The sequence below is a fragment of the Stenotrophomonas sp. GZD-301 genome, assembly GCF_049310345.1.
Lineage (GTDB): Bacteria > Pseudomonadota > Gammaproteobacteria > Xanthomonadales > Xanthomonadaceae > Stenotrophomonas.
On the sequence record NZ_JBMOWY010000044.1, the window covers coordinates 54815 to 109933 of the forward strand.

The window sequence follows — 55119 nt, forward strand, 5'->3', positions numbered from 1 at the left end:
GGCCGCGCCCCGGGGACCGACCAGCCGACCGCCCGCGCACTGCGCCGCTACTTCGACAGCGCCGACCAGTTCCCGCAGGACGTGCGCGAGCTGCTCCACTACTTCCAGCCGGCCCAGCCCGGCCAAGCGGTGCGTGCGGTCCCCGGCGCAGGCATCCCCGTGCCGGTGTGGCTGCTCGGGTCCAGTCTGTTCAGTGCACGCCTGGCGGCGGCGATGGGGCTGCCGTTCGCCTTCGCCTCGCATTTCGCCCCGGATGCGATGGACGAAGCGCTGGCGGTGTACCGCCGCGAGTTCCGCCGTTCCGAGCACCTCGATGCGCCCTACGCAGTGCTGGGCCTGAACGTGGTGGCCGCCGATTCGGAGGCCGAGGCAAAGCGTCTGTTCACCACCCAGCAGCAGAGCTTCGTCAACCTGCGTCGTGGCAAGCCGGGCCTGATTCCGCCGCCGATCGACGACATCGAGGCCTTCTGGCAGCCGCACGAAAAGCTCGGCGTGGAAAACGCGCTGGCCTGCGCGGTGGTGGGTGACCTGGGCCAGGTGCGCGAGGGCATGGCGGCCTTCGTGGCGCGGCACAAGCCGGACGAACTGCTGCTCACCGCCAACATCTACGACCATGCCGCGCGCAAGCGTTCGTTCGGGTTGGCGATGCAGGCGCACCGCGACGGCACCGCTACGTCGTAAGGCATGCATCCGCGAAGGCGGCGTGACCAGTCGGTTCACGCCGCCGTAGCCGGCGATCCGGTGTGATGGACTTCCTTTTGCAGGAGTCCTCCCATGCCAGAACACGACCGCCAACAGCACATCCGGCAGCTGGCCGAGATGATCCGCGGCATCGACATCGCCATGTTCACCACCGTCGGTGTCGACGGCCGCCTGTACAGCCGTCCGCTGGGTACCCAGGAAGTCGAGTTCGACGGCGACCTGTGGTTCGCCACTGCGGCCGACAGCCCGAAGGTCGCCGAGATCGCGCTGAATCCGCGGGTCAACGTGGCGTACGCCTCGACCTCGGGCAACACCTATGTGTCGGTGGCCGGCACCGCGCGGGTGATCGATGACCGCGCCAAGGCAGAGGAACTGTGGTCGCCGGCGATGAAGCTGTTCTTCCCCGGCGGTCCGGACGACCCGAACCTGCGCCTGATCCACGTCAGCGCCGAATCGGCAGAATACTGGGATGGCCCCGGCGGCCTGTTGGGCAGCGCCCTGAGTTTCGTGTTGTCGGCAATGAACGACGAGCCGGGCGCGTTGTCCGACAATGGCGTGGTCGATCTGCGCTGAGTGTGGGGCCCGGCCGCTGGCCGGGACACCCTAGAACCACTTGTGGAACAGCTCCACCGTATAGCTCACCAGATGGCCCGAGCTGAAGCCGAAGAACAGCACGGCGGCTACCGCGCCGATCCAGTTGGCCAGCATCAGCGCGCCATCGCGCTCGAGCAGGGCCAGGGCGAACAGCAGCAGCTGGAAGCCGAACAGGTAGTTGGTGAACGGGATCGGCAGCGACAGCAGCACCCCCACCAGGATCAGCAGCAGGCCGGTGAAGGCATGGGCCGGCAGCGGCGACAGCAGACCCGGCAGGCGCGGCTTGAGCAGCCGGTCCAGGCGGCGCAGCGCGCCATCGATACGCGCCAGGAAGCGGTGCATGGTGCCGCGCTTGGGGCCGCGGTTGGCAATGAAGCCCGGCAGCCACGGCCGCCGCAGCCCGCACAGCATCTGCACCCCGATCAGCAGGATCAGCGGCCCGCTGACCGCCCCGCCGATGCCCGGGATCGGAATGAAGGCCGGCAGGATCGCCACGAACAGGAACACGCCGAACGCGCTCTGCTGCAGGTTCTGCAGGATCTGGCCCAGCCGCAGGCGCTCGTCCGGATCCCCGTGGTCGAACATCGCCAGCAGGGTGCGGATGCCCTCGTTGCGATACTCGGGCCGGTCCTGGTCCGGCGGGGTGGGATCAGCCGGTGAGTTCATCGGTCTCTTCTTCGGACAGCGTACGCAGCAGCAGCTTGTCCACGCGTGCGCCGTCGAGGTCGACGATCTCGATGCGCCAGCCGGCCCAGTCGAAGTACTCGCCCGCGTGCGGGATGCGCCCGAAGAAATGGATGCACATGCCGGCCAGGGTGTAGTAATCGCCGTCTTCGGCGTCGGGCAGTTCGGCATTGCCCATCAGCTCGCGCAGGTCCTCGATCGACAGTGATCCGTCCACCAGGTACGAGCCGTCCTCGCGGGTCACCACCAGGGCGTCCTCGTCCACGTTCTCCACCGACTGCAGCCGGCCGACCACCGCGCCCATCAGGTCGCTGATGGTGACCAGGCCCTGGATCTCGCCGTACTCGTCCACCACCAGCGCCATCGATTGCTGCTCCTCGCGGAAGATTTCCAGCAGCTTCATCGCATGGGTGGATTCGGAGACGTACAGCGGCTCGCGCAGGTTCTGGAACAGCGAGTGGTCGTCGCGCACCAGGCGCGTCACCAGACTCTTCACCTCGAGCACGCCGACGATGTCCTGGTCGTTGTCGCGGTAAACCGGGTAACGCGAGAACTCGTTCTCGCGCATGGTCGCGATGTTCTTCTCCGGCTCGGCCACGGTGTCCAGCCAGGCGATCCGGTTGCGCGGCGTCATCAGGCTGTCGGCAGTGCGGTCGCCCAGGCGCATCACCCGGTTCATCATGTCGCGCTCATGCGCGTCGATCACGCCGGCCTCGTGGCTCTCGGCCACCAGCATGCGGATCTCTTCTTCGGTCACGCTCGCGGCTTCGTCCTTGCCCAACCCCAGCAGGCGCAGCACCAGGCGGGTGGTGTGCGAAAGCAGCCAGACGAAGGGGAAGGCGATGCGGGCCAGGCCGCTCATGGGCAGCGCGACCAGTCCGGCGATGTCCTCCGAACGGGTGATGGCGAGGCGTTTGGGCACCAGTTCGCCGAAGATCAGCGTCAAAAATGTGATAAGGGCCACGGCGAGGGTCTTGCCGATCACCGCCGACCAGGGCTGCGGTTCGTTGAACAGGGGGAAGTTGGCCGACAGCGCCGGGAACAGGTCCTGCAGGTGCAGGGCAATGGCGCTGCCAATGGCGTCGCCGCCGTAAACACCCGTCAGGATGCCGATCAGGGTGATGCCGATCTGCACGGTGGAGAGGAAGCTTTCGGGCTTCTCGGACAGTTCCAGCGCGCGCTGGGCACGCTTGCTGGTGGTGGCCATCTGCTTGAGCCGGCTCTTGCGCGAGGTCATGACCGACATTTCGGACATGGCGAAGAAGCCATTGAGCAGGATCAGGGCCAGGACAATCAAAAGTTCAAACACGGGCGTCGTCCCCGGTTGGTGGCAGGGAGGGCGTGTTCAAGCGATGTCGGCTACCGGGGCGCGGGGGGGCGCAGCGGCGCGGAGGGGGATAAGGGTCGTCGTCCATAGAGTGCACCCGAAGGTGCCCGCGCATCTTAACAAAAGGCCGGGGCAGTGAGGCAAACAGAGTCGTTCAGGCAGGGCCACCCGGGCGTGAAGATCGGGGGGGAGTACCCGCAATGGACATCAAACCGTCATAATTCCGCCCGGTGCCGTCCTTCCTCGACGGCGAATAGGTTTCTCAATGTTCTCTCTGCAGACCATTTTCGGCTCCGGCAAACAGTTCTACACCCTGCTGGACGAGGCTGCGCAGGCCGCCCAGGACAGCGCCAAGGCGCTGCACGCGATGCTGCGCGCGGCCGATCGCCAGCCGGCGCTGGACGCCTTCAAGCTGGCCCGCCTGCGCGAGCGCGCCGCCTCGGACAAGATCAGCCAGGCGCTGGTGGACAGCTTCATGACCCCGATCGAGCGCGAGGACATCGAAGCGCTGGGTTCGGCGCTGTACAAGATCCCCAAGCAGATCGAGAAGTTCGCCGATCGCTACTCGCTGGCCACCACCCACCTGGAGCACATCGACTTCGCGCCGCGCGCGGCGATGCTTGAACAGGCCGCCAGCGTGGTCGTGGAAATGGTCAACGACCTGCGCCACATGAACCTGGACCGGATGACCGCGCTCAACGAGAAGCTGCGCTCGCTGGAGAACGAGGCCGACCGCCTGATGCTCGAGCTGTACCGCGACATCTATTCCGGCCGCCTGGACAACCTGCAGATGTTCCTGCTCAAGGAGTTCTTCGAGATCCTGGAAAAAGCCATCGACCGTTGCCGCGAGGCCGGTGTGGTGGCGTACCAGATCGTGCTGAAGAACAGCTGACGGACGCCACAGCATGCTGACCCTTGTCCTGGTGGTGATCCTGGCCGCGCTCGTCTTCGAGTTCATCAACGGCTTCCACGACACCGCCAACTCCATCGCCACCGTGGTGGCGACCAAAGTGCTCTCGCCCGGCTGGGCGGTGATGCTCGCGGCGTTCATGAACCTCATCGGCGCCCTGACCGGCACCGCCGTGGCGCTGACCATCGCCTCGGGCCTGCTCAACACCAACGTGGTCGATGTGACCCCGCAGGTGATCCTGTGCGCCCTGCTGGGCGGCATCATCTGGAACCTGATCACCTGGTGGAAGGGCCTGCCGTCGTCGTCCTCGCACGCGTTGATCGGCGGCCTGTGCGGTGCCGGCCTGGCCGCCGCCCACAACAACTGGGACGCTCTGATCTGGTCTGAACGGATCGGCACCTGGGCCCAGAACAAGGGCCTGCTGTGGAAGGTGTTCCTGCCGATGATCACCTCGCCGATCGCCGGCTTCCTGCTCGGCATCGTGGTGATGCTGCTGCTGTGGGCGATCATCGCGGGCATGGCCAAGGCCGGTGGCTGGCTCGGTCGCATGGCGCGTCCGCGCATCGTCAATGCCTTCTTCGGCAAGGCGCAGATCGTGTCGGCGGCCTACATGGGCTTCGCCCACGGCCACAACGATGCGCAGAAGACGATGGGCATCATCGCCATGACGCTGATCGGCGCCGAGGCGACCGGTGCGCTGAACGACCTGCCGTCCTGGCTGGCCTTCATGCACCCGGACGCGCACGCCGGCGACGGCATCGCGATGTGGATCGTGCTGACCTGTGCGGTGGTGATGGCCGCCGGTACCGCGTCGGGTGGCTGGAAGATCATCAAGACCCTGGGTCACAAGATGGTCAAGCTGCATCCGATCCACGGCTTCGCCGCGGAAACCAGCTCGGCCACCATCCTGACCCTGGCCGCGCATTTCGGCATGCCGGTGTCGACCACGCACAGCATTTCCACCGCGATCATGGGCGTGGGTTACGCCAAGAACCCGCGTTCGCTGCGTTTCGGCGTGATCGAGCGCATCGTCTGGGCCTGGATCCTGACCATCCCGGCGGCAGGCGGTTGTGCCTACCTGATCCTGAAACTGTTCGAACTGGCCGGCTGGGCGTAAGCGCTGGGCCCTGCCTGACTGGAAGAAAAAGCCCGCCAACCGGCGGGCTTTTTCGTGCGGGTCAGCCCGTGCGGTCGCGGGCCAGCAGACCGTACAGCGCCGAATCGGACAGTTCGCCTGCGATGCACCAGCGTTCGCGCAGCAGGCCCTCGCGCTGGAACCCGAGCCGCTCCAGCACCGTCGCCGATGAGGCGTTGCGCGGGTCGATTTCCGCTTCCAGCCGGCGCAGGCCGCGTTCGTCGAACAGATAGGACGCCAACCGCGCCAGCGCCTCGCGCATGTACCCCTTGCCCTGTGCGTGCGGCGCGAGGTTGTAGCCGATCTCGGCACGGCCGGAGTCCGCGTCGATGGCGAACACCACGCAGATGCCCAGCAGCGGCCCCTGCGCGCTGTCGCGGATGGCCAGTTTGAGCTGGACGCCGGTCACCATCGCCGCCAGGTCGTCGGCGATCTGCGCCTGTGCCTGGGCGATATCCGTCCACGGCGCATGGTTCCAGTAACGCATCACGTCGGGATCGGACTGGATCGCGAACAGGGCGGGGGCGTCGTCCGCGCGGATCGGGCTCAGTACCAGGCGGGCGCTGTCCAGGCGCAGGGTCGAATCGAAATGCATGCGGGCTCCACCCCACGAGGGACCGCCACGCTACCCGATTCCTTGGCGCGCAGGATGAAGGGGCGATGTCCGTGCCTGGCCCACAACGAAACAGCCCGCCGGAGGGCGGGCTGTTTCAGCGGGCGTGGTGTCGGATCAGGCGTCCAGCGAGGCCAGGTCGCCCTTGTTCTCCAGCCACTGCTTGCGGTCGCCGGCGCGCTTCTTGGCCAGCAGCATGTCCATCAGCGAGTGGGTCTGCTCGCCATCGTCGATGGTCAACTGCACCAGCCGGCGCGTGTCGGGGTGGATGGTGGACTCGCGCAGCTGCTGCGGGTTCATCTCGCCCAGGCCCTTGAAGCGGGTCACGCTGACCTGGCCCTTGATCTTCTCGCGCTCGATCTTGTCCAGCAGGGTGCGCTTTTCTTCCTCGTCCAGCGCGTAGAACACCTGCTTGCCCACGTCCACGCGGAACAGCGGCGGCATCGCCACGAACACATGGCCGGCATCGACCAGGGCCGGGAAATGCTTGAGGAACAGCGCGGTCAGCAGGGTGGCGATATGCAGGCCGTCGGAGTCGGCATCGGCCAGCACCACCACCTTGCCGTAGCGCAGGCCGCTGATGTCGTCCTTGCCCGGGTCGCAGCCGATGGCAATGGCCAGGTTGTGCACTTCCTCGGAGGCCAGCACGCTGCCGGAGGAGACTTCCCAGGTGTTCAGGATCTTGCCGCGCAGCGGCATGATCGCCTGGAAATCCTTGTCGCGTGCCTGCTTGGCGCTGCCGCCTGCCGAGTCGCCTTCGACCAGGAACAGCTCGGTGCGCGACAGGTCCTGGCTGATGCAGTCGGCCAGCTTGCCGGGCAGGGCAGGGCCCTGGGTGACCTTCTTGCGGGTCACCAGCTTTTCGGTCTTCAGGCGCGCGCTGGCGCGCTCGATGGCCAACTGGGCGATCTGCTCGCCCAGTGCGACGTTCTGGTTCAACAGCAGGCTGAAGGCGTCATGCGCGGCGCCTTCGACGAAGCCGGCGGCCTGGCGCGAGGACAGGCGTTCCTTGGTCTGGCCGCTGAACTGCGGGTCGGTCATCTTCAGCGACAGCACGAACGATACGCGGTCCCAGACGTCTTCCGGGGCCAGCTTGACGCCACGCGGCAGCAGGTTGCGGAAGTCGCAGAACTCGCGCAGCGCCTCAGTCAGGCCGGTGCGCAGGCCATTGGCATGGGTGCCGTGCTGGGCGGTGGGGATCAGGTTGACGTAGCTTTCCTGGACCAGCTCGCCTTCCGGCAGCCAGGCCACGGCCCAGTCCACCACCTCGGTGTCTTTCTTCAGCTGGCCCACGAACAGCTCGGCCGGCAGCATCTCGCGCTCGCCCAGCTCGGCCCTGAGGTAGTCGCTCAGGCCATCCTCGTAATACCAGGTGTCCTGCTCGTCGGTGGCCTCGTCGCGCAGCTTGACGGTCAGGCCGGGGCACAGCACCGCCTTGGCGCGCAGCAGGTGGCGCAGGGCACGCAGGTTGTACTTGGGCGTATCGAAGTACTTCGGGTCTGCCCAGAAGCGCACCCGCGTACCGGTGTTCTTCCTGCCGACGCTGCCGACCACTTCCAGCGGGGTGGCGCGGTCGCCGTTGCGGAAGGTGATGCGGTGTTCGCTGCCATCGCGCTTGATGTGCACTTCCACCAGGGTGGACAGCGCGTTGACCACGCTGACGCCAACGCCGTGCAGGCCGCCGGAGAAGGTGTAGTTCTTGTTGTTGAACTTGCCGCCCGCATGCAGCCGGGTCAGGATCAGTTCGACGCCGGGGATCTTCTCCTCCGGGTGGATGTCCACGGGCATGCCGCGGCCGTCATCGCTGACCTCGCAGCTGCCGTCCTTGAACAGGGTGACCTCGACCGTGCGGGCATGGCCAGCCAGCGCCTCGTCCACGGCGTTGTCGATGACTTCCTGCGCCAGATGGTTCGGGCGCGCGGTGTCGGTATACATGCCTGGGCGGCGCTTGACCGGGTCCAGGCCGGACAGGACTTCAATATCGGCGGCGTTATAGCGGGCGTTCATCTGTCTTCATAAAGCGCAAAGCGACGGCGAAGTTTGCGGTCTGGGCGGCTTTTTTGCACGCCGCACGTTCAGGGGGCGGCCGACCGGGGCGCGATAGACTGTGCAGGCTGGAACCGGACCCCCGGCGCCCGCACCCAAGCCGATACCGCGAGGAGCACCCATGAAGAAGTTGCTGACCATCGTTGCCATTGCCGCCGCCGTTGTGGCCGTGCCGCTGGCGCTGGCCCAGAACGCCGGACAGGGCCAGCCCGCGCCGCAGCAGGGCGAGCAGGCCGACAAGGCGCAGTCCGAGGCCGAGGCCAAGGCCAAGCGCCGGGCCGCTGCCACCGCCGAGATGAAGGCCAAGGGCGAACAGGCCCCGCAGAAGGAAGAGGAAGAGGAAGCGAGAAAGAAGCGCTGACCCATTCCAGGCCGACAACAGGCGCCCCGGCACTGCCGGGGCGTCTTTTTTTTGTGAAGGCTGCCACCCGGCCCTTGGGCTTGGGGCCTTCAATCTGTAAACTATGGCTTTCCGGGAGCAGTGCGTGTCATCCATCAGCGAATGGACTGGCCTGATCGTGCGCGATCGCCAGCAGGGTAGGCAGGAGGTGACGGTCCGCACAGCGACCGGCACGGCCCCCCCGACCTCGCCGACCGGCCCCCGCACTGTTCTCCCGATCCTGACCCCGGCGCGTGACGCTTCCGCAGCCCAGGGCCGGATCCTCCCCGATTTTCCCTTCACGTCGTCCGTCGCCCCGCGCGCCGGCGTCGTCTTCCCCTTCCTGACAGGACACCCCCAGCCATGACTCCCTTGATCTTCGTAACCGGCGGCGTAGTGTCCTCGCTCGGCAAAGGCATTGCCGCCGCGTCGCTCGCCTCCATCCTTGAAGCCCGTGGCCTGCGGGTCACCATGATGAAGCTCGATCCCTACATCAACGTCGATCCGGGCACGATGAGCCCGTTCCAGCACGGCGAGGTGTATGTCACCGATGACGGCGCCGAGACCGATCTGGACCTGGGCCACTACGAGCGCTTCGTCCGCACCCGCCTGAGCCGCAAGAATTCGGTCACCACCGGCCGCATCTACGAGAACGTGATCCGCAAGGAGCGCCGTGGCGACTACCTGGGCGCCACCGTCCAGGTGATCCCGCACATCACCGATGAAATCCGCCGCTGCATGGACGAAGCCACCGAAGGCTTCGACGTGGCCCTGGTGGAGATCGGTGGCACCGTCGGCGACATCGAATCGCTGCCGTTCCTTGAGGCGATCCGCCAGGTGCGCACCGAGCGCGGCCCGGAAAAGGCGCTGTTCATGCACCTCACCCTGGTGCCGTACATCGCCGCCGCCGGCGAGCTGAAGACCAAGCCCACCCAGCATTCGGTGAAGGAACTGCGTTCGATCGGCATCCAGCCGGACGTGCTGCTGTGCCGCTCCGAGCAGGTGGTGCCGGAGTCCGAGCGCCGCAAGATCGCCCAGTTCACCAACGTCTCCGAGCGCGCGGTGATCAGCGTGCCGGACGTGGACGTGCTGTACCGCATCCCGATGGGCCTGCACGAGCAGGGGCTGGATGAGATCGTCATCAACCAGTTCAAGCTCGGCGACAAGGCCGGTCCGGTCGACCTGTCCGAGTGGGAGGCCGCCGTGGATGCCACGCTGCATCCGCTCGATGAAGTCACCATCGCCGTGGTCGGCAAGTACGTGGACCACCAGGACGCCTACAAGTCCGTGGGCGAGGCGCTCAAGCACGGCGGCCTGCGCCAGCGCACCAAGGTCAACCTGAAGTGGCTGGAAGCGCAGGACCTGGAAGGCACCGACATGGGCGCCCTGAAGGACGTCGACGGCATCCTGGTCCCGGGCGGTTTCGGCGACCGCGGCTTCGAAGGCAAGGTGCTCACCTCGCAGTTCGCCCGCGAGCAGAACGTGCCGTACTTCGGCATCTGCTACGGCATGCAGGCCGCGGTGGTCGATTTCGCCCGCCACGTGGCCGGGCTGGAAGGGGCCAACAGCACCGAGAACGACCGCCAGTCGCCGAACCCGGTGATCGGCCTGATCACCGAATGGCGCACCGCCACCGGCGATGTCGAGAAGCGTGACGAGCGCTCCGACCTCGGCGGCACCATGCGCCTGGGCCTGCAGGAGCAGCGCCTGAAGCCGGGCACGCTGGCCCGCGAGCTGTATGGCAAGGACGTGGTGTCCGAGCGTCACCGCCACCGGTACGAGTTCAACAACCGCTACCGCACCCAGCTGGAGGATGCCGGCCTGGTGATCGCCGGCAAGTCGATGGACGACACCCTGGTTGAAGTGGTCGAGCTGCCGCGCGACCAGCATCCGTGGTTCCTGGCCTGCCAGGCCCACCCGGAGTTCCTGTCGACCCCGCGCGATGGCCACCCGCTGTTCATCGGTTTCATCCGCGCCGCGCGTGAGCGCAAGGCCGGCGGCGCGCCGCTGCAGGCATGACGATGGACCCGTGGGCGGCGCTGGAAGCGCGCCGCCAGCGGCGGCACTGGCGTGCCTGGCCGTGGGGCTGGGCCGCGCTGGTGCTTGGCGTCGCTGCGTGGGGCTGTGCCTTCATGCTGACCATCCTGGTGATGGCCAGCGTCGGCATGCCCGGCGACGGCAGCCACGCCATGCAGGCCACGCAGCCGTACCTGCTGTTCACCCTGGCGCTGTCGGCGGCGGTGGTGCTGGCCGCGCTGGTCGCCATCGTGCTGTCGTTCCGGCTGCGCCGGCAACGGGCCGGCGGTGGCGTGGGGCTGGCGCTGCTCGCGCTGCTGGCGGCGGTTCTGCTGGTGCCCGCGCTGCTGGAGCGCACCGCGTCCACGCAGGTGCTGATCGGCGATGTCACGCCGATTTGGCAAGCGGGGGGCGGGCAGGGATAATCACGCGGCACGTTTTCGGCGCCGCACTTTGGCGTTTTCCCTTTCTGACTGGTAACCGGCCCGCTATGACCACGATCCGCAGCATCCACGCCCGTGAAATCCTCGACAGCCGTGGCAACCCCACGCTGGAAGCCGACGTTGTCCTGGAGGACGGTTCGTTCGGCCGCGCCGCGGTTCCGTCGGGCGCATCGACCGGCACCAAGGAAGCGGTGGAACTGCGTGATGGCGACAAGACCCGTTACCTGGGCAAGGGCGTGCGCAACGCCGTGTCCAACGTCAACACCACCATCGCCACCGCGCTGAAGGGCTTCGATGCCGCCGACCAGGAAGGCCTGGACCGTCGCCTGATCGACCTGGACGGCACCGAAAACAAGGGCCGTCTCGGCGCCAACGCGCTGCTCGCCGTGTCGATGGCCAATGCCCATGCCGCCGCAGCGTCGAACAAGCAGGCGCTGTGGCAGTACCTGGCGCAGGGCCGTGACGTGACCCTGCCGGTGCCCATGATGAACATCATCAACGGCGGCGCGCATGCGGACAACAACGTGGACTTCCAGGAGTTCATGGTGCTGCCGGTCGGTTTCCCGTCGTTCTCCGAAGCGCTGCGCGCCGGCACGGAAATCTTCCATTCGCTCAAGTCGGTGCTCAAGGGCCACGGCCTGAGCACGGCGGTCGGCGACGAAGGCGGTTTCGCCCCGGACTTCCGCAGCAACGTCGAAGCGCTGGACACCATCCTCGAGGCGATCGGCAAGGCCGGCTACACCGCCGGTGAAGACGTGCTGCTGGGCCTGGACGTGGCCTCCAGCGAGTTCTACGAGAACGGCAAGTACAACCTGGTCGGCGAGAACAAGCGCCTGACCTCCGATCAGTTCGTCGACTTCCTGGCCGACTGGGCCGCGCAGTACCCGATCATCACCATCGAAGACGGCCTGGCCGAGAACGACTGGGCCGGCTGGAAGCTGCTGACCGACCGCATCGGCAACAAGGTGCAGCTGGTGGGCGACGATCTGTTCGTGACCAACCCGAAGATCTTCAAGGAAGGCATCGAGTCCGGCACCGCCAACGCGATCCTGATCAAGGTCAACCAGATCGGCACCCTGACCGAAACCCTGGAAGCCATCGCGATGGCGCACAGCGCCAACTACGCGGCGGTCGTGTCGCACCGTTCGGGCGAAACCGAAGACACCACCATCGCCGACATCGCCGTCGCCACCACCGCCACCCAGATCAAGACCGGCTCGCTGTGCCGCAGCGATCGCGTGGCCAAGTACAACCAGCTGCTGCGCATCGAGGAAGCTCTCGGTGCCGGCGCGCGTTACGCCGGTCGTGACGCGTTCGTGTCGCTGAAGCGCTGATCCCATGCGCGACTGGCGCTGGCTCCTGCTGGTGCTCGCGGTACTGCTGGCATGGCTGCAGTACCGCTTCTGGTTCGGCCCGGGCAATTCGGGGGAAGTGATGACGCTCGAAGCCCAGGTGGAGTCCCAGAGGCGCGACAATGCCGGCCTGCAGCAGCGCAACGACGCGCTGGCTGCCGAGGTCAAGGACCTCAAGGAAGGCGAGGCGGCCATCGAAGAGCGTGCGCGCAGCGAACTGGGCATGATCAAGCCCGGTGAAAAGTTCTACCGTGTGGTCGAAGACGCGCCGGTGGCGCCACCGCGCGCGCCCACCGCCGTGGCCGATCCGGACGCCCCGCATCAGGAAATACCCTGATGGGCAGCGTATGGGCGGTAGTTCCTGCCGCCGGGCGCGGCACGCGCTTCGGCGGTGCCACCCCGAAGCAGTATCTGCTGGCGGGTGATCGCGTGCTGCTGGCACATACCCTGGAGGCGCTGTTGTCGCATCCGGTGGTGGCCGGGGTGATGGTGGTGATCGCCGACCAGGACCAGGACTGGCCCGGCTGGACCTCACTTGCCGACAAACCGATCCTGACCTGCGTAGGCGGTGCCACCCGGGCCGGCTCGGTGCTGGCCGGCCTGCAGGCGCTGCCCGACAGCGTGCGCGCCGACGATTTCGTGCTGGTCCATGACGCCGCACGTCCCAACCTGGCCGCCGCCGATCTGGGCCGGCTGCTCGAGGTGGGCCGCAACGACCCGGTCGGCGCGATCCTGGCCGCACCGGTACGCGACACCCTCAAGCGGGCCGGCGATGACGGTGGCATCGATGCCACCGAGCCGCGGGCGCGCCTTTGGCGCGCACTGACCCCGCAGCTGTTCCGCCGCCATCAGTTGGCGCGCGCGCTGCAGGAGGCCGCCGATGCCGGCATCGAGGTCACCGACGAGGCGATGGCGATGGAGCGGCAGGGCCTGCGTCCGTTGCTGGTGGAAGGCAACGAAGACAACTTCAAGGTCACCACCCCGTCGGATCTGTCCCGTTTCGAATTCGTGTTGTCGCGTCGCGGAAGCTGATTCCGCACGTCGCTTTCATCTTGCCAAGCCGGGCAGAGCCCGGCGCTACAATCAGGTTCACGCCATGAACACCCCGTTTCCTCCCGTCCGCATCGGACAGGGCTATGACGTCCACGCCTTCGGCGCGGGCGACCACATCATGCTGGGCGGCGTCCGTGTGCCGCACACCAGCGGCGTGCTCGCGCACAGCGACGGCGATGTGATCCTGCATGCGCTGTGCGACGCGATGCTGGGCGCGCTGGCACTGGGCGACATCGGTCAGCACTTTCCGCCGTCGGACATGCGCTGGAAGGATGCCGACAGCAGTCGCTTCCTGGAGCACTGCAACAGCCTTCTGCGTGAGCGCGGCTGGCAGGTCGGCAACACCGACATCACCGTGATCTGCGAACGGCCCAAGGTCGGCCCGCACGCGCTGGCCATGCGCGAACGCATCGCCGGCCTGCTCGGGGTCGCGTTGGATGCGGTCAGCGTCAAGGCCACCACCTCCGAGCAGCTCGGCTTCACCGGGCGCGGCGAAGGCATCGCCGCCCAGGCCACCGTGCTGCTGGTGGCGCTGTGATCCCGCTGCCGCTGGCGTTCGGCGCGCCGTTGTTGACCGCCAACATCCGGACCACGCCCGAAGACTTCCAGGTCGACGAGCTGCCCGCGTTCGAGCCGAGCGGGGAGGGCGAGCACCTGCTGCTCACCCTGCGCAAGCGCGGTGCCAACACCGTGCACGTGGCCAAGGTGCTGGCCCGTTGGGCCGGGCTGCCGGACATGGCGGTCAGCTACGCCGGCATGAAGGATCGCCATGCGGTCACCACCCAGCGCTTCAGCGTGCACCTGCCCAAGCGGGTCGCGCCGGATCCGGCGCTGCTGGCCTCCGATGAGATCGAGGTCGTCGATTCGACCTGGCACAACCGCAAACTGCAGCGCGGTGCACTCGCCGGCAACCGCTTCAAGCTGGTGCTGCGTGACGTGCAGGGTGATGCGGCCGCGATCGACGAGCGGTTGTCGCTGATCGCCGCGCGTGGGCTGCCGAACTGGTTCGGTGAACAGCGTTTCGGCCGCGACGGTGGCAACGTGCCGGCGGCGCTGGCGATGTTCGGTGGGCGTCGCATGCGCCCGGACCAGCGCTCGCTGCTCCTGTCTGCCGCGCGCTCGGCACTGTTCAACCAGGTATTGGCCGAACGCGTCGCGCAGGGCAACTGGGATGCGCCGCTGGACGGCGAGGTGTGGATGCTGGACGGCAGCCGCAGCGTGTTCGGCCCCGAGCCGTTCACCGACCTGCTGGCCGACCGCCTGGCCCGTTTCGACATCCACCCCAGTGGACCGTTGTGGGGCGAGGGCGAACTGCGCAGCAGCGGCGCCGCCGCCACGCTGGAGCTGGGTGCGGTCGCCGACGAACAGTCGCTGGCGCTGCGCGCCGGCCTGGAAGGCGCGCGCCTGAAGCAGGAGCGTCGCGCGCTGCGCCTGCGCCCGGCCATGCTGCAGCATCGCTGGCTGCAACCGGACGTACTGGAACTTAGCTTCGCCCTGCCGCCGGGCTGCTATGCCACCGCCGTCCTGCACGAACTCGGCCCGGTCAACGACGCCAGCCAGACCGACGCCCCGTAACGCGGCCCAGCTACGGCACCTCGTAGAGCCGGGCTCTGCCCGGCTGGCCGCACAACGCGCGGCGCCTCGGTCCCCGTAGAGCCGGGCTCTGCCAGGCTATCGCACAACGCGCGGCGCCTCGGTCCCCGTAGAGCCGGGCTCTGCCCGGCTATCGCCCCCCGTAGAGCCGGGCTCTGCCCGGCTAGCGCCCCCTCGTAGAGCCGGGCTCTGCCCGGCTATCGCCCCCTCGTAGAGCCGGGCTCTGCCCGGCTAGCGGTTGCTCAGCAGCACCAGCACCGCGCCGGTGCCCCCCTGTCCGGCGGGCGCGGAATGAAACGCCAGCACGTCATTGCGCAGGCGCAGCAGGCGATCCACCAGGTTCTTGAGCACCGGCGCCCCGCCATCGGACTGCAGGCCCTTGCCGTGGATGATGCGCACGCACCCATAGTCGTGCGCATGCGCCTCCTGCAGGAACTGGCGCAGCATCGCGTCGGCCTGGGCGACGGTGGCGCCGTGCAGGTCCAGCTCGTCCTGGACTGAATACTGGCCGCGTTTGAGCCGCTGGAACATGCGCGCGGGCAGGGTGTCGCGCCGGTAACTGGCGGTATCGCCGGCCTCCAGCGGGTTGCTGTCGCGCAGCAGCCGGGCAAACTCGCCGCGCGCTGCCTGGTCATCCTGCTCGGCCATGCGCGCGCGCGGCTTCGGCCGCGGCGTGGCGGGCGGCGGCGCGGCCGGTTTCTTCAGCGGCGTGACCGCCCCGATCGCCGAGCGGAACAGCGCAGCCGGATCTTCGTCTTCAGGATGTGACATGCGTACAGCGTAATGCGAGGCGATGGCCGCTGCCTACCGTCTGCGGGGTAGGACGATCTGCCCGCATGCGGCACAATAGCTGACGCACTTGCGCGGTCGATGCTCCCCGCATGGATGAGCATCGACCCCGCCAACGCTGGAAAGTGATGGAATCGAAGTCTTGAAAAATCAAGCGGTTAAATCGCAGATGCGGATCCTGGTCAGCAATGACGACGGTGTCGATGCCCCGGGCATCCGGATGCTTGCCACGGTGCTGCGCGAGGCCGGCCATGAAGTGATGGTGGTCGCCCCCGACCGCGATCGCTCCGGGGCCAGCAACTCGCTCACCCTGGACCTGCCGATCCGGCTCAAGCGCATCGACCACTACACCTGTTCGGTCGCCGGGACGCCCACCGACTGCGTTCACCTGGCACTGACCGGGCTTCTCGAGTACGAGCCGGATATCGTGGTGTCGGGCATCAACAACGCCGCCAACCTGGGCGATGACGTCATCTATTCCGGCACGGTCTCGGCGGCGATGGAAGGACGTTTCCTCGGTCTGCCGGCGGTGGCGGTATCGCTGGTGACGCACAACCACGAGGCGCGCAATTTCGAGACCGCCGCGCGCGCCGCGGTGGAAATCGTGGCGCGGCTCAAGGCCGATCCGCTGCCTGCCGACACCATCCTCAACGTCAACGTCCCGGACCTGCCGTGGGACCAGGTGCGCGGCTTCGAAGTCAGTCGCCTGGGCAACCGTCACCGCGCCGAAGGCTGCATTCCGCAGCGTGATCCGCGCGGCAACGAGGTGTACTGGATCGGCCCGGCCGGTCGCGAACAGGACTCCGGTCCCGGCACCGACTTCCATGCCGTGCGCAACGGCTTCATCTCGATCACCCCGATCCAGGTGGACCTGACCCGGTATCAGGCGCTGGAAAAAGTGGCGAGCTGGGTAGGCGGGCTCACCGCCGCCCTGGACCGCCCGGCATGACCCAGCGCCTGCGTCTGCAGCCCGAAGCGGTCGGCATCGGCATGACTTCGCAGCGCGTGCGCGACCGCCTGGTCGACCGCCTGCGCGACGCCGGCATCGCCGACGAGGTCACGCTCAATGCGATCCGCGTCGTGCCCCGCCATCTGTTCATCGATGAAGCCTTGGCGTCGCGCGCCTACGAAGACACCGCATTGCCGATCGGCCACGGCCAGACCATCTCCCAGCCCTGGGTGGTGGCCCGCATGACCGAAGCGGTGCTGCAGTCCGCACCGAAAAAGGTGCTGGAAGTCGGCACCGGCTCGGGCTATCAGGCTGCCGTGCTGGGTGCGGTGGGTCTGGAGGTCTACACCGTCGAGCGCATCGGCGACCTGCTGCGGCAGGCGCGCAAGCGCTTCCGTGCGCTGGGCATGAACATCCGCAGCAAGCACGACGATGGTCGCGCCGGCTGGGTCGAGCACGGCCCGTATGACGCCATCGTGGTCACCGCGGCCGCCCCGGCGCTGGTGGATGCGCTGGTTGAACAGCTGGCCGTGGGCGGACGCCTGGTGGCACCGGTGGGCGGGCCTGGCGCGCAGTCGCTGGTGCAGCTCACCCGTCGCGACGACGGCAGTGTTGAACAACAGGTATTGGCGCCGGTCACGTTCGTGCCGCTGCTGTCTGGCATGCTGGATTGATTCCAAGGAGCGTTGCGTCATGAAGATCTTTGGCCCGCTGTACGAGCGGGCAATGAAGTGGGCGGCGCATGAGCGCGCCCCCACCTATCTCACCGTACTGAGCTTCATTGAGGCGATCATCTTCCCGGTGATGCCCGAGGTGATGCTTGCGCCGATGTGCGTGGCCCAGCCCAAGCGCGGCTGGTGGTTCGCCACGCTCAGCCTGGCCGGCTCGATGGCCGGTGCGCTGGTCGGCTACGCGCTGGGGCATTACGCCTTCGAGGCGCTCAAGCCGGTATTTGCCGCGCTGGGCATGCTGTCGAGCATTGAAGGCGGCATCGCGGTGGTGCAGGCCAAGATGGCCGAATCGCCGTGGGCGGTGTTCACCTTCCTCGTGCTGGGCGGCTTCATGCCGATCCCGATGAAGGTCTTCACGTGGGCATCGGGTATTGTCGGCGTGCCGTTGCCGCAGTACTTCCTGAGCATGCTGATCGGGCGGGGCAAGCGGGTGTATGTCCTGGCTGCCGTCATCCGCATCGGCGGGCCGCGCGCGGAAGCCGCGCTGCGGCGTTGGATCGAACCGCTGGGCTGGGTCGCGACCGTGCTGGTGGTGGGCTTGGTTGCCTGGCTTGTATGGAGGTCGAAGTTCGCATGAGTGCTGATCGTATGAGCAAGGGAGTGCGCACCGGCGCGCTGCTGCTGGTGGTGTCCGCGTTGAGCGCCTGTGGCACCGCCACCGTGGTGCGTCCCTCGGGCAGCGGCGGCAGTACCGCGCATCCCACGCCGCAGAGCTCGGTGGCCAAGCCGGGGCAGACGGCGGTGATCCGCCGTGGCGACACGCTGTACGCGTTGGCCCGCATCCACAACATCACCCCGCGCGACCTGGCGGCGTGGAACGGCCTGTCCGAGCCGTACACGATCTACCCCGGCCAGACGCTGCGGCTGTACCCCGGTGGCAGCGGCGGCCGCGCACCGACCACGGTGGTGACCGCGCCGCGCCCGGGCACCGCCCCGACGCCGGCCCCGGCACCCACCCCGTCGCCGACCACGGCGATCAAGAGCAACATCAGCTGGCGCTGGCCGGCCGATGGCGCGATCGTGGGCAAGTTCGTCGCCGGCGAGGCGACCAAGCAGGGCGTGGACATCGCCGGCAGCAGCGGCCAGCCCGTGCGCGCGACCGCCGGCGGCGTGGTGGTCTACTCCGGTGCCGGCCTGGTCGGTTTCGGTGAGCTGATCATCATCAAGCACAGCGACCAGTGGCTGTCGGCCTACGGCCACAACCGCAAGCGCCTGGTCAACGAAGGCCAGAGCGTCAAGGCCGGGGAGCAGATCGCCGAAATGGGCCGCACCGGTGCGCCGCGCGACATGCTGCACTTCGAGATCCGTTACAACGGCAAGCCGGTCGACCCGCTGCTGTACCTGCCCCCGAAATAACGGCCCCGGTAGAGCCGACCGTTGGTCGGCTGGCAATCCCCGGTAGAGCCGACCGTTGGTCGGCTGGCAATCCCGAGGTAGAGCCGACCGTTGGTCGGCTGGCCGCGCACGGCGCGGCAATGATCGACGACCGCCAATTCGGCCGCCCACATCCCCGCCCACAAAAAAGGCCGCCATACGGCGGCCTTTCCTGAACGGATTCCAGCCGGTTCAGCCCGTCAGGATGAACGCCGCCGCCACCTTGCGCCCCTCGCTGGCGAGGATGTTGAAGGTGCGCGCAGCCGCCGGGTTGTTCATCACTTCCAGGCCGATCCCGCGGGTCAGGCAGGCCGCCATCACCGCAGCGGGCGGGAACACCTGGGTGTCCCCCGTACCCAGCACTACCAGCGCCGGATTCAGTGCCAGCACCGGCTGCAGGTGGTCGGGGGTCAGGTCGGCGATGGTGGCCACCGGCCACGCCTCGATCAGCGTGTCCGGCGCCAGGATGAAGCTGGAGACCAGCGTCCGCTCGTTCACCTTCGCGGTGCGGCCGTCGGCGGCGCGCAGGGCGTAGGCGTAGTCGGGGATTTCGTGGCTCAGCTGCATGGGTGGGTCTTCCGGAATCAGCCGCGCGGCAGGACGATCTGGCGCTGTTCCTTGCTCGGACGGTACAGCACGGCCACGTGGCCGATGCGCTGCACCAGGGCACTGCCGGAGGCCGAGGTCAGTTCGGCAATCATGGCGTCGCGGGCCTCGCGGTCCTCGGCGGATACTTTGACTTTGACCAGTTCGTGGCGTTCCAGGACTTCGTCCAGTTCGGCCAGGAAGGCCGGTGTGACCCCCTTGCCGCCGATCTGCAGCAGGGCTTTCAGATCATGGGCGTGGCCGCGGAGGAAGCGGGTCTGGGACGAGGTCAGGGTGATGGACATTCAGGAAACAAGCGGTTAACTGGGGCGATCAGGGTATCATGACCACCCCATCCGGCCCGCATCCAATGGCAACGCGCAGCAAAAGCAGTCAACGCTGGTTGAAAGAACACTTTTCCGACCCCTTCGTGAAGAAGGCCCAGGCCGAGGGCATGCGTTCGCGTGCGGCCTACAAACTGGAGGAGCTGCTCGAGCGTGACCGGCTGCTGAAGCCACACATGGTCGTGGTCGACCTGGGCGCGGCCCCGGGCGGCTGGTCGCAGCAGATCCGGCGCCAGATCGGCGACACCGGCCGGGTCCTGGCCCTGGACATCCTGGAGATGCCGCCGCTGGCCGGCGTGGAGTTCCTTCACGGCGACTTCAGGGAGCAGGCCGTCCTATCGCAGTTCGAAGCCATGCTGGGGGATCAGCCGGTAGACCTTGTGCTCTCGGATATGGCCCCCAATAAAAGTGGCATGGACGCGGTGGATCAACCGCGGATGATGCACCTGGCCGAGTTGGCGATGGATTTCGCCGACCAGCACCTCAAGCCGGGTGGTGCGTTCCTGATCAAGCTGTTCCAGGGCGTGGGCTTTGACGACTACGTGCGCGAGATGCGCCGCAGGTACGACAAAGTGGTGATCCGCAAGCCTGAAGCGTCCCGAAAGCGCTCGCCCGAGGTTTACGCCCTGGGTCAGGGAAAACGCGCCCAGATCAAGTAAGCTCAACCATACGAATCGCGTCAGGAATTAAAGGAACACCGGAGCCAATGAGGATGAACGACTTGACCAAGAACCTCCTGCTATGGGTGGTCGTCGCCGTCGTGCTGATGGTGGTTTTCCAGAGCTTCTCGCCTAAGAGCAGCGGCGCTGGCGCACAGGGCACGACCTATTCGCAGTTCCTCGACCAGGTGGACAGCGGCAACGTCCAGAAGGTCACGCTGGGCGGCGACGCCCGCGGCGCGACCACCGAGATCTCCTACACCACCCGCGGCGGCCAGGCGGCCACCATCAGCGCGCCGTACGATCGCGACCTGATCAACGTGCTGCGCGGCAAGGGTGTGGAAATTGCCCAGGAAGCGCCGTCGAGCGGCATTTCGTTTGTCTCCATCCTGATGAACTTCCTCCCGGTGATCCTGATCATCGGCTTCTGGATCTTCATCATGCGCCAGATGCAGGGCGGCGGCGGCGGTGCCAAGGGCGCGATGTCCTTCGGCAAGTCCCGCGCCAAGCTGCAGGGCGAAGACCAGATCAAGGTCACCTTCGCCGACGTCGCCGGCTGCGACGAGGCCAAGGAAGAAGTCGGCGAGCTGGTCGACTTCCTGCGTGATCCGACCAAGTTCACCAAGCTGGGCGGCAAGATTCCGCGAGGCGTGCTGATGGTGGGTCCGCCCGGTACCGGCAAGACCCTGCTGGCCCGTGCCATTGCCGGCGAAGCCAAGGTCCCGTTCTTCTCGATCTCCGGTTCGGACTTCGTGGAGATGTTCGTGGGTGTCGGCGCCAGCCGCGTCCGCGACATGTTCGAGCAGGCCAAGAAGCATGCGCCGTGCATCATCTTCATCGACGAAATCGACGCCGTCGGCCGCCACCGTGGTGCCGGCCTGGGCGGCGGTCACGATGAGCGCGAGCAGACCCTGAACCAGCTGCTGGTCGAAATGGACGGCTTCGAGGGAGGCGAGGGCGTGATCGTCATCGCCGCCACCAACCGTCCCGACGTGCTGGACCCGGCGCTGCTGCGTCCGGGCCGCTTCGACCGCCAGGTGGTGGTGGGCCTGCCGGACGTGAAGGGCCGCGAGCAGATCCTCAAGGTGCACATGCGCAAGCTGCCGCTGGCCGACGACGTCGTGCCGATGGTGATCGCGCGCGGTACCCCGGGCTTCTCCGGTGCGGACCTGGCCAACCTCTGCAACGAGGCAGCGCTGTTCGCCGCCCGCGGCAACGAGAAGGAAGTCCGCATGGACCACTTCGACCGTGCCCGCGACAAGATCCTGATGGGTGCCGAGCGCCGTTCGATGGCCATGAGCGAGGAAGAAAAGACGCTCACCGCCTACCACGAAGCCGGCCATGCCATCGTCGGCCGCCTGGTGCCCGAGCACGACCCGGTCTACAAGGTCACCATCATCCCGCGCGGCCGCGCGCTGGGTGTGACCATGTACCTGCCTGAGGGCGACCGCTACTCGATGAATCGGGTGGCGATCGAATCCCAGCTGTGCTCGCTGTACGGCGGCCGCGTTGCCGAAGAACTGATCTTCGGTACCGACAAGGTCACCACCGGCGCCTCCAACGACATCGAGCGCGCCACCAAGATGGCCCGCAACATGGTCACCAAGTGGGGCCTGTCCGACGAGCTTGGCCCGATCGCCTATGGCGAGGAGGACGACGAGGTGTTCCTGGGCCGTTCGGTGACCCAGCACAAGAGCGTGTCCGACGATACCGCGCGCCGCATCGACGAAGTCGTGCGCAGCATCCTGGACAAGGCCTATGCGCGCACCACCGAGCTGCTGACCGCCAACCTGGACAAGCTGCACACCATGTCCCAGCTGCTGCTGCAGTACGAGACCATCGATGTGCCGCAGATCGATGCGGTGATGGAAGGCCGCGATCCGCCGCCGCCGATGGGCTGGGAAAAGTCCAACAAGGACGGTGGCAGCAACAACGACAAGGGCGGCGACGCCCGTCCGCTGCCGCCGATTGCCGGTCCTGCCGAACAGCACTGAACCGACAACGCATGAATGACGAAGGCCGGGGAAACCCGGCCTTCGCCGTTTCCGCGCGCAGGTCATAATGGCGTCCCGTTTTCGTTCCCGTCCTGGAGTTGCCATGTCCGTCCCCCCGCCGCAGCCGATCTCGCACACCGCCGAAATGGTGATCGCCACGATCGTGGGCGTGGGCATCGGCCTGGCCCGCGACAACCTGCTGCTCGGTGCGGGCATCGGCATCGCCGTCGGCGTACTGTTGAGCATCGCCAAGACCCTGTACGTGGAGCGTAAGCGCCGCCAGCGCTGACCCCCGGCAGCCGGCCCCGCAGGCCGGCGTAAACTACGCGCTGGCGTACTTCGTGGATCTGCCCATGTTCGACATTTCTCCCCAGCTGGACTGCGCCGGCCGCGTACTGCGGCTGGACCGTCCGCGCGTCATGGGCATCGTCAACGTCACCCCGGATTCCTTCTCCGACGGTGGCGCGCACAACACGGTGGACGCGGCCGTCGCGCATGGCCTGCAACTGGTGGCCGAGGGCGCGGACCTGCTGGATATCGGCGGCGAATCGACCCGGCCCGGCAGTGCGCCGGTGCCGGTGGAAGAGGAACTGCGCCGGGTGGTGCCGGTCATCGAGCAGCTGGCGCGCCAGACCACCGTGCCGATCAGCATCGACACCTTCAAGCCTGCGGTAATGCGTGCGGCGGTGGCGGCTGGGGCGGGCATGATCAATGACATCCATGCCCTTCGCCAGGAAGGTGCGCTTGCGGCCGCCGCCGAGCTCGGCGTGCCGGTCGTGCTGATGCACATGCAGGGTGAGCCGGGGAGCATGCAGGACACACCGCGCTACGACGATGTCGTCGCCGAGGTGCACCGCTTCCTGGCCGAACGCCTGTTCGCGGCCGAGATGGCAGGCATCGCCAAGAAGCATCTGGTCATCGACCTGGGCTTCGGCTTCGGCAAGACCACCGACCACAACATGACGCTGCTGGCGCGCTCGGAGCGGTTCCTGGAGCTGGGCGTGCCGATGCTGGCCGGCCTGTCGCGCAAGCGCAGCATCGGCGAACTGACCGGGCGCGAATCGCCGCGCGAGCGCGTGGCCGGTTCGGTCGCCGCGCACCTGATCGCCGCCCAGCGCGGCGCGATGCTGCTGCGCGTCCACGATGTCGCCGCCACCGTCGATGCGCTCAAGGTATGGGCGGCCGTGGCTGCGGTGCCGGCCATACGGGTGGATGCGAAGCCGGCGATGCCGCGCTGGCCGGACGAGGACTGATGGCGGCCGATTCCCGCCCGCTGGCGATCGCCCTGATGGGGCCGACGGCCTCGGGCAAGACGGCCACGGCCATCGCGCTGGCCCGCCAGCTGGACGGCGAGATCGTCAGCGTCGATTCGGCGCTGGTCTATCGCGGGCTGGATATCGGCTCGGCCAAGCCCGATGCCGCCGAGCGCGCGCAGGCGCCGCACCATCTGCTGGACCTGCGCGATCCGTGGCAGACGTACTCGGCTGCCGAGTTCGCCGCCGATGCCGGCCGGGCGGTGGCCGACATCGTTGCGCGCGGCAAGCTGCCGATTCTTGCCGGCGGCACCGGGCTGTACTTCCGCGCCCTGCTGCAGGGCCTGTCGCCGATGCCACAGGCCGATCCGGTCGTCCGCGCCGGCATCGCCGCCGAGGCGGCCGAGCACGGCTGGGCGGCGATGCACGCGCAGCTCGGCCAGGTCGATCCTGCCGCCGCGGCGCGCATTCATGCCACCGACCCTCAGCGCATCCAGCGGGCGCTGGAAGTCTTTCGACTAACCGGCCGCCCGATCAGCGACTGGCAGAAACTGCCGGGCGTGGACCGCCTGCCGGTGCGTGCGTTGAAGCTGGTGCTGGCGCCGCGCGAGCGCAGCGTGCTGCACCAGCGCATTGCCACCCGTTTCGACGCCATGCTCGACCACGGGTTTCTCGACGAAGTGCGTGCCCTGCGCGCTCTGCCGGCGATGGGCCAGGTGGCGGCGCCGCTGGACCTGCCGGCGATCCGCGCGGTCGGCTATCGGCAGGCATGGGAATACCTGGACGGGCAGGGCAGCGCCGCCGAGTTCCGCGACCGGGGCATTTACGCCACCCGGCAGCTGGCCAAACGGCAGCTGACCTGGTTGCGGGGCGAGCTTGATGCCCGCTGGTTCGACCCGCATATCGACGGTGCCTCCCTGGCGGACGCGGTTTCGACCTTCGTCGGTCGCTGACTCCGCGCCTTCACGCGCCCACCCCGTGTACCATCAAGGATTCCGGTGGGCGGCGGGGGCCGCAGCAACTGCTGGAAAACCATAAAAACAATAATCAGGAGTGTGCAATGTCCAAGGGGCAATCGCTGCAGGATCCGTTTCTGAATGCACTTCGGCGCGAGCGCGTGCCGGTGTCGGTGTATCTGGTCAATGGCATCAAATTGCAGGGCACGATTGAATCGTTCGACCAGTTTGTGGTCCTGCTGCGCAATACGGTCAGCCAGATGGTGTACAAGCACGCCATCTCGACCGTGGTGCCGGCGCGCAACGTGCGGGTCGGGCCGGGCGGTGGTTATGTGCAGTCCAACGAAGGTGGCGCCGAAGGCGTCCAAGGTGATGAAGACGTTGAGTGACAGGTTGAGCAATACGGGAGAACTGCGTGTTTGATCGTTCCAAGCGAGGCGAACACGCGCTCCTGATCCAGCCGCATGCCGGCCGGCTCGAAGAAGACGTGCTGGAAGAGTTCACCGATCTGGCCCGCTCTGCCGGGGCCAGCATCGCGGCCACTTTGACCGCGCGCATCGATCGCCCCAATCCGTCGATCCTGATCGGCTCCGGCAAGCTGGACGAGATCAAGGCGGCGGCCGAGGCCACCGGGGCCGATCTGGTGCTGGTCAACCATGCGCTGTCGCCGTCGCAGGAGCGCAATCTGGAGCGGTTCCTGGAGCGTCGCGTGATCGACCGCACTGGGTTGATCCTGGACATCTTCGCCCAGCGTGCGCACAGCCACGAAGGCAAGCTGCAGGTCGAGCTGGCGCAGCTGCGCCACATGGCCACGCGGCTGGTGCGCGGCTGGACCCACCTGGAGCGTCAGCGCGGTGGTGCCATCGGCCTGCGCGGCCCGGGTGAAACCCAGCTGGAAACCGATCGCCGCCTGCTGCAGAAGCGGGTGGAGCAGCTGCAGAAGCGGCTCGAGAAAGTGGAAGTGCAGCGCACCCAGATGCGCCGTGCCCGCGTGCGCAGCGAACTGCCACGGGTGGCGCTGGTGGGCTATACCAATGCCGGCAAGTCGACCTTGTTCAATGCGCTGACCGGTGCCGAGGCCTATGCCGCGGACAAGCTGTTCGCGACCCTGGACCCGACCGTGCGCCGCATTGCGGTGCCGGGCGGCAACGTGGTGCTGGCCGATACCGTGGGCTTTGTCCGCGACCTGCCGCACGAGCTGGTGGCCGCCTTCCGCGCGACCCTGAGTGAAGCGCGCGAGGCCGACTTCCTGCTGCATGTCGTGGACGCGGCCGATCCGCATCGCGAAGAACGCATTGCCCAGGTCGACGACGTACTGAACGAGGTGGGCGCGGGCGAGTTGCCGCAGCTGCTGGTGTTCAACAAGATCGACCGCATCGAGGGCAGCGAGGTGCGTCACGACGCCCAGGACGGCATCCCGGATACCGCGCGCCGCGAACGGGTCTGGATTTCCGCCCGCGACGGGCTCGGGCTGGACCTGCTGCAGTCGGTGCTGGGCAAGCGCCTGGGCCTGCAGCATGTGACCGGCGACCTGCGCCTGCCGCCCAGTGCCGGCCGCCTGCGGTCGCGCCTGCACCAGCTGGAGGTGGTCCGCAGTGAGCAGGCCGACGAGGACGGCTGGCTGCTCAGCGTCGAGATTCCGATCGCCGAGGCCGAAAAACTGGCTGCGGGCGAGGGTGGCGAGCCGATCCGCGCGCTGCTGCCGGAGAAAGTGCCCGAATGGTGACGCCGCGACATACTGTCGCAGCGTCCTGGCACGACAGCCCCGTTGTTTTCGGCTAAAACGGGGGCTGTGCCCCCCGTTGATCCTGGATCCCCATGACCGTTCCCTCCGACGCCGACCTCGGCGTTCTCGCCCGTGACGTCGGCCAGCGCCTGCAGCAGGCTGCGCTGCAGCTGGTCACCGCCGAAAGCTGCAGTGGCGGCTGGATCGCCAAGGCCATGACCGATGTGGCCGGCTCGTCGGCCTTCTTCGACTGCGGCATGGTCGTCTACAGCTACGAAGCCAAGCAGCGCCTGCTCGGCGTGCGCGCGCAGACGCTGGAGCAGTTCGGCGCGGTCAGCCGCGAAACCGTGCTGGAAATGGTTTCCGGCGCGCTGGTCAACTCCGGCGCGGGGATGGCGGTGGCCGTCACCGGCATCGCCGGTCCCGGCGGCGGCAGCCCGGACAAGCCGGTGGGCAGTGTCTGGATCGGCTGGAAGCAGCGTGGCGGCTATGCGCGTGCGCAGCTGTTCCAGTTCGACGGCGACCGCGAAGCCATACGGCGGCAGACCGTGCACCAGGCGCTGACGGGAATCTTCCCGCCGGTGTGACATCCTGAGCGCGTGTGCCGACAGGAGTGTGCGCAATGTGGGAAACGCTGGGAACCGTGCGCGACCTGGGGCGATTGCAGGAAATCGCCTCGGTCCTGATCCGCTATGGCTTCGGCGACCTGGTGCGCCGGATCGGCCTGGCCGACGTGCTCGAACGGGCCGGGCGCCTGCTGCACTGGAACGACACCCAGCAGATGCTGCGCATGACCGCGCCGGTGCGGGTGCGCCGCGCGATGGAGGATCTCGGCCCCACCTTCGTCAAGCTGGGCCAGGTGCTGGCCACCCGCGTGGACCTGTTCCCGCCGGACTGGATCGCCGAGTTCTCCGAACTGCAGAACGCCGTGCCGGCGCTGCCGTATGCCCAGGTGCGCGACCAGCTCGAACGCGACCTGGGCGCACCGGCCACCGAGGTGTTCGCCTGGCTCGATGAAACCCCGATGGCCGCCGCATCGCTGGCGCAGGCGCATCGCGCGACCCTGCATGATGGCTCGGCCGTGGTGCTCAAGATCCGTCGCCCCGGCATCCGCGAGGTGATCGAGGCCGACCTGCGCCTGCTGGCGCGCCTGGCCGAGATCGTCGAAGCCCGCCTGCCGGACCTGCGCCGCTACCGCCCGTCGGAAGTGGTGCAGCAGTTCCAGACCTCGTTGCGGCGCGAACTGGACTTCGCCGCCGAATGCCGCAATGCCGAGCGCATCGCCCGCAACTTCCAGGGGCGGCAGGACATCTTCATTCCGGCCGTGCACTGGCAGTGGACCTGCGAGAGCCTGAACGTCCAGGACTTCGTGGATGGCATCCCCGGGCGGGATCTGGCGGGCGTCGATGCCGCCGGCCTGGACCGGGTGCAGCTCGCGCGCACCGGCGCCGGGATCATCCTCAAAATGGTGCTGCAGGACGGCGCGTTTCATGCCGACCCGCATCCGGGCAACATCATTTATCTGCACGACGGCCGGATCGGGGTCATCGACTTCGGCATGGTCGGTGCGCTGTCCGAGCAGCGTCGCTTCCAGGTCGCGCAGCTGCTGCACGGGCTGGTGACCCAGGAGCCCGAGCCGGTCATGGACGTGCTGCTGGACTGGGCCGGTGGCGTGGACGTGGACGAAGCCCGCCTGCAGCAGGACATCAGCACCTTCGTCGACCAGTACCGGGGCGTGCCGCTGAAGGACCTGCACATGGGCCTGATGCTGGGCGATGTGACCCAGCTGCTGCGCCAGTACGCCTTGACCCTGCCGGCCGACCTCGCACTGATGATCAAGACCTTCCTGACGCTGGAAGGCATGGGCCGCCAGCTCGATCCACAGTTCGACATGGCCACCGCGGCGCGCCCGTATCTCGAACGGGTGATGTGGCAGCGCTATGCGCCGGCGGCGATGCTCAAGCGCGGCAAACGCAGCCTGCTCGGGGCGATGGACCTGATGGGCGACCTGCCACGCGACGTCCGCCGGCTGCTGCAGATGGCGCGCAACGGGCGGCTTCAGCTCAAGGTCGAAACCCGCGCGCTGGAGGGCTTTGGCGACCAGGTCAACCGGGCCGCCAACCGGCTGGTGATGGGCATCGTGACGGCTGCCCTGATCATCGGCTCGTCGATCGTGATGCACAGCGTGGGCGGGGTCTCCAGCCGCTGGCTGCTGGCCCTCGGCGTGGCCGGCTTCGTCGGCGCCGGCTTCTGTGGCGTGTGGATCCTGTTCTCGATCTGGCGCTCCGGCCGGAATCCCTGACGCCGCGGAACGGATGGTGCCGCAGGCAGCGCCGACCGTTGGTCGGCTGCCTGTCGCGCTTCCTGCGCAGGCACTTGCGCGCCCCAGGTCTTAGTAGTAATACTACTAATCATGGACCTGACCGACACCCAGCAGGCGATCCTGCAGTTGATCGCCGAGCGTATCCAGACCGATGGCGCACCGCCCTCCCAGGCGGAAATCGCGCGTGCCTTCGGCTTCAAGGGCGTACGCGCCGCGCAGTACCACCTGGAGGCGCTGGAGCAGGCCGGGGCGATCCGTCGCATCCCGGGCCAGGCGCGCGGCATCCGGCTGGTGCAGGCGCCGCCGCTGCAGGACGGCCTGCCCGGGTCGCTGGCCGTGGCCGCGCTGCCTGACCACGTGCTGCGCCTGCCGGTCCTGGGCCGGGTCGCGGCCGGTCTGCCGATCGGGGCGGACATCGGCTCGGACGATTTCGTGGTGCTGGACCGGGTGTTCTTCTCGCCCGCGCCGGATTACCTGCTGAAGGTGCAGGGCGACTCGATGATCGACGAAGGCATCTTCGACGGCGATCTGATCGGCGTGCACCGCACCCGCGACGCCCGGTCGGGGCAGATCGTGGTGGCCCGCATCGATGACGAGATCACGGTCAAGCTGCTGAAGATGGGCAAGGACCGGATCCGGCTGCTGCCGCGCAACCCCGACTACAAGCCGATCGAGGTGCTGCCCGACCAGGACTTCGCCATCGAAGGCCTCTATTGCGGACTGCTGCGGCCCAACCGCTAGGTCCTGATGCTGTTGAAACACGCGCGGTCTTTGTGGCGATTCTCTGGTTCCGCTGAGGTTGGTACGGATGTCCGATAATTTTTTTCCGAATGCCGGGCAGAATCTCAGCCTGTGCGATACGCCAACCTTAAAGTGACCCCGTGGCCAAGAAGACTCCCAAAGAAAGCACCTCCAACGACATGACCTCTGCAAGGACCAATACGATGGACGAGAACAAAAAGCGTGCGCTTACCGCCGCCCTGAGCCAGATCGAGAAGCAGTTCGGCAAGGGCTCGGTCATGCGCATGGGTGACCGCGTCATCGAAGCGGTCGAGGTCATCCCCACCGGTTCGCTGATGCTGGACATCGCGCTCGGCATCGGTGGCCTGCCCAAGGGGCGTGTCGTGGAGATCTACGGTCCGGAATCCTCGGGCAAGACCACCCTGACCCTGCAGGCCATCGCCGAGTGCCAGAAGAAGGGCGGTACCGCCGCCTTCATCGACGCCGAGCACGCACTGGACCCGATCTACGCCGCCAAGCTGGGCGTGAACGTCGACGACCTGCTGCTGTCCCAGCCGGATACCGGTGAACAGGCGCTGGAAATCGCCGACATGCTGGTGCGCTCGGGCTCGGTGGACATCGTGGTGGTCGACTCGGTTGCCGCGCTGACCCCCAAGGCCGAAATCGAAGGCGAAATGGGCGACCAGCTGCCGGGCCTGCAGGCCCGTCTGATGAGCCAGGCGCTGCGCAAGCTGACCGGCAACATCAAGCGTTCCAACACGCTGGTGGTGTTCATCAATCAGTTGCGTCACAAGATCGGCGTGATGATGCCGGGCCAGAGCCCGGAAGTGACCACCGGCGGCAATGCCCTGAAGTTCTACGCCTCGGTCCGCCTGGATATCCGCCGCATCGGTGCGATCAAGAAGGGCGACGAGATCATCGGCAACCAGACCAAGATCAAGGTCGTCAAGAACAAGCTGGCGCCCCCGTTCAAGCAGGTCATCACCGAGATCCTGTACGGCGAGGGCATCAGCCGCGAAGGCGAACTGATCGACATGGGCGTGGAAGCCAAGCTGGTCGAGAAGGCCGGTGCCTGGTACAGCTACGGTGAAGAGCGTATCGGCCAGGGCAAGGACAACGCCCGCGGTTACCTGCGCGACAACCCGCAGGTCGCCCAGCGCCTGGAGGCCGAGCTGCGCGAGAAGTTCCAGCCGGCCGAGGCCGCCCGCGAGGGTGGTGAGGACGACGGCGAAGACGACGCCGAGTAAGTTTCCTGCGGGGCAGGGCAGCGCCGTCAGTGACGCTTGCCCTGTCCCGCGGTTTCCGTATTCCCCCGACGGGGGGAGCGCCACGGATGGCGCATCTGATTGAAGGCTGCCATGCAGGATTCCGACGCCCCGGCACCCCGCCGCAAACGCCGTGTCAGTGAACAGACCCCCGTCCAGCGGGCGCTGGGTCTGCTGGTGCGCCGTGAACATTCGCGCAAGGAGCTCACCCGCAAGCTCCAGGCCCGGGGCATCGAGACCGAGGCGGCGGAAGCGGCGGTGGACAAGCTCAGCGAGGCGGGTTGGCAGGACGACACCCGCTTCGCCGAGAACCTGGTGCGGGTCCGCGCCAATACCGGCTACGGCCCGTTTCATATCCGTGCCGAGCTGGGCACCCACGGGCTGGACAGCGAGCAGGTGGCGGCGGCAATGGCGACCTTCGAAGGCGACTGGACCGAGAATGCCCGTGATCTGGTCCGGCGCCGGTTCGGCGAGGCCGGCCCGCAGGAGCTGGCGCAGCGGCGCAAGGCCGCCGATCTGCTGGCCCGTCGCGGGTTCGATGGCGACAGCATCCGCCGGGCGACCCGTTACGACCCAGAGGACTGAGCGGCCCGGGCCTGATACCCTTTGTGGTTTCGGCGGTCCCGCGAGGGACTGGCCGGCCCGCACAAAGCCAGCCCCCCATGAACGCATCCGTCAAATTCACTACTTCCCAGATCCGCAGCGACTTCCTTGAGTTCTTCAAGGGCAAGGGCCACACCATCGTGCCGTCGGCGCCGCTGGTGCCGGGCAATGATCCGACCCTGCTGTTCACCAACTCCGGCATGGTGCAGTTCAAGGACGTGTTCCTGGGCGCGGAGAAGCGCAGCTACGTGCGCGCCGCGGACGTCCAGCGCTGCCTGCGTGCCGGCGGCAAGCACAACGACCTGGACCAGGTCGGCTACACCGCGCGCCACCACACCTTCTTTGAGATGCTGGGCAACTGGTCCTTCGGTGACTACTTCAAGAAGGATGCCATTGCATGGGCGTGGGAACTGCTGACCCAGGTCTGGAAGCTGCCGGCCGAGCGTCTGCTGGTCACCGTGTACCAGACCGACGACGAGGCCTACGCGCTGTGGCGCGACATGGTCGGCATTCCGGAGTCGCGCATCGTGCGCATCGGCGACAACAAGGGCGCCCCGTACGCGTCGGACAACTTCTGGCAGATGGCCGACACCGGCCCGTGCGGTCCGTGCACCGAGATCTTCTACGACCACGGCGACCATATCGCCGGTGGCCCCCCGGGCTCGCCGGATGAAGACGGTGACCGCTACATCGAGATCTGGAACCTGGTGTTCATGCAGTTCGACCGCCAGCCCGACGGCACCCTGGTGCCGCTGCCGGCCCCGTGCGTGGATACCGGCATGGGCCTGGAGCGCCTGGCGGCGATCCTGCAGCACGTCCACACCAACTATGAAATCGATCTGTTCCAGGCGCTGATCCGCAAGGCCAGTGAACTGACCGGCATGGCCGACCTGGAGAACAAGTCGCTGCGCGTGATCGCCGATCACATCCGCGCCTGTTCGTTCCTGATTGTCGATGGCGTGCTGCCGTCCAATGAGGGCCGCGGGTATGTGCTGCGCCGGATCATCCGCCGCGCGCTGCGCCACGGCTGGATGCTGGGCGTGCGCCAGCCGTTCTTCAGCAAGCTGGTGCCGACCCTGGTCGAGCAGATGGGCGAGGCCTACCCGGATCTGCCGGCGCAGGCCGACACCGTCGTGCGTGCGCTGCAGGCCGAAGAAGAGCGGTTTGCCCAGACGCTGGATTCGGGCATGAAGATCTTCGACGACGTCGCCGCCCAGGTGACCGATGGCGTGATCCCCGGCACCGACGCGTTCCGCCTCTATGACACCTATGGCTTCCCGCTGGATCTGACCCAGGACATCGCGCGCGAGCGCGACCTGACCGTGGACACCGACGGCTTCGATGCAGCGATGAAGAAGCAGCGCGACGACGGCCGCAAGGCAGGCAAGGGCGGTGCAGGCGTGGTCCTGTCCGCCGAGCTGGTCGCCACCCTCAAGCCCACCGTGTTCCTGGGCTACGACCGCCTGCAGGCCGACGGCCTGACGGTGGTGGCCCTGCTCAAGGACGGCCGCCCGGTGGATGCGGTGCAGGCCGGCGACGAGGTCATCGTGCTCACTGACAAGACCCCGTTCTACGCCGAATCCGGCGGTCAGGTCGGCGACACCGGCACGCTGTCGGGCGCTGGCGTGCAGCTGCAGGTTGGCGACACCCAGAAGTTCGCGGGCCAGTACCACGGCCACGTGGCCCAGGTGACCAGCGGCAGCCTGAAGGTGAGCGACGTGATCAGCGGCGAGGTCGATGGCCAGCGCCGTGGCGCCACCATTCTCAACCACTCGGCCACCCACCTGCTGCACGCCGCCCTGCGCGAAGTGCTGGGTACCCACGTGCAGCAGAAGGGCTCGCTGGTGGCACCGGACCGCCTGCGGTTCGACTTCTCGCACTTCCAGCCGATCAGCGCCGAGGACCTCGCGGTGATCGAACGCAAGGTCAACGAACAGGTGCGCGCCAACAACGCCGCCGAAGTGCACAACATGGGCATGCAGGAAGCGCTCGATTTCGGCGCGATGGCGCTGTTCGGCGAGAAGTACGGCGAACACGTGCGCGTGCTGAAGATGGGCGATTACTCGACCGAGCTGTGCGGCGGCACCCATGTGGGCCGCACCGGCGACATCGGCCTGTTCAAGATCACCTCCGAGGGCGGTGTGTCCTCGGGCGTGCGCCGCATCGAGGCAGTGACCGGGCAGGGCGCGCTGGACTACGTGGCCAACGAGGAAGCGCAGCTCGCCGAAGCGGCCGCGCTGCTGGGCGGCACGGCCAGCGACGTGGTCGAGAAGATCCGCCAGCTCGGCGAGCGGCAGAAGAAGCTCGAACGCGAACTGGAGGGCCTGAAGGCCAAGCAGGCCGCTGGCGCCACCGCCGACCTCGGCGCGTCGGCGGTAGAGGTCAATGGCGTCAAGGTGCTGGCCGCGCGTCTGGAGGGTTTTGATGCCAAGGCCCTGCGTGATGCCGTGGATCGTCTCAAGCAGCAGCTGGGCGATACCGTGATCGTGCTGGCCGGCGTGCAGGACGGCAAAGCCGCCCTGGTTGCCGGTGTGAACGGCAGTGCAACGGGCAAGGTAAAGGCCGGGGAACTGTTGTCGCACATCGCCAGTCAGATCGGGGGCAAGGGCGGCGGTCGCCCGGATCTCGCCCAGGGTGGTAGTGAGGACGGGCCCGCCCTTGCCTCGGCGCTCGCCGCCGTAGTGGATTGGGTCACCCCTCGTATCTGAACGTCGTAAGCCTTGGCTGTCCTACTCCTTGATGGCGTGGGACGGCTGACGGTACTATGGCGAATCCTTTCCCTTTGTCGTGGGGCGTTCCTTGGCTGGGCGCCAAGCCGGTGGGGAAACACCACCGGTTCCATGGAGACTTGCAAAAATGTTGATCCTGACTCGCCGCGTAGGCGAAACCCTGATGATCGGTGATTCGGTCAGCGTGACCGTGCTCGGCGTCAAGGGCAACCAGGTCCGTATCGGTATCACCGCTCCGAAGGACGTTGCCGTGCATCGCGAAGAGATTTACCAGCGCATCCAGCGCGGCGACGAGCCGAATACCGCTGGAAGTGAAAATTCTTCCGATTAAGGCTTTACCTGAGGGCGCGGAAAACGTTATTATTCGCGCCCCCGCTGAGATGAAACAACGCAGCGGCGGAACAAGAACACTGGAGCGGTGCCCGAGTGGCTGAAGGGGCTCCCCTGCTAAGGGAGTATAGGGTCAAAAGCTCTATCGAGGGTTCGAATCCCTCCCGCTCCGCCAGTTATGCAGAAGGCCTTCGTACGCAAGTACGAAGGCCTTTTTGTTTGGGCGGCCGATGCACCCGGTACGCCTCAGTCGGGGACGAAGGCGCGCTCTTCGTACGCAATGCGCTCCAGCCGTTCGCCCGTCCACAGCAGATACTCGATCCGGTCGGGATACCCGTAGCCGTCGTTGTGCGTGACGATCAGCAGGCGACTGTCGCGCCGGTGTGCGAAGCGCCCGTTGTTGAGGGTCTGGCCGGGATGGACCTGGCCGCTGACGCGGTCGATCAGGACGTACTCGATGCAGCCGCTGCCGCAGCCGGCCAGGTAGACGGTGAAGCGGTCCGCGAAGTCGAGGTCGCCGTCCTGGCTGTCGCCGCGCAGGTACATGTCCATTTTCCAGGTCACCCCGTCATGCGGAGGCCGGGTCGGTGCGAAGTGATCGATCCGGGTCAGCTCGACCGGATAGTCCTCCAGTTGCGGCGGGGCGGCCGAGCCGGCAAGGGCCAGCAGCAGCGATGTCGCGAGCGCGATGTACATCCGTGTTCCTCCAGTCGGGGCATCCAGCGGCGCAAAGCATCGCATGCCCGCAGCATGTAAAATGCGGCTGCCGCGGAAGCGCAGTAGCGCTTTCCGGCTCCCCCCTTATTTGCCTCCAGCCGCCGCCAGAGGATTTCTTTCCTCACTGGAGGCGTTGCCGTGTCCGTTGCCGTGTCCCGTATTGCCCAGGCCCGTTCGGGCCGCATCCCTGCCGATCGTCCGTCGGCTCCGTCCCTGTCCCTGCTCACCCTGGCCATGAGTGGCGTCCTCGGGCTGGGCCTGTTCGCCCCCGCCGCGCAGGCGGAGGAGGCGCCGGCGCCGCCGAAGGATGACGCCGCCCAGACCCTGCAGACGGTGCAGGTCACCGCCAATCAATTGGGCACGGTGACCGAGGGCAGTGATTCGTACACCCCCGGCACGATCGCCACCGCCACGCGGCTGGTGCTCAGCCCGCGGCAGACGCCGCAGTCGATCAGCGTGATCACCCGTCAGGAAATGAACGACTTCGGGCTCAACGGCATCGACGACGTCATGAAGGTCACCCCGGGCATCAGCATCGTCACCTACGACAGCGAGCGCACCGAGTACTACGCGCGCGGCTTCGCGGTGCAGAACTTCCAGTACGACGGCATTCCGATGGCGCGTGATTCGGCGTACTCGGCAGGCAACACGCTCAGCGATACCGCCATCTACGACCGCATCGAGGTGCTCAAGGGGGCGACCGGCCTGCTGACCGGCATGGGTGACCCCGGTGCGACGATCAACCTGGTGCGCAAGAAGCCGACCCGCACGCTGGCCGGCAGTGCCACGCTGGGGGCGGGCTCGTGGGACAGCTACCGGGCCGAAGTGGATGTCGGCGGCCCGTTGACCGAGAGCGGCCGCGTGCGCGGACGTGCCGTGGCGGCGTATCAGGACAAGCATTCCAACGTCGACCACTACCAGCGCAGCAACGAGGTCTTCTACGGCATTCTGGAAGCCGATATCGGCGACAGCACGCTGCTGACGGTCGGTGCCGACTACCAGAACAGCGATCCGAAGGGCTCCAGCTGGGGCGGCATTCCGCTGCTGGACAGCGCAGGCAACTTCAATGCGATGCCGCGCTCGTTCAACAATGGCGCACGCTGGAGCCGATGGGGCCAGTACGCCCGCACCGGCTTTGCGACGCTGGAGCACACCTTCGCCAACGACTGGGTCGCCAAGCTGCAGCTCAATCACCAGGTCAACGGCTACGACGCCTCGCTGGGTGCGGCGGCCGGCGGCAATCCCGATCCGGTTACCGGCGAGGGCGTGACCATGTGGCTGGGGCAGTACATCGGCAAGACCACCAGCAATGCCGCCGATCTGTACGTCAGCGGCAAATTCGAATGGTTCGGCCGCCAGCACGAACTGGTGGTGGGTGGCAGTGTGTCGCGCAAGCGCTGGGTCAACAACGGGTATTCGCCGCAGCCGGGCTATGTGAGCGACGTCGCCGACTACTACGCCTGGACCGGTGATGTGCCCGAGCCGGATTGGCAGTGGGGCTACGGTGACAACCAGGTCACCCGCGAGAGCGGGGCCTATGTGGTGGGCCGCTTCGACCTGGCCGACCCGCTGAAGCTGATCCTCGGCAGCCGCATCGCCAACTACACCTCCCCGGACACCGACGAGAGCGGCGTGGTCGTGCCGTACGCCGGCCTGGTGTACGACCTCAGCCGCAACGTCTCGGTGTTTGCCAGCTACAGCACCATTTTCAAGCCGCAGGGCAACCAGGACGAACAGGGCCGGGTGCTGGACCCGTTGGAAGGGCGCAGTTACGAGGCCGGCCTGAAGGCGGAGTTCTACGACGGTCGCCTCAACGCCAGCGCGGCGGTGTTCCAGCTGGAGCAGGACAACTACGCGCAACCGACCGGCGGCAGGACGCCGAGCGGCGACATCGCCTATGAAGGCCTGATGGGCGTGCGTACCAAGGGCTACGAGCTGGAGATCTCCGGCCAGCTCGCACCGGGCTGGCAGGTACAGGGCGGCTACGCGCACAAGATCGCGCGCCAGCAGTCCACCAAGGTCTCCACGCTGGAGCCGGAAGACCAGTTCAGCGTGCACAGCAGCTACCGCCTCACCGGGGCGGCGCAGGGCTGGAGCGTCGGGGGTGGTGCGCGTTGGCAGGGCAGTACGTTCGGCACCATCAGCAACCCCGCCACCGGCGGCAGCCAGGTCCATCGCACCGAGCCGTACTGGCTGCTGGACGCGATGGCGCGCTACCAGTTCAACGACCAGCTGTCGGCGACGCTCAACGTCAACAACCTGCTCGACAAGCGTTACTACACGATCTTCAGCTGGTACAGCACCTACACCTGGGGCGAGCCGCGCAATGTGCGCCTGACGCTGAACTACAGGTTCTGATCCGCGCAACGCACGACACCCCGGGCAACCGGGGTGTCTGCGTTTGAGGCCTGCTGTTTACAGTGCCAGCTCGAACACGATGACTTCCGCGTCATTGGCGTTTTCCAGCGTCAGCTGCGCCTCGTCGCTGACCTGCAGTGCATCGCCGGTCTCCAGGGTGATGCCGTTGACCTGCAGCTGCCCGCGGGCGACCTGTACATAGGCACCGCGCCGCGGCGCCAGCGGCAGGTGCACGCGGTCGTCGCCGTCCAGGATCGTCGCGTAGATGGAGGCGTCCTGGTGGATCAGCAGCGAACCGTCACGGCCATCGCGCGAGGCGATCAGGCGCAGCTGGCCGCGCTTGGTCTCCGGAGCGAAGTGGGTTTCCTGGTAGCTGGGGGTGATGTTCTCCTGGTCGGGGAACAGCCAGATCTGCAGGAAGTGCACGGGCTCGTCGGCCGAGTGGTTGAACTCGCTGTGGCTGACGCCGCTGCCGGCACTCATGCGCTGCACGTCGCCGTAGCGCAGCACCGAGCCGGTGCCCATCGAGTCCTTGTGTTCCAGCGCGCCGCCAAGCACGTAGGAGACGATCTCCATGTTGCTGTGGCTGTGGGTACCGAAGCCCTGGCCACCCTGGACGCGGTCTTCGTTGATCACGCGCAGCGGGCCGAAGCTGACGTAGCGCGGGTCGTAGTAGTTGGCGAAGGAGAAGGTGTGCATGGAGTTCAGCCAGCCGTGGTCGGCCTTGCCCCGGGTGTTGCTCTTGCGGATCTGCAGCATGGGAATCTCCTTGGGTGTTCGATGGTTTCGATGTCGGTCCGGGGCGGTGGTTGCCGTCCCCTTTCCTGTTGCGGCCAGTATCCGCTTGCGCGGCTGGCTTGAAAAACGGATAGTTTTGCAAGCCATCATCGAAAAATTCGAATGCTCAAGCTCAGCCTCGATGCCCTGCAGATCCTGGACGCCATCGACCGCCGCGGCTCGTTCGCGGCGGCCGGCAAGGCGCTGCACAAAGTGCCGTCGACGATCTCCTACACCGTCTCCAAGCTGGAGGACGACCTGGGTGTCCAGCTGTTCGACCGGGTCGGGCCGCGCGCGCACCTGACCGCGGCCGGCGAGGCGCTGCTGGAGGAGGGGCGGCACCTGCTGCGCGCCGCGCGCGAGCTGGAGATGCGGGTGCGCCGGGTGGCGTCCGGCTGGGAGGCCGAACTCACCGTGGCGGTCGATGCCATGTTCCCCCCGGCGCTGCTGGCCGATGACGTGCGGGCATTCACGGCGGTGGCCGAGCAGACCCGGGTGCGGCTGGTCAGCGAGGCGCTGTCGGGCACCTGGGAGGCCCTGCTGGATCGGCGCGCCGACCTGCTGGTGGGCGCGGCGGGCGAGGGGCCGAGCGGGGGCGGGTATGTGGTCGAGCCGATGGGGGTGGTGCGGTTCGTGTTCGCCGTGGCGCCCTCGCATCCGCTGGCGACAGTGCCCGAGCCGCTGGGGCGTGAGGTGCTGGCGGCGCACTGCGCGATCGCCGTGGCGGACTCGGCGCGCCGGCTGCTGCCGCGCACGGTCGGCCTGCTGATGGGCCAGGACACGGTGACCGTGCCCGATACGGCCAGCAAATTCCGCCTGCAGTGCGCCGGTCTGGGTTTCGGCTTCCTGCCCGAGCCGTACGTGCGCCAGGCGGTGCGCGAGGGACGGCTGGTGATCCGGCAGGTCGAAGAGCCCAAGCCGGATGAGACGTTCTGGCTGGCCTGGCGGACCGGCGAGGAGGGGGCGGGGCTGCGCTGGTGGCGCGAGCGCATGCAGCGGCCGCAGGTGATCGAGGGCTGGTGGCCTACGATGGCGGCGTGGCTGGGGCACGGCGCCTGACCGGCCGGCCAAGCTGAACCGGGGGTGCGCTGTCATGCCACCGTCATCCAGGTGCGATAGAGCGCCTGCGGCGCAGCCAGTACGCTGCCCGGCCCGTTGATGTCCGTACACGCCCATGAAACGCCTGCTGCTGTTGCTGCTGGCCGGGGCCGGCCTGTGGCTGGCTGCCTGCTCCTCGCTGACCCCGTCCGCGTCCACCTCGCTGAGCGATCGCCTGGTGGCACCCGGTGGCGTGTCCACGCTGCTGGATACCGCGCGTATCGCCGAAGCGGTGGACACGGTGCCCAACCGCCACGGGTTCGTGACCGCCCGCGCGGGTGTGCCGATCTTCTGGCGGGCCTTCGACCCCGGTCAGTACGGGGTCCGCTATCACTACCTCGCCCAGCAGCACGACAACGGCCTGCCGCTGCAGACCGGCCTGCAGCTGGCGGTGCCGCACCCGTTCCAGCCGCAGGCGCCGCGCGGCACCGTGGTGCTGCTGCACGGGTGGATGATGAACGGCGATGCGATGCTGCCGTGGTCGCTGCAGCTGGCGCAGGCCGGCTACCGCGTGGTCACCATCGACCTGCGCAACCACGGCCACTCCGGCGCTGGTCCGGCCGGCTATGGCACGTTCGAATCGGATGATGTGGTCGATGTGATCGGCGCGCTGCGCCAGCGCGGCGAAGTGGTTGGCCCGCTGTACCTGTTCGGCGTGTCCTACGGCGCGGCCACCGCGCTGTTTACTGCCGACAAGCTGGGCGACCAGGTCACCGGCGTGGTCGCGATGGAGTCCTTCGCCAATGCCGGCGACGCGATCCGCAGCATGATTCCGCACCTGATGTCGCTGCAGCCGACCGGCTGGAAGGCGCAGGCGCTGGCCGCCTACGGGCGCTGGCGCTATGGCGGGCAGGACATCGACCAGGTGATCGCCGCCGCCAGCCAGCGGCTGGACCTGGACCTGGACCGTGTCGATGTGGCGCACGCACTTTCCGACACGCAGGCCTGCGTGCTGCTGCTGCACGGCCAGGACGACCAGCATGTGCGCGTGGAGCAGGGGCGTCGACTCGCATCGTCCAGCCCGCGCGTGCACTACATCGAGATGCGCGGCGAGGACCACATCACGCTGCCGCTGCGCGTGGACCTGCTGGGCGGGGTGGTGGATGACTGGCTGGCGCATGACGACCATGCCGGCGGCGCGTGCCCGGCGCCGGCACTGCCGGGCGAGGCCGACCGGATGGCGATGCAGGCGGCGGTGCATGCACCGCCGCGCGGATGACGGTCGCGGGGACAGGGCGCGCGGGCGAAAAGCCAAAAAAAAACAGCAGCCGATGGCTGCCGTTTTCGTCGATGCAATGGTGCGCCCGGAGAGATTCGAACTCCCGACCGCCTGGTTCGTAGCCAGGTACTCTATCCAACTGAGCTACGGGCGCATTTGCATTGTCTGATTGTAGTGCTGCTCGCGATGCAGTGGTGCGCCCGGAGAGATTCGAACTCCCGACCGCCTGGTTCGTAGCCAGGTACTCTATCCAACTGAGCTACGGGCGCATGTGCATCGCGTTTTGTACTGCTGCTGCCAACGGCGGAGTTGTCAGCCTGTTGATGGTGCGCCCGGAGAGATTCGAACTCCCGACCGCCTGGTTCGTAGCCAGGTACTCTATCCAACTGAGCTACGGGCGCGTCAACAGGAGCGGAATTATGCGGATCGACGTCGCATTCGTCAACGCTTTTGTGAAGGTCTTCATTCAAATGAATGAAAAAGTGCGTCGGCCACGGCCTGCGGCGCCTTCATCCAGGCGAAGTGATCGGCGCGTGCGCCCAGCGCGGCGGCGGACAGGACGGTCAGCGTCGATCGTACCTGCGGCAGTTTGGCCAGCAGGCCCTGCATCGACGATGCCGGGGCCAGCCAGTCGTCGGCCATGACCACCGCGGTCGCCTGGCCGCGGACGCCGTGCATGGCCCGGTCCAGATCCTGCGCGATGCCGTCGCCGGCGTAGTGGTTGCTCAGGCCCACGCGCGCCCAGTCGCGGATCAGGCCGCGCGCTTCGGTGCCGCCGAACCCCAGCCGGCGCCCGTGCAGCACGCCCTGGCGCTGGGCCAGCCACGGCAGGAAGCGGTAGATCAGCGGCAGGGTCCAGCCGCGCGGGGCGGGGAAGGTGCGCCAGTACGGCGTGCCGCTGGCGACCAGCCAGAACCGGGTGAAGACGTCCGGGTGCAGCCCGGCGAACGCACAGGCGAGCTGGCCGCCGAGGCTGTGGCCGCCAATGATCAACGGCGCGCTGTCCTGCGCCTGCACCTGCGCCAGGCTGGCGGGGAGGTCACGCTCGAGGATCTCGCGGTAGCCCCAGTCCTGCGTGCGCGACGGACGCAGGCTGCTGCTGCCGTTGCCGCGCCACTCATGCAGGTGCACGGCGATGCCGCGCGCGGCGAGCGTCTCGGCCAGCGGCAGGTAGTGGCGTGCGGCCACACCCAGCGCCGGCAGCCACAGCAGGCGCGCCTGCGGCGTGGCCGGGCGGCGCACCAGCAGGTCGGTGCGGTGGCCATCGTCGGCCTGCACGGGCAGCGTCAGCGCATCGATCATGCCGGACGCGCCGCACCGAAATGATCGATCACCAGCACCTCGCTGCGGCCGGGGTAATACCCGCTCTGCAGGCCGCGTGCGACGTAGTCGATGGCGGCCTCGCAGGCATTCGGCACTGACAGGCCCTGGCACAGCTGCGCGGCGATGGCCGACGCCAGCGTGCAGCCGGTGCCGTGCGCATCGACCGGCAGGCGTGCGTGGATGAAGTCATCGCGGGTGACGCCGTCGAAGTACCGGTCGACCACGCGCGGGCCTTCGTCCAGGTGACCGCCCTTGAGCAGAACGGCCCCCGCGCCCAGTGCCAGCAGCGCACCGGCGGCATCTTCCGCATCATCGGCGGTGACGATGCGACGGCCGAGCAGCAGTTCGGCTTCCGGGATGTTGGGGGTCAGCAGCGTGGCCAACGGAATCAGGCGGGTGCGCATCGCGTGCAGCGCGCTGTCCTCCAGCAGCTTGGCGCCGCTGGTGGCCACCATCACCGGGTCGAGCACCACGTGCGGTGGGCGGTGCTTTTCCAGTGCGTCGGCAACCAGCCCGATCACCTCGGCGTTGGCCAGCATGCCCAGCTTCACCGCGTGGATCTCGAAGTCGGCGAAGCAGGCATCGAGCTGTGCCTGCAGGAACTCCAGCGGTGGTACATGGACGGCGGTGACGCCGCGGGTGTTCTGCGCGGTCAGCGCGGCGATCGCCGACAGGCCATGCACACGATGCGCGGCAAAGGCCTTCAGGTCGGCCTGGATGCCTGCGCCGCCCCCGGAATCGGAACCGGCGATGGTCAGGGCTGAAACGGGAGTGGATGGGCTCATGCGCCGATTGTGCAGTGTTTGCGGCAGCGGTGCTGGCGCGCGCTCAGGGGCGTTGCAGGCGCCGCCATTGCGCATACAGCACATAACCCAGGCCGGTGCCGCCGGTCAGCAGCGCCGGGGCGAGCAGGGCGTCGTAGCCGAAGCGTAGGAACAGCCACGCGCCGAGGATGCCGCCAGCGAGGAAACCGCTGACGATCAGGCCGCTGAGGGTCAGTCGACGGATCGGCAGTGGCAGGCCGCGCAGGAGATGCCCCAGCCCGATGCCCAGATCGGTGAACATGCCGCTGAGATGGGTGGTGCGTACCACCGCACCACTGAAGGTGGTGGCCATCGCGTTCTGCAGGCCGCACGCCATCGCGGCGGCGAGCGCACCCCAGATCTGCTGCTGCTTGAACAGCGGAATGGCGATCAGCAGCAACAGCGATTCCAGGGTCAGCACCACGCCATAGCGGCGGCCCAGCTGCAGGGCGCTGTCCTGCACGATCATGCCGCTGAGCGTGGCACCCAGGCAGAACGCGATGAGCAGGCCCCACAGGTGCCCGACCACGCGCCAGTCGCCCTGCGCCAGGGCCATGCCGAGCTGGCTGGTGGTGCCGGTCATGTGGCTGACCGCCTGGTGCTCGAACCCGAGGAAGCCGACCACGTTGACCATGCCCGCCACGCAGGACAGCGCGATCGCGCCGACCCACACCCACGTGGGCAGCCGGATGCTCATCGGCCGTGGACGGCGTTGATCACGCGATGCTCAGCGGCCCGCGGGTGGGCCGTTGAACTGCACATCGGAGAACTGGCCGCTGGCCGGATCGAACACCGCGCCCCAGAACTGCGCGCCGCCATCGCAGACGCGGATCGCCTCGCGTGCCGGATCGATGTCGCTGCCATCGGGCAGGTGGAAGGCGTTGAGGTAGATCACCTGGCGGCCGTCGCGTTCGATGCCGACGTACTGGCGGTCGAAATCGCCGGCCTTGGGCACCTGTGCCTCCAGCGAGGGCAGGGCGGCTTCCAGCTGCTCGACCTGCTGGCGGCTCGGCGCCCAGTAGCCGGTGACCCGCCCCGGCTCGCGGCCGGGGCTGGTGCGCGAGCAGGTATCCAGCACCTGGGCGGCGATCACCGGGCGGGTGACCACCCAGGACTGGCCGGTCTTGATCGCGGTCGGCACGGTGCTGCCGGGGCGCGTGTTGGACGGCGTGCAGGCTGCCGCCAGCGCAGCGAGCGCCAGCGGCAGGACGGCACGGGACAGGGAACGGTTCACAACACCTCCGAGGCGTAATCGGCCAGGCGCGAACGCTCGCCACGGCGCAGCGTGACATGGGCGCTGTGCGGCCAGTTCTTGAAACGGTCCACCGCGTAGGTCAGGCCCGAGGTGGTTTCGGTCAGGTACGGGGTGTCGATCTGTTCGACGTTGCCCAGGCAGACGATCTTCGTGCCGGGACCGGCACGGGTGATCAGCGTCTTCATCTGCTTGGGGGTGAGGTTCTGCGCCTCGTCCAGGATCAGGTAGCGCGACAGGAAGGTGCGCCCGCGCATGAAGTTCAGCGAGCGGATCTTGATCCTGCTGGCGATCAGGTCGTTGGTCGCCGCACGCCCCCAGGCGCCGCCTTCCTGGGTGTGGGTGAGCACCTCCAGGTTGTCGGTCAGCGCGCCCATCCACGGCGTCATCTTTTCCTCCTCGGTACCGGGCAGGAAGCCGATGTCCTCGCCGACGCTGACCGTGGCGCGGGTCATGATGATCTCGCGGTAGCGCTGCTGGTCCATCGTCTGCGCCAGGCCGGCGGCGAGCGCGAGCAGGGTCTTGCCGGTGCCGGCGGTGCCGAGCAGGGTGACGAAGTCGATCTCCGGGTCCATCAACGCGTTGAGCGCGAAGTTCTGTTCGCGGTTGCGCGCGCTGATGCCCCAGACCGCGTGGCTGCCGTGGCGGAAATCGTTGACCAGCGACAGGGTGACCTTGTCGCCGTCGACCTTGGCCACGCGCAGCTCGACCTCATCGTCGCCGGGCAGGTAGGCGTACTGGTTGGGATGCCAGTTCTCATCGTCGCTGGCAAGGATTTCGTAACTGGTGCGGCCCTTGTCGCTCCAGCTGCGCAGGTTGTCGGTGTGCTTCTTCCAGAAGTCCTCCGGCAGCTCGGTGGCGCCGGTGTAGAGCAGGCTGAAATCGTCCAGCGCGCGATCGTTTTCGTAGTCTTCCGAGACGATGCCGGCGATGGCCGCCTTGATCCGCAGGTTGATGTCCTTGGACACGAACACCACCGGAATCTCCGGAATCTGCTCCTTCAGGGCCAGGATCGCGCCGAGGATGGCGTTGTCCGGGATCACCGCGCCGAAGCTCTTGCCCGCGTCGAAATGACTGGTCTGGAAGCGCAGCAGGCCCACGCTCTGCTTGCCGCGCAGCTGCAGGCCGTTCGGACGCTGCAGCGGGATGCCATCGGCGAGGTTGTCCAGGCCCGACGCCTGCACCAGCTCATTGAGGAAGCGGCTCACCTGGCGCGCATTGCGGCTCGCCTCGGTGGTGCCCTTCTTGCCGTTGTCCAGCTCTTCGATCACCTGCATCGGCAGGTAGACATCATGCTCCTCGAACTTGAACAGCGCGGTTGGATCGTGCATGAGCACGTTGGTATCCAGTACGTAGATGCGCTTGCCTCGGGTCATCGTCATTTCCTGGTGGCAGAACAGGGACAAGCCATCACGGCCTGCGGGGCAGGGTGATGGCCATTGGGGGGTGCCGGGTTGCTCACTGGGTTTTCGCGGCCTTCAGGGCTTCAAGGACGGATGCGGCGTGGCCGGCGACTTTCACCTTGCGCCACGACTGCACGATACGACTGTCGGGTGAGATGAGGAAGGTGCTGCGTTCGATGCCACGCACCTGCTTGCCGTACATGTTCTTCAGCTTGATCACGTCGAAGGCGGTGCACAGCGCTTCGTCGGCATCGCTGATCAGCGGAAACGCGAATCCCTGCTTGGCGCAGAAGTTGTCGTGCGATTTGACCGAGTCGCGGGAGACGCCGAACACGCCCGCATCGAGGCGGGTGAAGTCCGGTAGCAGGGCGTTGAAGTCGATGCCTTCGGTGGTGCAGCCCGGCGTGCTGTCCTTGGGGTAGAAGTACAGCACCAGCCACTGGCCGGCGAGTGCGCCGAGGGTGGTGTGTTCGCCGCCGGACAGGGCCAGCGGAAGTGCGAGGGTGGTGCTGTCCAGGGTGTCGCCGTCGTTCATGAGGTCCTTTCCGGATCCTGGGGTACGTCTACTACAACTGCATGAAACACCGCGCGCTCGTGACGAACGCGCGAAGTCGTCAGAACTTCATCGGGTCCATGATCGCGTCCAGGTTGAGGTGGTCGCAGAACTCGAGGAAATCGTCGCGCAGTGCGGCGATGTGCATGTTGGCGGGCACGCCGATGGTGACCTGCGCGGAGAACATTTCCGCACCGGTCTGCATGGCACGGTAACGCGTGCTCTGCAGGTTCTCGATGGTGATGCCCTGGCGGTCGAAGAAATCGGCCAGCTGGAACAGGATGCCGGGCTTGTCGGCGGCGATCACTTCCACGATGTAGGGCAGCAGGTTGGACTGCGCCTGTTTGGCACCGGTGCGGTACCAGACCAGCTTCAGGCCTTCCTCGCGCTCCAGGCGGGTGAGCATCGCCTCGAGCTTGGCGACCGAGTCCCACGAGCCGGTGGCCAGGGCGGTAACCGAGACATCACGGCCCACGGTAGCCAGGCGCGCATCGACCAGGTTGCAGCCACTATCGGAGATCCGCCGGGTCACGGGCAGCAGGGGGGACTCCGGATGCGTCGTATAGGCGTTGATCAGGAGATGGTTTTCGGTCGGCGCAGGCCGCGGCGTGGTGTCGGTCAAGGTGGTTCCGGTAATGCAGGGTGAGTCTGAACGGCACCGGCGACGGCCCGTTCACCTGGGTCCAGCATACTTGCCCGCGCTTTCGACCCGCAAGTAACATGCAAAGTACATCCGGCCGGCGTTTAGCCCGGTCAGCCTCCCCCTCTCTTCAGAGCATCGTTTCCTTGTCCCTTTCCGGTCTCATCACCGCGCTGGCGACGCCTTTCCAGGCCGACGGCGCATTGGATCCCGACGGTTGGCAGCGCCTGCTGCACCTGCAACTTGAGGGTGGTGTCCGCGGTGTGGTCGTGGCCGGCTCGACCGGCGAAGCGGCTACCCTGTCCGACGACGAATACGACCTGCTGCTGCGCAGCGCGGTCAAGGCTGTGGGCGGCCGCATCCCGGTGCTGGCCGGGACCGGGCTGTCGGGAACCGCCAAAACCATCGAGCAGACCCGGCGTGCGGCCGCCAACGGCGCCACCCATGCGCTGGTGGTGACGCCGCCCTACGTGCGCCCGACCCAGGCCGGCCTGATCGCGCATTACCGCGCGGTCGCCGACCAGGGCGGCCTGCCGGTGGTGCTCTACAACGTGCCCGGGCGGACCGGTTGCGACATGCTGCCCGAGACCGTGGCCGAGCTGGCCCGGCATCCGAACATCGTCGGCATCAAGGAAGCCGTTGGCGACACCGGCCGGGTCAACGCGCTGCTGGCACTGCGTTCGCCCGACTTCGCCATTCTCAGCGGCGATGACGGCACCGCCGCGCGTTCGATCCTGTCCGGCGTCGATGGCCTGATTTCGGTCGGGTCCAACGTCCTGCCCGGCGCGTATCGTCGCATGTGCGATCTCGCCGCTGCCGGCGAGCGCGAGGCGACCGAGTCGTGGGATGCGCGACTGGAGCCGTTCCATGAATTCTGCGGTGTGGAATCCAATCCGATCCCGGTGAAGGACCTGCTGCGCCGGATCGGCATCGGCGACGGACTGCGTCTGCCCCTGCTGCCCTTGTCCGAAGCCCACCATGCCGCCGCCGGCCATCTGGCCACCGACATTGGTGCGCTCGAAGCACTATCCAGCCACTGATCGACAGTGGCCTGACCCAGGAGATTCATATGCGTCAATCCGTTTCCGCCATTCGCGTGCTGTCCTTCGCGATTCTGGCCACCGCCACCCTCGTGGGCACCACCGGCTGCTTCAAGCGCGGTGCCAAGGGCGACTACGCGCTGGCCCCGGAAGTGCGTCCGCTGGAAATCCCGCCGGATCTGACCGTGCCCAGCACCAGCGGCGGCGCGCAGCTGCCGGCATTGGCATCGCAGGCGGCCAAGCCGGCCCCGGCCGCGTCCACCCAGGCGCCGACCAACAGCGCCGGCTTCACCGTGGCAGGCAGCAAGGAAGACGTGTTCGCCAAGGTCGGCACTGCACTGGAGTCGGTCGATGGCGTGAAGATCGCCAGCAAGGCCCAGCTGCTGGGGTCCTATGACGTGGCCTACGAAGGCAGCGACTTCCTGGTGCGCGTGGTGACCGTGGAAGCCGGCGCCTACATCTCGGCCGTGGATCCGCGTGGCCTGCCGGCCACCGGTGCTGCCCCGGTCAAGCTGCTGGGTGAGCTGAAGGCCAAGCTGGCACCGTAAGGTGCCAGTAGGTGACGCCGGGCGCTGCCCGGTTGCACCTGGCGCCGGTCGAAAACAAAAAAGGCGCCGTGGGCGCCTTTTTTCGTTACCGCTCCAGGTATTGGAGCTTGTCCGGCTTGCCGTCCCACTCGCCGGCATCGGCGGGCGGATCCTTGCGCACGGTCAGCACCGGCCAGGCCTTGGCCAGCTCGGCGTTGAGTCCCACGAACACTTCCTGCCCGGCGGGCACGTCGTCTTCGGGGAAAATGGCATTGACCGGGCATTCCGGCTCGCACAGGGTGCAGTCGATGCACTCGTCCGGATCGATCACCAGGAAGTTCGGGCCCTCATGGAAGCAATCCACGGGGCACACTTCCACGCAATCGGTGTGTTTGCACTTGATGCAGTTTTCGGTGACGACAAAAGGCATGGCTGGATCTGAATCCGACAGTAAGCCGGACAATTCTAGAACAGGTTGGGCGCTGGCGCGGGATTCGATCTCACTTGGGCGTGCAACCGCCTGCGCCGGCGGTGCCGCTCACCAGCGGAACGGGGTGTCGGGCAGGCCGGCGATGCCGGTGTCCACGGCGAACACGCTGCCGGCGTGCGGGGCGGCGGCGAGCGCCTCGGGGCTGTAGTCCAGGCGCGAGCTGGTGACCATCAGCCGGGTCAGGTCGGGGCCACCCAGGGCCACGCAGGTCGGGTTCTTCACCGGCATCGGCACGATCCGGTCAATGCGGCCATCGGCGCCATAGCGCACCACCCGGGACGCGCGCCACTGCGCATTCCAGAGTCCGCCCTCGGCGTCGATGACGGCGCCGTCGGGTTCCCAGTCCGGCGATTCCAGCTGGGCGAAGCGGCGCGGATGGCGGCAGCGGGCGCTGTCGGCGTCGTAGTCGCAGCACCACAGCTCCGGCCGCACCGAGTCGCAGTAGTACAGGGTGCCGCCGTCGGCGCTGAAGCAGATCGCGTTGGGAATCACCACGCCGGGCAGGCCGAGGTCGCGCAGGCCGTGGCGCGCGCTGTACTGGTAGAACCGGCCCAGCGGCGCCCGCGCCGGATCTTCGTTCATGGTGCCGAACACCAGGTTGCCGGCGCGGTCGGTGCGGCCGTCATTGCTGCGGGTGCTGGCCACGTCGGGCTGCACATCGGCCAGCCAGTGCAGGGCGGGCACGCCATCGGCGGCGTCCAGATTCATCCGCTGCAGGGAGCCGGCCAAAGCGAGCAGCAGCTGGCCATCCTCGCCTTCGGCCAGGCAGCCGGGCCGGTCCGGCAGCGCCCAGTGGCGGTGGGTGTCGGTGCCGGGGTGGTACTGCCACAGCCGCCGTTCGCTGATGTCCACCCAGAACAGGCACTGGCGGCGGGGCGACCACAGGGCGCCTTCGCCGTGGGTGCAGCGGCTGTCGACCAGCAGGGTTGGGGTGGGGGCGTGGCGGGTAGCGGTGTCCGTCATCGGCTCGGAGGCGTGGGCAGGGGGCCCTGCATTCTGCCATCGCGGGCAGGCCCAGCCTGCGCTGGCGGCATGCGGCGGTGCACGATTGCGCCGCCGGCGGCGACCCGGCCAAGATGATGGCCGCCGGTGGACAGCGGATCCACTTCCTTCCTCTTCCTTGCGGATGCGCCCATGTCCACTGCGTCAGCCAGCCTCGCCGTGCGCGGGGAGAACACCGCCTTCATTGTTCTGATCAGCTGTGTGGCCACCATCGGTGGCTTTCTGTTCGGCTTCGACAGTGGCGTGATCAACGGCACCGTCGACGGCCTCAAGCAGACCTTCCACTCCAGTGAGGCCGGGATCGGCTTCGAGGTGGCCTCGATGCTGCTGGGCTGCGCGATCGGCGCGTTCTTCGCCGGGCGTCTCGGCGACCGCCTGGGCCGGCGCGGGGTGCTGATCATCGCCGCGGTGATGTTCCTGTTCTCCGCCCTGGGCGCCGGCGCGGCGGAAAGCTCGCTGGTGTTCATCATCGCGCGGGTGGTGGGCGGCGTCGCGGTTGGCGCGGCCAGCGTGATGTCGCCGGCCTACATCGCCGAGGTGGCCTCGGCGCGGTACCGGGGCCGGTTGGCCACGGTGCAGCAGATCGCCATCATCAGCGGCCTGTTCTGCGCGTTCCTGAGCAACTACCTGCTGGCGCGTGCGGCCGGCGCCTCCACCGAGGCGTTGTGGCTGGGGCAGGCGGCCTGGCGCTGGATGTTCTGGATGCAGGCGCTGCCTTCGCTGCTGTTCCTGGCATTGCTGATGGTGATTCCGGAGAGCCCGCGGTTCCTGGTGGTCAAGGGCCGCCGGGAGGCGGCGCTGGCGGTGCTGACCCGGCTGTACGGGGTGCAGGAGGCGCAGCTCAAGATCGCCGAGATCGAGGGATCGCTGGCCCAGGACCAGCACCGCCCGCGCTTCTCGGACCTGATCGGCAAGACCACCGGGCGGCTGCGGCCCATCGTCTGGGTCGGCATCGGCCTGGCCGTGTTCCAGCAGCTGGTCGGCATCAACGTGGTGTTCTATTACGGCGCGGTGCTGTGGCAGGCGGTCGGCTTCTCGGAGAACGACGCACTGCTGATCAACGTGCTGTCCGGCGCGCTCAGCATCGGCGCCTGCCTGCTCACCGTGGTGCTGATCGACCGCATCGGCCGCCGTCCGCTGCTGTGGATCGGCTCGGTGGGCATGGCGGTGTCGCTGGCGCTGATGGTGGTGGCGTTCTCCAGCGGGACGCTGGTGGACGGCGGGCTGCAGCTGTCCGATGGGATGGGCCGGCTGGCGCTGGTGGCGGCCAATGCCTACGTGGTGTTCTTCAATATGTCCTGGGGCCCGGTGATGTGGGTGATGCTGGGCGAGATGTTCCCCAACCAGATCCGGGGCTCGGGCCTGGCCGTGGCCGGGGCGGCGCAGTGGACCTCGAACTTCGCCATCACCGTGACCTTCCCGATGCTGCTGGCCGGCATCGGCCTGGCCGGTGCCTACGGCATCTATACCGCCGCGGCGGTGGTGTCGATCTTCTTCGTGCTGCGCTACGTCAAGGAGACCAAGGGCAAGGAGCTGGAGCAGATGGAGGGATGAGTGGCGCCTGGAGGGCGGGCCGCCCCGGGCGGCCTGGCCGGCGCGGGCACGGCGGGCGGGCGGCGGCCCAACGCAAAAACCCCGCCGGAGCGGGGTTTTTGGCTTTTCTGCGCGACGACTGGTGCTCCCTAGGGGACTCGAACCCCTGTTTTAGCCTTGAGAGGGCCACGTCCTAACCTCTAGACGAAGGGAGCAGGCTTTGTCGCGAACTGCGCAGCGCGCTAGTATATTGACCTAGATGCCATTGGGCAATCCCGAAACTTCAACCGGAAGCGCCAACATCAATTCCTCTGCTACATCACCGTTCAGCCTGCGCGTGATCCCGCGCGACCAGCACAACATCTCCCGCAAGGACATCAGCCCCAACGCCCTGCGCGTTCTGTACCGGCTGCGCGATTCCGGGTTCGGCGCCTACCTGGTCGGTGGTGCCGTGCGCGACCTGCTGGTGAACGGAAACCCCAAGGATTTCGACGTCGCCACCGACGCCACGCCCGAGCAGGTCAAGCAGTTGTTCCGCAACTGCCGGCTGATCGGCCGCCGCTTCCGCCTGGCGCACGTGGTCTTCGGCCGCGAGATCATCGAAGTGGCCACCTTCCGCGCCAACATCGATGACGGCAGCGGCGACCGCGAGATGGAAAACGGCATGCTGGTGCGCGACAACGTGTACGGCAGCATCGAAGACGATGCCGTCCGCCGCGATTTCACCTGCAACGCCCTGTACTACGCCATCGAGGACTTCTCGGTGCGCGATTACACCGGTGGCTTTGAAGACGTGCAGGCACGCCTGATGAAGCTGATCGGCGATCCCGAGCAGCGCTACCGCGAAGACCCGGTGCGCATGCTGCGTGCCGTTCGCCTGGCGGCCAAACTCGGGTTCCAGATCGAGGACGCCACTGCCGAACCGCTGCCGCGCCTGGCCAACCTGCTGTCCGAAGCTGCCCCGGCACGCCTGTTCGAGGAAGTGCTGAAGCTGTTCCTGTCCGGGCACGGCGTGGCCAGCTTCGAGGGGCTGGAACGCTACGGCCTGCTGCAGGTGATGTTCCCGGAGAGTGCGGCCGCGCTGCGCAGCAACCGCAGCGGCGCGCTGCGCCGGATGGTGATCGAAGGCCTGCACAACACCGACCTGCGCGTGGCCAACGACGAGCCGGTGTCGCCGTCGTTCCTGTTCGCGCTGCTGCTGTGGCCGGCGTTCTGCCGCGCGCTGGCAACCCTGCAGAAGCAGGGCGTGGCGCTGGAAGAGGCGCAGCGTCGCGCCGCCGACCGGGTGACCCTGCACCAGCTGACCACGATCGCGCTGCCGCGCCGTTTCTCGCTGCCGATGCAGGAGATCTGGCTGCTGCAGGGGCGCTTCAGCTCGCGCCAGCGCAAGCGCGTGTTCCGCACCTTGACCCACCCGCGCTTCCGGGCCGCGTTCGACTTCCTGGTCCTGCGCCAGGTGGCGTCCAGCGAGCACCAGGCCGATGTGGAGTTCTGGCGCGAGGCCCAGCAGCAGTCCGGCCACGAGCTGGAGTCCACGCTCGACGCGGCCCATGCCGATGCCGAGCTGGACGGGGAAGACGGTGCGCCGCGCAAGCGTCGCCGCCGCCGTCGCCGGCCCGCCGGCGGTCCTGCCGCCAGCGAGTAAGCCGTGACCCTGGCCTGTATCGGGTTGGGCGCCAACCTCGGGGACGCCGCGCAGACCCTGCGCGATGCGTTCCAGGCGCTGGCGGCGCTGCCGCACACCACGCTGCGGGCGCGCTCGCAGCTGTACGGCACGCCGGCATGGGGCAACGTGGACCAGCCGCCCTTCGTCAACGCCGCCGCCGTGCTGGACACTGCGCTGGCGGCACCGGTCCTGCTGGAGGCGCTGCTGGCGATCGAGCGCGACTTCGGGCGGGTCCGCGAGCCGGGCCTGCACTGGGGGCCGCGCACGCTGGACCTGGACGTGCTGCTGTACGGCGAAGAGGTCATCGACCTGCCGCAGCTGAAGGTACCGCATCCCTATCTGCATGAGCGCGCGTTCGCGCTGTTGCCGCTGGCCGAAATCGCCGGCGAGGCGCTGATTCCCGGGCATGGTCGCGTGCGGAATGCTGCAATGCAGGTGGAGGCCTGCGGGATCGCTCCAATAGGAGGATAATGCCGGGCTTATCGCCACCGGTTATCAGCTCATGAGTACCCACGCAGACAGCAAGCCCTGGACCGTCCCCGCACTGGCGGAGGCCAAGCGCAACGGGCAGAAGCTGGTGATGTTGACCGCTTACGATGCTGGCTTCGCGCGCAGTTTCGATGCCAACGGGGTCGATCTGATCCTGATCGGCGACTCGCTGGGCATGGTGGTACAGGGACACGATTCGACCCTGCCGGTCACCACCGACGATATGGTCTACCACACCCGCGCCGTGGCCCGGGTGGTGCAGCGCGCGCTGGTGATCGCCGACCTGCCGTTCGGCGCGGACGCCAGCCCGGAGCGTGCCTTCGAGGCCTCCGTGCGCCTGCTGCAGGCCGGTGCCGAGATGGTCAAGATCGAAGGCGCCGGCTTCAAGCTGGACGTGATCCGCTACCTGGTCGAGCGTGAGATTCCGGTCTGCTCGCATCTGGGCCTGACCCCGCAGTCGGTGCTGCGCCTGGGCGGCTACCGCGTGCAGGGGCGTGGCGATGCTGCCCGCCAACTGGTCGAGGATGCCAAGGCCGTGGTCGAGGCGGGCGCCGCCATCATGGTGCTGGAGTGCCTGCCGACCCCGGTGGCCGCTGCCGTCACCGCCGCCGTGGCGGTGCCGACCATCGGCATCGGCGCCGGCCCGGAGTGCGACGGCCAGGTGCTGGTCCTGCATGACTTCCTTGGGCTGGACAGCGGCCATCGCCGTCCCAAGTTCGTCAAGGATTTCCTTGCCGAAGGTGGTTCCATCGCCGGTGCCGTCCGTGCCTTTGCCGACGCCGTGCGCGACGGCTCCTTCCCCGACGCAGAACACGCCTACGCCTCATGATCGACACCGTCACCGAACTGTCCCGCCTGCGCGCCGTCGTCAACGGCTGGAAGCGTGAGGGCCTGCGCGTCGCGCTGGTGCCCACGATGGGCAACCTGCATGCGGGCCACTACTCGCTGGTGACCCTGGCGCGGCAGTACGCCGACCGCGTGGTCTCCAGCGTCTTCGTCAACCCGACCCAGTTCGGCCCGAACGAGGACTTCACCCGCTACCCGCGCACGCCCGAGGCCGATACATCCGGCCTGGAGCAGGCCGGCTGCGACGTGCTGTGGCTGCCCACGGTCGAATCGATGTACCCGTTCGGCGTGGCGCTGGCCGCCAGCGTCAACGTGCCGGGCATCAGCGGTCTGCTGGAAGGTGCGCACCGCCCGGGTCACTTCGACGGCGTCTGCACCGTGGTCTCGCGGCTGTTCAACCAGGTCCAGCCGGACGTGGCTGCGTTCGGCAAGAAGGACTACCAGCAGTTGGCGGTGATCCGCCAGATGGTGGAAGACCTGGCCTTCCCGATCCAGATCGTCGGTGGCGACATCGTGCGCGAGGCCGACGGCCTGGCCATGAGCTCGCGCAACCAGTACCTCAATGATGAGCACCGCCAGGTGTCGACCACCATCCACCAGGTGCTGCTGGCCATGCGCGAAGGCTTCATCGCCGGCAAGACGCGCAGCCTGATCGAGGCGGAGGCTACCGCCGCGCTGCAGGCCGCCGGCTTCCAGGTCGACTACGCCGTGGTGCGCCTGCCGGACCTGTCCGAACCGGCCGACGCCAACGATGGCACGCGCGTGGCCCTGATCGCCGCCCGCATCGGCACCACCCGGTTGATCGACAACCTGGAGTTCTGAGCCGTGGGGCCGGCCGCTGGCCGGCGCCACCCGCTGCCGTCACCTGCCTGAACCGTCGGCAGCGGGCAGGGCGCACCCCCTGCCGCCTGCCGCCCGGGTGCTAGAATTTCCCTTTCCTTTACCGTTGTTGCGTGCCATGCACCTCTCCCTGCTGAAGACCAAGATCCACCGCGCCACCGTCACCCACTCCGAGCTGAACTACGAAGGTTCCATCGCCATCGATGACAACCTGCTGCAGGCCACCGGCATCCGTGAGTTCGAACAGGTGCATATCTGGGACGTCACCAACGGTGCGCGTTTCTCCACCTATGCCATCCGTGCCGAAGCCGGCAGCGGCGTGGTCTCGCTCAACGGCGGCGCCGC

59 protein-coding genes and 5 tRNA genes (2 of these 64 only partly in view) are annotated in these 55119 nt (G+C 67.6%); 42 read left to right on the forward strand and 22 right to left on the reverse strand.

Annotated elements, in window-relative coordinates; genetic code table 11:
• Both ACO6VK_RS11965 and ACO6VK_RS11970 read left to right on the forward strand, forming a co-directional pair.
• Positions 1-681, forward strand: partial view of an LLM class flavin-dependent oxidoreductase gene (locus ACO6VK_RS11965; RefSeq protein WP_411850585.1) — the 3' portion only. Its footprint begins 315 nt before the window's first position; the window shows 681 of its 996 coding nt (coding positions 316-996); the start codon falls outside the window, past its left edge; the stop codon is at positions 679-681.
• Positions 682-774: 93 nt separating this feature from the next.
• Positions 775-1275, forward strand: a complete 501-nt coding sequence (locus tag ACO6VK_RS11970) for a pyridoxamine 5'-phosphate oxidase family protein (protein ID WP_136006357.1) — start codon at positions 775-777, stop codon at positions 1273-1275.
• Positions 1276-1305: 30 nt separating this feature from the next.
• On the opposite strand, the gene ACO6VK_RS11975 is transcribed toward ACO6VK_RS11970, so the two are convergent.
• Entirely contained in the window at positions 1306-1962 is a 657-nt protein-coding gene (locus tag ACO6VK_RS11975; RefSeq protein WP_411850586.1) for an exopolysaccharide biosynthesis protein, read from the reverse strand.
• Complete coding sequence (locus ACO6VK_RS11980) at positions 1946-3289, reverse strand: hemolysin family protein (RefSeq protein ID WP_411850587.1); 1344 nt, start codon at positions 3287-3289, stop codon at positions 1946-1948. Before ACO6VK_RS11980 ends, ACO6VK_RS11975 begins: the two co-directional genes overlap by 17 nt.
• Positions 3290-3572: 283 nt before the next feature.
• On the opposite strand from ACO6VK_RS11980, the gene ACO6VK_RS11985 reads away from it, so the two are divergent.
• Positions 3573-4199 (forward strand): DUF47 domain-containing protein, encoded by a 627-nt coding sequence (locus ACO6VK_RS11985; protein WP_136006363.1) that lies wholly within the window; start codon positions 3573-3575, stop codon positions 4197-4199.
• A 13-nt stretch (positions 4200-4212) separates the two neighbouring features.
• A complete protein-coding gene (locus ACO6VK_RS11990) occupies positions 4213-5334 on the forward strand; it encodes an inorganic phosphate transporter (RefSeq protein WP_411850588.1) in 1122 nt (373 codons plus the stop codon).
• 61 nt (positions 5335-5395) lie between these two features.
• Here the strand turns inward: ACO6VK_RS11990 and ACO6VK_RS11995 are convergent, their stop codons facing one another.
• Entirely contained in the window at positions 5396-5947 is a 552-nt protein-coding gene (locus ACO6VK_RS11995; RefSeq protein ID WP_422507417.1) for a GNAT family N-acetyltransferase, read from the reverse strand.
• A gap of 135 nt (positions 5948-6082) precedes the next feature.
• Entirely contained in the window at positions 6083-7972 is a 1890-nt protein-coding gene (parE, locus tag ACO6VK_RS12000; RefSeq protein ID WP_411850590.1) for a DNA topoisomerase IV subunit B, read from the reverse strand.
• A 160-nt stretch (positions 7973-8132) separates the two neighbouring features.
• On the opposite strand from parE, the gene ACO6VK_RS12005 reads away from it, so the two are divergent.
• The 8 genes from ACO6VK_RS12005 to truD all read left to right on the forward strand — a co-directional run bounded on the left by ACO6VK_RS12005 (position 8133) and on the right by truD (position 14829).
• Positions 8133-8372 (forward strand): hypothetical protein, encoded by a 240-nt coding sequence (locus tag ACO6VK_RS12005; protein WP_422507419.1) that lies wholly within the window; start codon positions 8133-8135, stop codon positions 8370-8372.
• 381 nt (positions 8373-8753) lie between these two features.
• Positions 8754-10409 carry a CTP synthase gene (locus ACO6VK_RS12010; protein ID WP_422507421.1) on the forward strand — a complete coding sequence of 552 codons (1656 nt, stop codon included), beginning with the start codon at positions 8754-8756 and terminating at the stop codon, positions 10407-10409.
• On the forward strand, positions 10406-10831 hold the full coding sequence (locus ACO6VK_RS12015) for a hypothetical protein (protein ID WP_422507423.1): 426 nt from the start codon (positions 10406-10408) through the stop codon (positions 10829-10831). Before ACO6VK_RS12010 ends, ACO6VK_RS12015 begins: the two co-directional genes overlap by 4 nt.
• Positions 10832-10896: 65 nt before the next feature.
• Positions 10897-12183 carry a phosphopyruvate hydratase gene (eno, locus tag ACO6VK_RS12020; protein WP_422507425.1) on the forward strand — a complete coding sequence of 429 codons (1287 nt, stop codon included), beginning with the start codon at positions 10897-10899 and terminating at the stop codon, positions 12181-12183.
• 4 nt (positions 12184-12187) lie between these two features.
• Entirely contained in the window at positions 12188-12538 is a 351-nt protein-coding gene (gene ftsB, locus ACO6VK_RS12025) for a cell division protein FtsB (RefSeq protein WP_411850595.1), read from the forward strand.
• Positions 12535-13233 carry a 2-C-methyl-D-erythritol 4-phosphate cytidylyltransferase gene (ispD, locus tag ACO6VK_RS12030; protein ID WP_422507507.1) on the forward strand — a complete coding sequence of 233 codons (699 nt, stop codon included), beginning with the start codon at positions 12535-12537 and terminating at the stop codon, positions 13231-13233. Before ftsB ends, ispD begins: the two co-directional genes overlap by 4 nt.
• Positions 13234-13297: 64 nt before the next feature.
• Complete coding sequence (gene ispF / locus ACO6VK_RS12035) at positions 13298-13792, forward strand: 2-C-methyl-D-erythritol 2,4-cyclodiphosphate synthase (RefSeq protein ID WP_422507428.1); 495 nt, start codon at positions 13298-13300, stop codon at positions 13790-13792.
• Positions 13789-14829: a tRNA pseudouridine(13) synthase TruD gene (truD, locus tag ACO6VK_RS12040; protein ID WP_422507430.1), complete on the forward strand. Its 1041-nt coding sequence runs from the start codon at positions 13789-13791 to the stop codon at positions 14827-14829. Before ispF ends, truD begins: the two co-directional genes overlap by 4 nt.
• A 249-nt stretch (positions 14830-15078) precedes the next feature.
• On the opposite strand, the gene ACO6VK_RS12045 is transcribed toward truD, so the two are convergent.
• Entirely contained in the window at positions 15079-15618 is a 540-nt protein-coding gene (locus ACO6VK_RS12045) for a Smr/MutS family protein (RefSeq protein WP_136006373.1), read from the reverse strand.
• Between the two features lie 187 nt (positions 15619-15805).
• Here ACO6VK_RS12045 and surE point away from each other — a divergent pair, with 187 nt between their 5' ends.
• From surE to ACO6VK_RS12065, 4 genes are read left to right on the forward strand one after another with little or no spacing between them, the layout of a single operon-like run.
• Complete coding sequence (surE, locus tag ACO6VK_RS12050) at positions 15806-16585, forward strand: 5'/3'-nucleotidase SurE (protein ID WP_422507432.1); 780 nt, start codon at positions 15806-15808, stop codon at positions 16583-16585.
• Entirely contained in the window at positions 16582-17259 is a 678-nt protein-coding gene (locus ACO6VK_RS12055; RefSeq protein ID WP_422507434.1) for a protein-L-isoaspartate(D-aspartate) O-methyltransferase, read from the forward strand. The genes surE and ACO6VK_RS12055 overlap by 4 nt, the downstream gene beginning before the upstream one ends.
• A 19-nt stretch (positions 17260-17278) precedes the next feature.
• A complete protein-coding gene (locus ACO6VK_RS12060; RefSeq protein WP_136006378.1) occupies positions 17279-17893 on the forward strand; it encodes a YqaA family protein in 615 nt (204 codons plus the stop codon).
• Positions 17890-18672: a peptidoglycan DD-metalloendopeptidase family protein gene (locus ACO6VK_RS12065; protein ID WP_422507437.1), complete on the forward strand. Its 783-nt coding sequence runs from the start codon at positions 17890-17892 to the stop codon at positions 18670-18672. The genes ACO6VK_RS12060 and ACO6VK_RS12065 overlap by 4 nt, the downstream gene beginning before the upstream one ends.
• Before the next feature lie 210 nt (positions 18673-18882).
• Here ACO6VK_RS12065 and ACO6VK_RS12070 read toward each other — a convergent pair whose 3' ends face one another.
• Together ACO6VK_RS12070 and yhbY are read right to left on the reverse strand one after the other, a co-directional pair.
• Positions 18883-19257: an Mth938-like domain-containing protein gene (locus tag ACO6VK_RS12070; RefSeq protein ID WP_422507439.1), complete on the reverse strand. Its 375-nt coding sequence runs from the start codon at positions 19255-19257 to the stop codon at positions 18883-18885.
• A gap of 17 nt (positions 19258-19274) precedes the next feature.
• A complete protein-coding gene (gene yhbY, locus ACO6VK_RS12075) occupies positions 19275-19580 on the reverse strand; it encodes a ribosome assembly RNA-binding protein YhbY (RefSeq protein WP_422507441.1) in 306 nt (101 codons plus the stop codon).
• A 65-nt stretch (positions 19581-19645) separates the two neighbouring features.
• Between yhbY and rlmE the strand changes: the two genes are divergently transcribed.
• From rlmE to ACO6VK_RS12150, 15 genes are all read left to right on the forward strand, one after another.
• On the forward strand, positions 19646-20278 hold the full coding sequence (gene rlmE / locus ACO6VK_RS12080) for a 23S rRNA (uridine(2552)-2'-O)-methyltransferase RlmE (RefSeq protein WP_422507509.1): 633 nt from the start codon (positions 19646-19648) through the stop codon (positions 20276-20278).
• 53 nt (positions 20279-20331) lie between these two features.
• Positions 20332-22272, forward strand: coding sequence for an ATP-dependent zinc metalloprotease FtsH (gene ftsH / locus ACO6VK_RS12085; protein ID WP_422507443.1), 1941 nt, complete (start codon positions 20332-20334; stop codon positions 22270-22272).
• Between the two features lie 103 nt (positions 22273-22375).
• A complete protein-coding gene (locus ACO6VK_RS12090) occupies positions 22376-22561 on the forward strand; it encodes a hypothetical protein (protein ID WP_422507445.1) in 186 nt (61 codons plus the stop codon).
• A 64-nt stretch (positions 22562-22625) separates the two neighbouring features.
• Complete coding sequence (gene folP / locus ACO6VK_RS12095) at positions 22626-23525, forward strand: dihydropteroate synthase (protein ID WP_422507447.1); 900 nt, start codon at positions 22626-22628, stop codon at positions 23523-23525.
• Entirely contained in the window at positions 23525-24478 is a 954-nt protein-coding gene (gene miaA, locus ACO6VK_RS12100; protein WP_422507449.1) for a tRNA (adenosine(37)-N6)-dimethylallyltransferase MiaA, read from the forward strand. Before folP ends, miaA begins: the two co-directional genes overlap by 1 nt.
• A 107-nt stretch (positions 24479-24585) precedes the next feature.
• A complete protein-coding gene (gene hfq / locus ACO6VK_RS12105) occupies positions 24586-24870 on the forward strand; it encodes an RNA chaperone Hfq (RefSeq protein ID WP_411850608.1) in 285 nt (94 codons plus the stop codon).
• 26 nt (positions 24871-24896) lie between these two features.
• The gene (gene hflX, locus ACO6VK_RS12110; RefSeq protein WP_422507451.1) at positions 24897-26207 is read left to right on the forward strand and encodes a ribosome rescue GTPase HflX; all 1311 of its coding nucleotides are present in this window, start codon (positions 24897-24899) and stop codon (positions 26205-26207) included.
• Between the two features lie 92 nt (positions 26208-26299).
• Positions 26300-26794, forward strand: a complete 495-nt coding sequence (locus tag ACO6VK_RS12115) for a CinA family protein (RefSeq protein WP_017357644.1) — start codon at positions 26300-26302, stop codon at positions 26792-26794.
• Between the two features lie 35 nt (positions 26795-26829).
• Positions 26830-28509, forward strand: a complete 1680-nt coding sequence (gene ubiB, locus ACO6VK_RS12120) for a 2-polyprenylphenol 6-hydroxylase (protein ID WP_422507454.1) — start codon at positions 26830-26832, stop codon at positions 28507-28509.
• Between the two features lie 111 nt (positions 28510-28620).
• Positions 28621-29271 carry a transcriptional repressor LexA gene (lexA, locus tag ACO6VK_RS12125; RefSeq protein WP_422507456.1) on the forward strand — a complete coding sequence of 217 codons (651 nt, stop codon included), beginning with the start codon at positions 28621-28623 and terminating at the stop codon, positions 29269-29271.
• A gap of 203 nt (positions 29272-29474) precedes the next feature.
• Positions 29475-30518: a recombinase RecA gene (gene recA, locus ACO6VK_RS12130; protein WP_422507458.1), complete on the forward strand. Its 1044-nt coding sequence runs from the start codon at positions 29475-29477 to the stop codon at positions 30516-30518.
• Between the two features lie 111 nt (positions 30519-30629).
• On the forward strand, positions 30630-31121 hold the full coding sequence (gene recX, locus ACO6VK_RS12135; RefSeq protein WP_422507460.1) for a recombination regulator RecX: 492 nt from the start codon (positions 30630-30632) through the stop codon (positions 31119-31121).
• Positions 31122-31198: 77 nt separating this feature from the next.
• Positions 31199-33847: an alanine--tRNA ligase gene (gene alaS / locus ACO6VK_RS12140; RefSeq protein WP_422507462.1), complete on the forward strand. Its 2649-nt coding sequence runs from the start codon at positions 31199-31201 to the stop codon at positions 33845-33847.
• A 148-nt stretch (positions 33848-33995) separates the two neighbouring features.
• Positions 33996-34199 carry a carbon storage regulator CsrA gene (gene csrA / locus ACO6VK_RS12145; RefSeq protein WP_422507464.1) on the forward strand — a complete coding sequence of 68 codons (204 nt, stop codon included), beginning with the start codon at positions 33996-33998 and terminating at the stop codon, positions 34197-34199.
• Between the two features lie 81 nt (positions 34200-34280).
• Positions 34281-34373 (forward strand) — tRNA-Ser (locus ACO6VK_RS12150).
• 71 nt (positions 34374-34444) lie between these two features.
• Here the strand turns inward: ACO6VK_RS12150 and ACO6VK_RS12155 are convergent.
• The gene (locus tag ACO6VK_RS12155; protein WP_422507466.1) at positions 34445-34894 is read right to left on the reverse strand and encodes a hypothetical protein; all 450 of its coding nucleotides are present in this window, start codon (positions 34892-34894) and stop codon (positions 34445-34447) included.
• Positions 34895-35149: 255 nt separating this feature from the next.
• Between ACO6VK_RS12155 and ACO6VK_RS12160 the strand changes: the two genes are divergently transcribed.
• Complete coding sequence (locus ACO6VK_RS12160; RefSeq protein WP_422507511.1) at positions 35150-37273, forward strand: TonB-dependent siderophore receptor; 2124 nt, start codon at positions 35150-35152, stop codon at positions 37271-37273.
• A 57-nt stretch (positions 37274-37330) separates the two neighbouring features.
• Here the strand turns inward: ACO6VK_RS12160 and ACO6VK_RS12165 are convergent, their stop codons facing one another.
• The gene (locus tag ACO6VK_RS12165) at positions 37331-38032 is read right to left on the reverse strand and encodes a pirin family protein (protein WP_422507468.1); all 702 of its coding nucleotides are present in this window, start codon (positions 38030-38032) and stop codon (positions 37331-37333) included.
• Positions 38033-38173: 141 nt separating this feature from the next.
• Here ACO6VK_RS12165 and ACO6VK_RS12170 point away from each other — a divergent pair, with 141 nt between their 5' ends.
• Together ACO6VK_RS12170 and ACO6VK_RS12175 are read left to right on the forward strand one after the other, a co-directional pair.
• Positions 38174-39109 (forward strand): LysR family transcriptional regulator, encoded by a 936-nt coding sequence (locus ACO6VK_RS12170; protein ID WP_422507470.1) that lies wholly within the window; start codon positions 38174-38176, stop codon positions 39107-39109.
• Between the two features lie 115 nt (positions 39110-39224).
• A complete protein-coding gene (locus ACO6VK_RS12175) occupies positions 39225-40367 on the forward strand; it encodes an alpha/beta hydrolase (RefSeq protein WP_422507472.1) in 1143 nt (380 codons plus the stop codon).
• 77 nt (positions 40368-40444) lie between these two features.
• On the opposite strand, the gene ACO6VK_RS12180 is transcribed toward ACO6VK_RS12175, so the two are convergent.
• The 10 genes from ACO6VK_RS12180 to ACO6VK_RS12225 all read right to left on the reverse strand — a co-directional run bounded on the left by ACO6VK_RS12180 (position 40445) and on the right by ACO6VK_RS12225 (position 46323).
• Positions 40445-40521, reverse strand: a tRNA-Arg gene (locus ACO6VK_RS12180).
• 38 nt (positions 40522-40559) lie between these two features.
• Positions 40560-40636 (reverse strand) — tRNA-Arg (locus ACO6VK_RS12185).
• 55 nt (positions 40637-40691) lie between these two features.
• Positions 40692-40768 (reverse strand) — tRNA-Arg (locus tag ACO6VK_RS12190).
• A gap of 61 nt (positions 40769-40829) precedes the next feature.
• Positions 40830-41669, reverse strand: a complete 840-nt coding sequence (locus tag ACO6VK_RS12195) for an alpha/beta fold hydrolase (protein ID WP_422507474.1) — start codon at positions 41667-41669, stop codon at positions 40830-40832.
• Positions 41666-42475, reverse strand: coding sequence for a bifunctional hydroxymethylpyrimidine kinase/phosphomethylpyrimidine kinase (gene thiD / locus ACO6VK_RS12200; protein ID WP_422507476.1), 810 nt, complete (start codon positions 42473-42475; stop codon positions 41666-41668). The genes ACO6VK_RS12195 and thiD overlap by 4 nt, the downstream gene beginning before the upstream one ends.
• Before the next feature lie 43 nt (positions 42476-42518).
• Entirely contained in the window at positions 42519-43190 is a 672-nt protein-coding gene (locus tag ACO6VK_RS12205) for a YoaK family protein (protein ID WP_422507478.1), read from the reverse strand.
• A gap of 30 nt (positions 43191-43220) precedes the next feature.
• Positions 43221-43727 (reverse strand): hypothetical protein, encoded by a 507-nt coding sequence (locus ACO6VK_RS12210; RefSeq protein WP_422507480.1) that lies wholly within the window; start codon positions 43725-43727, stop codon positions 43221-43223.
• Positions 43724-45121: a PhoH family protein gene (locus ACO6VK_RS12215; RefSeq protein ID WP_422507482.1), complete on the reverse strand. Its 1398-nt coding sequence runs from the start codon at positions 45119-45121 to the stop codon at positions 43724-43726. Before ACO6VK_RS12215 ends, ACO6VK_RS12210 begins: the two co-directional genes overlap by 4 nt.
• An 82-nt stretch (positions 45122-45203) precedes the next feature.
• A complete protein-coding gene (locus ACO6VK_RS12220) occupies positions 45204-45683 on the reverse strand; it encodes a peroxiredoxin (RefSeq protein ID WP_422507484.1) in 480 nt (159 codons plus the stop codon).
• A 79-nt stretch (positions 45684-45762) separates the two neighbouring features.
• Positions 45763-46323, reverse strand: a complete 561-nt coding sequence (locus ACO6VK_RS12225) for a glycine cleavage system protein R (RefSeq protein ID WP_017356703.1) — start codon at positions 46321-46323, stop codon at positions 45763-45765.
• 164 nt (positions 46324-46487) lie between these two features.
• On the opposite strand from ACO6VK_RS12225, the gene dapA reads away from it, so the two are divergent.
• The gene (gene dapA, locus ACO6VK_RS12230) at positions 46488-47381 is read left to right on the forward strand and encodes a 4-hydroxy-tetrahydrodipicolinate synthase (protein WP_422507486.1); all 894 of its coding nucleotides are present in this window, start codon (positions 46488-46490) and stop codon (positions 47379-47381) included.
• A gap of 29 nt (positions 47382-47410) precedes the next feature.
• Positions 47411-47929 (forward strand): hypothetical protein, encoded by a 519-nt coding sequence (locus tag ACO6VK_RS12235; protein WP_422507488.1) that lies wholly within the window; start codon positions 47411-47413, stop codon positions 47927-47929.
• 85 nt (positions 47930-48014) lie between these two features.
• Here ACO6VK_RS12235 and fdxA read toward each other — a convergent pair whose 3' ends face one another.
• Positions 48015-48338: a ferredoxin FdxA gene (gene fdxA, locus ACO6VK_RS12240; protein ID WP_411850628.1), complete on the reverse strand. Its 324-nt coding sequence runs from the start codon at positions 48336-48338 to the stop codon at positions 48015-48017.
• A gap of 108 nt (positions 48339-48446) precedes the next feature.
• A complete protein-coding gene (locus tag ACO6VK_RS12245; RefSeq protein WP_422507490.1) occupies positions 48447-49361 on the reverse strand; it encodes an SMP-30/gluconolactonase/LRE family protein in 915 nt (304 codons plus the stop codon).
• 171 nt (positions 49362-49532) lie between these two features.
• Here ACO6VK_RS12245 and ACO6VK_RS12250 point away from each other — a divergent pair, with 171 nt between their 5' ends.
• Positions 49533-50954, forward strand: a complete 1422-nt coding sequence (locus ACO6VK_RS12250; protein WP_422507492.1) for a sugar porter family MFS transporter — start codon at positions 49533-49535, stop codon at positions 50952-50954.
• A gap of 119 nt (positions 50955-51073) precedes the next feature.
• Here ACO6VK_RS12250 and ACO6VK_RS12255 read toward each other — a convergent pair.
• Positions 51074-51148, reverse strand: a tRNA-Glu gene (locus ACO6VK_RS12255).
• 50 nt (positions 51149-51198) lie between these two features.
• Between ACO6VK_RS12255 and pcnB the strand changes: the two genes are divergently transcribed.
• The 5 genes from pcnB to panD all read left to right on the forward strand — a co-directional run.
• The gene (pcnB, locus tag ACO6VK_RS12260; RefSeq protein WP_422507513.1) at positions 51199-52578 is read left to right on the forward strand and encodes a polynucleotide adenylyltransferase PcnB; all 1380 of its coding nucleotides are present in this window, start codon (positions 51199-51201) and stop codon (positions 52576-52578) included.
• Positions 52579-52581: 3 nt separating this feature from the next.
• Positions 52582-53070: a 2-amino-4-hydroxy-6-hydroxymethyldihydropteridine diphosphokinase gene (gene folK, locus ACO6VK_RS12265; RefSeq protein WP_422507494.1), complete on the forward strand. Its 489-nt coding sequence runs from the start codon at positions 52582-52584 to the stop codon at positions 53068-53070.
• 31 nt (positions 53071-53101) lie between these two features.
• Complete coding sequence (gene panB / locus ACO6VK_RS12270) at positions 53102-53917, forward strand: 3-methyl-2-oxobutanoate hydroxymethyltransferase (protein ID WP_422507496.1); 816 nt, start codon at positions 53102-53104, stop codon at positions 53915-53917.
• The gene (gene panC / locus ACO6VK_RS12275; protein WP_422507498.1) at positions 53914-54756 is read left to right on the forward strand and encodes a pantoate--beta-alanine ligase; all 843 of its coding nucleotides are present in this window, start codon (positions 53914-53916) and stop codon (positions 54754-54756) included. Before panB ends, panC begins: the two co-directional genes overlap by 4 nt.
• A 136-nt stretch (positions 54757-54892) precedes the next feature.
• A protein-coding gene (panD, locus tag ACO6VK_RS12280; RefSeq protein WP_017355950.1) for an aspartate 1-decarboxylase crosses the window boundary here: on the forward strand, positions 54893-55119 show its 5' portion. 154 nt of this gene lie beyond the right edge of the window; 227 of the gene's 381 nt are visible here — the first part of the coding sequence; it begins with the start codon at positions 54893-54895; its stop codon lies off the right edge, out of view.

Bases quoted from the DNA above. Each gene is read 5' to 3' on its own strand.
- rlmE (WP_422507509.1), top strand. From the start codon at position 19,646: ATGGCAACGCGCAGCAAAAGCAGTCAACGCTGGTTGAAAGAACACTTT.
- yhbY (WP_422507441.1), bottom strand. From the start codon at position 19,580: ATGTCCATCACCCTGACCTCGTCCCAGACCCGCTTCCTCCGCGGCCAC.
- ACO6VK_RS12010 (WP_422507421.1), top strand. From the start codon at position 8,754: ATGACTCCCTTGATCTTCGTAACCGGCGGCGTAGTGTCCTCGCTCGGC.
- alaS (WP_422507462.1), top strand. From the start codon at position 31,199: ATGAACGCATCCGTCAAATTCACTACTTCCCAGATCCGCAGCGACTTC.
- ftsH (WP_422507443.1), top strand. From the start codon at position 20,332: ATGAACGACTTGACCAAGAACCTCCTGCTATGGGTGGTCGTCGCCGTC.
- recX (WP_422507460.1), top strand. From the start codon at position 30,630: ATGCAGGATTCCGACGCCCCGGCACCCCGCCGCAAACGCCGTGTCAGT.
- ACO6VK_RS12195 (WP_422507474.1), bottom strand. From the start codon at position 41,669: ATGATCGATGCGCTGACGCTGCCCGTGCAGGCCGACGATGGCCACCGC.
- ACO6VK_RS12045 (WP_136006373.1), bottom strand. From the start codon at position 15,618: ATGTCACATCCTGAAGACGAAGATCCGGCTGCGCTGTTCCGCTCGGCG.
- hfq (WP_411850608.1), top strand. From the start codon at position 24,586: ATGTCCAAGGGGCAATCGCTGCAGGATCCGTTTCTGAATGCACTTCGG.
- ACO6VK_RS11975 (WP_411850586.1), bottom strand. From the start codon at position 1,962: ATGAACTCACCGGCTGATCCCACCCCGCCGGACCAGGACCGGCCCGAG.
- panB (WP_422507496.1), top strand. From the start codon at position 53,102: ATGAGTACCCACGCAGACAGCAAGCCCTGGACCGTCCCCGCACTGGCG.
- ACO6VK_RS11970 (WP_136006357.1), top strand. From the start codon at position 775: ATGCCAGAACACGACCGCCAACAGCACATCCGGCAGCTGGCCGAGATG.
- lexA (WP_422507456.1), top strand. From the start codon at position 28,621: ATGGACCTGACCGACACCCAGCAGGCGATCCTGCAGTTGATCGCCGAG.
- ACO6VK_RS12235 (WP_422507488.1), top strand. From the start codon at position 47,411: ATGCGTCAATCCGTTTCCGCCATTCGCGTGCTGTCCTTCGCGATTCTG.
- ACO6VK_RS12170 (WP_422507470.1), top strand. From the start codon at position 38,174: ATGCTCAAGCTCAGCCTCGATGCCCTGCAGATCCTGGACGCCATCGAC.
- ACO6VK_RS12165 (WP_422507468.1), bottom strand. From the start codon at position 38,032: ATGCTGCAGATCCGCAAGAGCAACACCCGGGGCAAGGCCGACCACGGC.
- ACO6VK_RS12070 (WP_422507439.1), bottom strand. From the start codon at position 19,257: ATGCAGCTGAGCCACGAAATCCCCGACTACGCCTACGCCCTGCGCGCC.
- ACO6VK_RS12245 (WP_422507490.1), bottom strand. From the start codon at position 49,361: ATGACGGACACCGCTACCCGCCACGCCCCCACCCCAACCCTGCTGGTC.
- ACO6VK_RS12065 (WP_422507437.1), top strand. From the start codon at position 17,890: ATGAGTGCTGATCGTATGAGCAAGGGAGTGCGCACCGGCGCGCTGCTG.
- ACO6VK_RS12005 (WP_422507419.1), top strand. From the start codon at position 8,133: ATGAAGAAGTTGCTGACCATCGTTGCCATTGCCGCCGCCGTTGTGGCC.
- ACO6VK_RS12175 (WP_422507472.1), top strand. From the start codon at position 39,225: ATGAAACGCCTGCTGCTGTTGCTGCTGGCCGGGGCCGGCCTGTGGCTG.
- ACO6VK_RS11985 (WP_136006363.1), top strand. From the start codon at position 3,573: ATGTTCTCTCTGCAGACCATTTTCGGCTCCGGCAAACAGTTCTACACC.
- csrA (WP_422507464.1), top strand. From the start codon at position 33,996: ATGTTGATCCTGACTCGCCGCGTAGGCGAAACCCTGATGATCGGTGAT.
- ACO6VK_RS12215 (WP_422507482.1), bottom strand. From the start codon at position 45,121: ATGACCCGAGGCAAGCGCATCTACGTACTGGATACCAACGTGCTCATG.
- ACO6VK_RS12015 (WP_422507423.1), top strand. From the start codon at position 10,406: ATGACGATGGACCCGTGGGCGGCGCTGGAAGCGCGCCGCCAGCGGCGG.
- miaA (WP_422507449.1), top strand. From the start codon at position 23,525: ATGGCGGCCGATTCCCGCCCGCTGGCGATCGCCCTGATGGGGCCGACG.
- ACO6VK_RS12060 (WP_136006378.1), top strand. From the start codon at position 17,279: ATGAAGATCTTTGGCCCGCTGTACGAGCGGGCAATGAAGTGGGCGGCG.
- ACO6VK_RS12205 (WP_422507478.1), bottom strand. From the start codon at position 43,190: ATGAGCATCCGGCTGCCCACGTGGGTGTGGGTCGGCGCGATCGCGCTG.
- ACO6VK_RS12090 (WP_422507445.1), top strand. From the start codon at position 22,376: ATGTCCGTCCCCCCGCCGCAGCCGATCTCGCACACCGCCGAAATGGTG.
- ubiB (WP_422507454.1), top strand. From the start codon at position 26,830: ATGTGGGAAACGCTGGGAACCGTGCGCGACCTGGGGCGATTGCAGGAA.
- ftsB (WP_411850595.1), top strand. From the start codon at position 12,188: ATGCGCGACTGGCGCTGGCTCCTGCTGGTGCTCGCGGTACTGCTGGCA.
- ACO6VK_RS11990 (WP_411850588.1), top strand. From the start codon at position 4,213: ATGCTGACCCTTGTCCTGGTGGTGATCCTGGCCGCGCTCGTCTTCGAG.
- recA (WP_422507458.1), top strand. From the start codon at position 29,475: ATGGACGAGAACAAAAAGCGTGCGCTTACCGCCGCCCTGAGCCAGATC.
- ACO6VK_RS12220 (WP_422507484.1), bottom strand. From the start codon at position 45,683: ATGAACGACGGCGACACCCTGGACAGCACCACCCTCGCACTTCCGCTG.
- ACO6VK_RS12115 (WP_017357644.1), top strand. From the start codon at position 26,300: ATGACCGTTCCCTCCGACGCCGACCTCGGCGTTCTCGCCCGTGACGTC.
- ispF (WP_422507428.1), top strand. From the start codon at position 13,298: ATGAACACCCCGTTTCCTCCCGTCCGCATCGGACAGGGCTATGACGTC.
- ACO6VK_RS12055 (WP_422507434.1), top strand. From the start codon at position 16,582: ATGACCCAGCGCCTGCGTCTGCAGCCCGAAGCGGTCGGCATCGGCATG.
- ACO6VK_RS12155 (WP_422507466.1), bottom strand. From the start codon at position 34,894: ATGTACATCGCGCTCGCGACATCGCTGCTGCTGGCCCTTGCCGGCTCG.
- thiD (WP_422507476.1), bottom strand. From the start codon at position 42,475: ATGAGCCCATCCACTCCCGTTTCAGCCCTGACCATCGCCGGTTCCGAT.
- panC (WP_422507498.1), top strand. From the start codon at position 53,914: ATGATCGACACCGTCACCGAACTGTCCCGCCTGCGCGCCGTCGTCAAC.
- ACO6VK_RS12250 (WP_422507492.1), top strand. From the start codon at position 49,533: ATGTCCACTGCGTCAGCCAGCCTCGCCGTGCGCGGGGAGAACACCGCC.
- fdxA (WP_411850628.1), bottom strand. From the start codon at position 48,338: ATGCCTTTTGTCGTCACCGAAAACTGCATCAAGTGCAAACACACCGAT.
- parE (WP_411850590.1), bottom strand. From the start codon at position 7,972: ATGAACGCCCGCTATAACGCCGCCGATATTGAAGTCCTGTCCGGCCTG.
- eno (WP_422507425.1), top strand. From the start codon at position 10,897: ATGACCACGATCCGCAGCATCCACGCCCGTGAAATCCTCGACAGCCGT.
- surE (WP_422507432.1), top strand. From the start codon at position 15,806: ATGCGGATCCTGGTCAGCAATGACGACGGTGTCGATGCCCCGGGCATC.
- folP (WP_422507447.1), top strand. From the start codon at position 22,626: ATGTTCGACATTTCTCCCCAGCTGGACTGCGCCGGCCGCGTACTGCGG.
- ACO6VK_RS11995 (WP_422507417.1), bottom strand. From the start codon at position 5,947: ATGCATTTCGATTCGACCCTGCGCCTGGACAGCGCCCGCCTGGTACTG.
- ACO6VK_RS12160 (WP_422507511.1), top strand. From the start codon at position 35,150: ATGAGTGGCGTCCTCGGGCTGGGCCTGTTCGCCCCCGCCGCGCAGGCG.